A 57,671-nucleotide genomic window follows, 5' to 3' on the forward strand; every position below is an offset into this window, starting at 1 on the left:
GGGCGGAAAATCCGGGTGCTCAATGGTCAACCCCACCAGTGCGGGAGTAGTAAAGTGCGCCGAGGACGTAATCGAATCTAGCACCGGACGCTCTTTGAAGCGCATCGGAGGTGCAGAATATGCCACCACGGCACCCACAGAGAGAGCCAACCACGCTCCACTGGTGAATGTACCCACAAGGAAGAACCAGATGAGGAAGGGTACCGTACTCACCACGGAGGCGATAAGCAGTGGCTTGTGCATAGACCGCGCCAAGATGGCGCCCTCTACCCCACCCTTGCGTGGGTTGCGTATATCGGATTCGTAATCAAAGACATCATTGATGCCGTACATCGCAATATTGTAGGGAATGAGGAAAAAGAAAACCCCACCGAAAAAGAGCAGGTCAACCTGACCGCCAGCTAAGAGATAGGCTAATCCGAAAGGAAAGGCCGTATTAACCCAGCTAATAGGCCGAGAGGCTTTAAGGATATTTACACAAGTAGTCATGGCTTCCACCAGGCGGCAATAAAGAGGGCGGCTACGATGGGATAGAAGAAATCTTCAACGGGAACAAGTCCGAGGTGTAGTCCAAGGCGCTGATCCTGGCCGTAAGCGACGAGCTTCGCCCAAATCATAAGGTTGTCAAAAATAGCGGTGAGAATGAGCAACAACGCAGTCACGATGCCCAGTTCTTTGATATTGCGGTGCTCAGATCGCCACCACATTACCCCAGCCCCGAGCACAAAGGGCACACTAATCAGGGTATAGATCACTGCCGAACCTCCTGTGCGCGGCTCAATCGCCTCACAGCTGTGGTGAGGTTGATGGTCAGATAGGACAGAAATATCAGAAAGATTGGCTCCTCGAGAGGAAGTTCAGGAGCGAGAAGAATCCCCGTCATATACGGCGATCCCCCGCGAAAGAATGTTCCAGTAATAATTCCTAGCCCGTCCCAGATTAAAAAGATCAGCACGAGCAGGGCAATGATGATCCCGGCGTGACGGGCGTTGAGAAAGAATGCTAATCGATAGCGGTAGTCGCAGGCCACCATAGCGCTTAGTGAACCGAGCAGGATCAGCAGATAGACCAGACCCGTCATGAACCCACCGTATCTAAAGGACCAGGAGAAGTGTCGCCGTTGATGCGCTTAAGTACGTTCTCTGCAGAGATTAGGCACATGGGAACCCCAACACCTGGCAGCGTGGTAGCACCAGCATAGTAGAGGTCTGCGACTTTCGAGGACTTATTTTTGCCCCTAAAGAAAGCGGACTGGCTCAAAGTATGCGCCGGACCGATCGATCCGCCCCGCCAGGCATGGAAGTGCTCGGCAAAATCGCTCGGTCCTAGGCTCTTGCGCACCACAATGCGCTCGGCGAGATCTGGGACCTTGGTCCATGCAGCGATTTGCTCGATGGCGGCGTCGGCAATTGCACTAATCGCGGGGTCTGCCTGCTCGCGGTAAGCATCCCCATAGCCGAAGGTGGTGCGCGCCGGGGCCGGGATGAGAACGAAGAGGTTTTCGTGGTCCTCGGGGGCGACCTCGGGGTCTGTCTTCGACGGCATAGATATATAGATCGAGCGGGATGCTTCGAGGGGACGCTGATCACTGGGGCCAGAGAAAACAGCATCGAAATCGTGGGACCAGTCCCTGCTGAACAGCAGATTATGGTGATCTAATTCGGGCAGCCGGCCGCGCACGCCAAGAAGGAGCAACACGGTGCCAATGCCTGGATTTTTCTTACCAAAGTAGGCATCGCTATAGGTGCGCAGCTCGGTGGGAAGTAGCCGGGTTTCGGTGTGGTGTAAATCGGCGGAAGACACCACGATATCGGCGGGGAGTTCTTCGAGGTCACCGTCTTCGTTGCGAACCCGCAAGCCGGTGGCTTTTTTATTCTCGGTGGTAATAGCAACGACGGAGGTATTAAAGCGGAATATTGCACCGTGGTGCTCGGCGAGGCGGTGGATGGCTTTCGCCACTGCCATGAAGCCACCTTGCGGGTATTTTACTCCCAAGTCCAGATCGGTATAGCTCATGAGGTGATAGAGCGCGGGTGTCGTCTCTGGGCGGGCGGATAAAAAGACTGCTGGGTATTTAAGGACCTGGCGCAGCCTCGTATCGCTGAAGCGTTCATCGACGAAATCCGCTAATGACTTATACAGCAATGTCGCCAGGCGCCCGAGGCGTTGGCGAACCGTGTGGTGGATAAAGGGGTTGATGGAGGAAAATGTTGTATATAAGAAGCGCTCGATGGATAGATCGTAGGCATCTTTGGCGCTATCAAGGTAGAGTTCGAGGGCTTCACCGGCCCCTTCTTCGATACTCTCAAATAATTCGATGGCGGCGGCGCGGTTGGAGGGAATATCAAGGGGCGGGCGCCCTTCTGGGAACAGGCGGTAGCCGGGCTCGAGATCCACAAGATCGAGTTCCTGCTCGGTGCTGGTACCCATGAGCTCGAAGAAATGATCAAAGGCATCGGGCATGAGATACCAGGACGGGCCAGTATCCCACCGGAACCCCTGGTCGGTGATTTCACCGGAGCGACCTCCGATGCCGCTGTTTTTTTCTATCACTTCCACCTGCATACCCGCTTTGGCCAGTAGTGCGGCGGTGGCGAGGCCCGCAAAACCGGAGCCGATGATGAGAACTTTCATATCCTATCCTTTGATGTAGTGGTAAATGCGCGCTGGATTGCGCGCACAAAGATTTTAGTTTTCGTGATCGAGCTCACACTGACTCGCCGGGAATAGATATCCGAGGTTGGTGTCTGATCGAGCAACCTGGTTAACTCCGCAAAGAAATCAGTAGCTGCGATCACCCCCATGCGAGAGGAATAGGGCAAATGGGGAATAACAGTCCGGGCGAGACGGAGGTCATGGCGGATATCGTCGATGAGCTCTTTTTTAGTTGCATCGTTCAGTTCGCGTTCTGCAAGCTGGGGGAAGTATCGGCGACCGAGAGCGTGGGAGTCTTCCGATAGATCGCGGAGGAAGTTGATCTTTTGGAATGCTGCTCCCAAGGCTCTTGCCCCCTCCTCCATGAGCTCTCTTTCTTGGGTTGTGATAGGGATATCGACGATAAAGGCTTGCAAACATAATAGTCCGATGACTTCAGCTGAGCCGTAGACATAAGCGGCGAAATCTAAAGCATCGTATGTTGTTTGATGTAAATCGCGGCGCATCGAGGCGAAAAAGGCCCGGATATATTCTTCCTTAAAGCCGCAGCGTCTAGCGCTTTGACCGTAGGCATGCAGCACCGGATCAGTATGGAAACGCTGCCTGGGAGCTAGTAAAACCCGCTGTTCATAGGCGTCTAATTCCGCACTTACGTCGGCTGTGCTGAGCTGAGCCTCGCCGGCGGTCCCATCGACGATTTCGTCGGCAATGCGCACCATGGCATAAAGGTGGGCGATATCGCGTCGTACGCGGGGTGCCAGAAGTTTCGTTGCCAAAGAAAAACTGGTGGAATACGAACTGATAATCTCCCGACTAGCGGCAGAGGAGGCGTTATCGTAGCGCTCTAAGTAGCTAAGGCTTGGGCGAAGTCGCATTATTTTTCCCTCCCACTGACTAGTTTTTGCATGGTGGAACCCAGCACACCGCGGTGGCTCAAACGCAGTGGTGGAGGTTGGGTACGGAAATTCTTAAACATGGTGTAGAAACCTCGTGTGAAGCGAATAAAGAGCTGCCGCGCTCCGAAAAGCGCTCTGGGATCCATCTCAACGAGGAGATCATCCTGGTACCAGACGGTCTCATGGGGGCGCACCGCGAAGGAGAGATTCAAATCTTCGTGGACGAAAGTATCAGTGAAATCGACCTGATCCCGCACCTCTTCCCACCAGCTGCGCCGAATGGCAAAATTGGTTCCGTAGAACGGGTAGTGCCCTAATGCGGAAGCTGTGGTGGAGAGATAACTACCCACATAGAGCTTGCTTGCGATACGAGACCAGGGGGATGGTAATTGGAATCGTGCATTGCCTGTGATCCCTACCACGCGCAGACCAGGATTTTTATCGGCGCGATCAAAGGTGGTGTGCAGCTTTGCAATATAGTCACGGGGCAGAACTGCATCGGCGTCTGTGCGCACCATAATATCGCCCGTGCTCGCCTCGAAACCGGCCCACACCGCTCGAGTTATTCCGCGGTGTGGTTCGCTGACTACTCGCGCCCCAAGTTTTTCTGCCACCTCGGCGGAATGATCTTCCGACCCATTATCAATCACAATGACTTCATCTGCAGGAATAGTCTGGTCGCTCAGGCTTTCCAGCAGCCGCGCTAACAGGGGGGCATCATTGAGGCAGGGGATGATCATGGATATGCGTCGAGAATGCATCAAGTGGGGTTTCTCCAGACTGCCTCTGCTTGACTCGGGCTCGAGTGGCATGGCGACGGTGGTGGCTGCGTCCTTCTATCTTAATCGACACCCCTCAGTTGCGGGGGCTTCCTTTTTAAGAATATTGGCTTATTATCCACGCGATAACAACGACCGCTAGCAACAGATACAGTGCCTGGGTGACTCGCGAACGTGGATAGCTACGCCTCCGTTTAGGGAGGTTTTGATCTTTTTTCCGGAGTTCTTCGGGGTTAGCCATTAGTTCCTTTCATCCCCAGTATTCACGGTTTTCACACGGGCATTCTTCACCCACGCCACTATGCGCAGCCACAGTGACCCTGAAATATCCACCACCCGCAGCCACACCACAGCGATCATAGCGCCGAGGGGGACCACCACAACAAACACCACAACAACCTGCAACCAGAAATTGGTGGTGGTGAGGAATTGGGTGAAGGCATCCATAATTTTATAAGCTACCCGCTAGTCCACGACGGCGCAGCAACGGAGTGATATCTTTTTCTCGGCCGCGCAGCTTGATAAAAGCTTCGTGGTAATCATCGGCTCCACCCCGGGAGAGAACGAGATCACGGAATTTTTGACCTGCCTGCCGAGCCGCTGCATCGCCAGCGTATGCTCCCGCTGCGTGACATTCGGTAAACCAATCAAATCCATCGGCGTCGAGAACCTCTGCCCATAAATACGAGTAGTAGCCCGCTGAGTAACCGCCAGCAAAAATATGCGCAAAATAAAGACTCCCATAGCGCGGGGCTAGATGGGCCACCTCAAGCCCCGCCTTCGCAAGAGCTTGGCGCTCGAACTCGGCTATATCTTCAGGGCGCAGTTTGTGTGCTTCGTCCGGAGAGAGGCTGTGCCATGCGAGGTCGATGATTGCGGAGGCGAGGTACTCAGAGGTTGCACAACCTTGACCGAATTGCTGGGCCTTTGTCATGGCCTCTCGCATCTGGGTGGGAAGTGGCTCTCCTGTGTCAATATGGAAGGCGTAGTGGGAGAGGATAGCGTCATCAAAGGCCCAATTCTCGTTGATCTGGGAGGGGAATTCCACATAATCTCGAGGCACCCGGGTACCCGAAAAGGTGGGATATTTCACCTGGGAAAACAGTCCATGCAGACCGTGGCCGAATTCGTGGAAGAGTGTGGTGACTTCATCGAGACTCAGCAGCGGATCGGAGCCATCGACGGGCTTATTAATATTGAGCACGTTGACCACGACCGGTTTATCCCCCAGTAGCTCGGACTGATCCACAAATGAGCTCATCCAGGCTCCTCCACGCTTGGATGGGCGGGCGAAATAGTCCGTGAGCACTAGCCCGATCCCTTCCCCATTTTCTTCCAGGATCTCATAAATCTTCACATCCGGGTGGTAGGCCACCAAATCGGGGCGTGGCTGTACAGTGATGCCATAGAGCCTAGAAGCTGCATAGAAGAGGCCATCGTTAACAACCCGACTGAGCGGGAAGTATTTCTTCAGTTCGGTTTCATCGAGGTGGTAGTCGCGGTGGCGTATATAAGTTTCCCAGTAAGGCCAGTCTGCTGCCCCGATAGTCGCACCGTGGTCTGATTCGCTGTCCAGATCAGCGGCCTCATGGAGTAATTTGAATTCATTGCGAGCATTTGTGGCGGCAGCGGGTGCCAAATCTGATAGCAGTTGCGAGGCTGCATGACTATCAGGGGCGGTTTCCTCTGCGATCACGTACTCGGCGTGATTGTCATAGCCCAATAAAGCAGCTCTCTCAGCGCGCAGCTGCACCGTTTTGATAACGGTCTCAGCATTGCTCGCACCCCGGTTCTTGGATGCTTCATAGAGAGTGGCCCGAACCGTGGGGCTTTCTAGATGACTTAAAGCCGATTGTGCGGTTGGAAGCTCGAGTGGCAAGACATAGCCTTCGCGCTCTAGATCCTGAGCATAATGGCGGGCTGACTGAATAGTAGCCTCATCGAGCCCACGAAGCTCTTCCCGGTCAAAAGTAGGCGCATCCTGAGTAGTGGATTTCCGAAGCTCGGAATTAAAGCGCTCGGATAGCGAAGAGAGCTGCGCGTTGATCTCCTTTAACCGCTGCTGCTTATCCGCGCTGAGATTGATCCCCCTCCTTGTAAATTGCCGCATCAGGTGGTCAAAAAGTCTTTGAGATTCAGGGGCAACGGGAACTTGCACATCCTTAAGCCGCTGATAGAGCTGAGCATTGAGGAAAATAGCATCAGTATGGGCTGCTAACTGCGGGGCGACGGTGGCCGCAATATCTTCTAACTCGGTAGTCGAATCGGTGCCAAGAAGATTGAAGAAGACCGCGGCTACGCGCTCGAGATTGCGACCGGATTTTTCCCAAGCTTCTACAGTATTGTCCCATGTTGCTGGATCTTCGTTGGTGGCAATCGCGGTGATCTCAGCGTCGTGCTCGGCTATGGCCGCTGCGAATGCTGGCTGGAAATGCTCAGTTTTGATGTCCGCGAAGGGCGGAAGTTGGTAGGGCAACGTGGAGGGGACTAAAAGGGGGTTATATTCGCTCATGACTACCTATGCTAGCTGCTAAAATCTAAGGCTATGCAACCAGATGTGCAACCGACGGTCGAAGCGATCGACAATCCCTTGGCACCGTCTACTGCGGTGCGGTATTTCCTGGCCAGTTATGCCAGCTACCGCCCCTTTGAGCCTTCCTATCGCACCGCCTTTGCCGGCGAGGCCCTGAGCACCCTCACCCTAGCGCAGCCGCATCGCGGTGCCGATCAGATATATCTACTCCCCCTTCTCATCACGGCACCACAGTCGGCTGAGCCACTGCACGATTGCCCGGTGATGGTTTTTATTCACGGTGGTAGTTATGAATCGGGGCATTTCCGCGAACCAGTATTTGAGGCTGCGGCCTTGGCTGAGCAAGGCTTTATTGTAGTGAGCGTGGAATACCGTTTGGCTATCGAAGGCTTCGTTCGCTTGTCAGGGGAAAAGGATTATCGCGGAATCGAAGATTGCCGTGAAGCAATTGGGTGGGTGGCTGATAATATTGAGCGCTTCGGCGGTGATCCCACCAATATAACGGTGGTGGGGCATTCTGCGGGGGCAGGCATAGCTCTCTGGTTGGGGCGCAAGGATCATTACGACGGCACTTTTCGACGCATCCTGGCTGTTAGTCCCGCTTTTCCGCGCCGTCCTTTCAGAAAAAATCTCTTGCGGGCATGTTTGCGCGTACCGTTGACTCAGGACGACCTGAGGCGTCTTGGACCTAGCCGGCTGGACAAGGGCGCGCAGCGATTTAGTGGACTGGTAGCAAGCGATCTCGCTTTCGGCCCTTATCCTTTCGAGCCTGCGGAGATGGCGGATCTGCCCATTATTATTAGCTGCACCGATGGTGAGATGTTTGACCTCAAAGAGAAGCCCTTTATTCCGGGTTCTATCCTGCGTAGGATTTTCGGGATGCCACAAAGCTATGAGCCTGATGGTCCCCTGCTCGGTTCACTTGTCGGAGATACTATGATCCGGCAATGGGCCCTCGGTATCGGTCAGGTGAGACCAAAAGATACGTGGCTTATTGATTACCAGGGAGACCCTCCGATCATTCATGGGGCGGATCTACGCTGGGTATTCGGAAGCGCCCCCAATCCCCCGATCTTTAATATTGTCAAGGACTACCTTCGCGGTGTGCTTCCCTCCTGGCCTGATTATTCCGCCAATAGACAGGTTCTTATTGCACCGATCGGGCGCGAGCCCTATCCCGAGAGTGACCCTTATGGGCAGTTGCGGGTGACTCTCGGCCTATGATTAGTATTGCGGGGCCGGCATTTCAACGCCTCAGCGGTACCCAAACCAATGCCAGTTATATTCTCGGCGATCAGGTGTGGAAGGTGCTGGCGCATCCGGAACCTGGAATTCATCCTGATGTTGAAATCACAGCTGCGCTTCACCGACACGTTGCAGAATTTATTGGTGAGATTCGCGACGGTGATGCCACCGCGGTCATCATCACCTCTGTCCTGCCCGATGCCCAAGATTGCTGGGCGGCACGAGAGCAACTAGATCCTCATGATGCCTCTGCAATGGGCGCGATCCTTAAAGAAGTGCACGAAGATCTAGCCCATGCCTTTGCTACGGGCCAGCGGCGGGATCTGCGGGAGACATTTCTTGAACGCCTACACCTTTTTGCCTCGCGTACCAAGATTATTGAGGAATTTCTCCCCGCGGCGGAGCGGATATACTCGATCTTTGATCGCCCTATCCCTGTGCAACGCATTCATGGGGATCTTCACCTTGGCCAAATTCTTCGATCACACGGGGCGTTTTACCTCATAGATTTCGAAGGTGAGCCTACTGTTCCGCTATCCCAGCGCCGACTCCCGGATTCTCCTATGCGAGATCTCGCGGGCATGATCCGGAGCTTCGATTATGCTGGTCTCGATTATGGGGAGGATTTCCTCACTGGCTACGGTGACTATGACGCACAGCTTCTTGAGGCCTATATGGTGGATAAGGTGCTCTACGAGATCGACTACGAAGCACATCACCGTCCCGATTGGGTGCAGATTCCCCTGAATGCGGCGCGGACGCTACTTTCCTAAAAACCGGCGAGGAGTCGCTCGCGCAACGGCTGGTGACCGAGTTGCTCAACCATCCACGGGCTAAAAGCAAAAGGGGTTGAGTCAACGGCACGGATGAGATCGGTGGCATTCACCCACCGGTAGGAATCCACCTCGGTTGGATCGGGAGCTATGTCGGCACTAATGCGGGCGATAAAAACGGGGCAGATTTCGTATTCCACGATCCCGCTGGAATCAACGGCACGATAGCGGAAATCCGGCAGCACAACCTCAACCTCATCGAGGCTCTCTATTCCCAGCTCGTGGGGAACCCAGCGGTGCACGGCGTCGAGGGCGGTTTCGTGTGGGCCTAAATGCCCGCACGCGGAATTGGTCCACACTCCAGGCCACGTGGCCTTTGAGAGGGCTCGCCTGGTCATGAGAAATTGGCCGTGGGGATTGAAAACATAGCAGGAAAAAGCCAAGTGCAATGGTGTGGTGCTGCTATGCACGGTTGCTTTAGGGGCAGTGGAATATGGGGTTCCCTCATCGTCGACAAGCACAACGGTATCTGTCATATCACTGCCTCTTCTTGGTTGGGTACTTATACGCTATTGAGGTTGCCCTCAAAGACGAGGTTACCTACTTTCAACCGCGCTTGGGAGAGCTGATAATAATCGATGGCAAAGGCATACTGCAGATTCGTCGAAGCCCCAGCACCTAAAGGAAGGTCTAGGTCGATGGTGCCTTCAGGAACGAGTTCAGCACCATCTAAGCTCACCTGTAGTTCTTGAGGAGGAAGCGCTATATCGCCAGTATTGGTGACAAGCAGGTAAATAACTGAACCTGTTGCTTGCTGGTTATATCCAGTTGCTTGCAGTTCCACCTTGATATTAAGCCCTGGGTCCTCGGCGGGTTTTGTTAAGTCTGTGACAATCTTCTCGGGAATATCGACGGCACTAAATTGGGGTGCGGCTGACGTTTCCTGGGCTTGGGCCACCTGCGTCTTAATGGGCTCTTGCTGTTCCGACGCCGCGCAGGCACCAAGGCTTAATGCCAGTGCCGCAGCGATAAGCATATTCGCAGACTTTAGTATCTTCATCGTCCTCGACCCATATTGTTGGTGAACTATATTCAGGAAAATAGTAGCAATAAATGAGCCGATTAGTCACGGCTCGATCTCAGATGAGAAAAGTGCCCGCGTTGCTGTATAGTTTGTACAACTTGTTCTACACCCTTTATTGGTTGTCTGCAGCCACCATCACCGCAGGATGAACCAGCTACCTTAAGTATCCAGTTTTGGTAGGGGCACGGTCTTGATGAGCGCCTACGAGGCCGCTCTGTGCGATACCAAGAAATAAGCGATGAGTTGAGCATCTATCACCGCTGCTTTACTCGATCACAGTCTTTAACGATTAATTTAAGGAAAGCTCCCGCTACCTATGTCTTCTCAACCCACCGTGATTAAGAAATCCGGCAGTGCCTCGATACTGAGCCCACGGATCTTAGCCCCCATCGCGCTTATGCTCTTTTCGATGTTCTTCGGCGCTGGAAACCTCATTTTCCCGCCCGTTCTGGGGGCTGGCGCAGGCGCTAATTTCACACCCGCGATTATTGGTTTTCTTCTCGGTTCTGTGGCCTTGCCCATTATTACCGTCATCACCATGGGGTTATCGGGGCATGATATTCGCTCGTTGCCAGCGCGTGCCGGCAAGATCTTCGCCGTTACCTTCTCTGTTGCCGTGTACTTAGCAATTGGCGCTTTATTCGGTATTCCGCGTACCGCTGCCGTGGCTTATTCCGTGGCTATTAGCCCCATCACGGGATGGACTTCAACGAGTGCTTCCTTGTTTTTTAGCGTGCTCTTCTTTGTTATTTGTTATGCATTAGCCTTTAGGCCTGGCAATTTGGTGAATCGCTTGGGTGCCATTTTGACTCCCGCTCTCTTGCTCCTCCTCACCGTGTTGATTGTGATGAGCTTTTTTAAACTCAAGAACCCTTCCCCTAGCCCACTGCCGGATTACGAAACCTCCCCGCTGGCTACCGGTTTATTTGCTGGCTATATGACTATGGATTCCGTGGCCGCCCTCGCATTCGGCATCTTGGTTATTTCCGCTGTCAAGCGCTCGACGGCGGGCACCTCAATTCCCGTTCATAAATCCACCACGGTAGCCGCCTTAGTTGCGGGGCTGCTCTTGGCAATTATTTATTTCGGACTGGCCTATATCGGCCTCCACTTAGAAGACAGCCAAAGCTATCCCGAAGGTGCTGCCCTATTATCTGCTGCCGCGCTGCGAGTCCTTAACTTCCAAGGCCAGGTTGTTTTCGGAGGCATTGTGGTTTTGGCGTGTATGACCACTGCTACTGGGTTGTTGGCTGCAACCAGTGAATTCTTTCAGTCTCTGGTTCCAGCGGTGCGTTATCACTACTGGTTGACGGGATTTGCCGTTATTTCCTGCGTGATTGCCACCACAGGATTGGAAACGGTATTAGCTCTTGCTGTCCCGATTATCATTTTCCTGTACCCCATTGCTATTACGGTGGTGGCCCTGACCTTCTTCGGTCATTTCCTGCCTTTACCGCTCTTTTATAGTTTCCGCTTTGCCGTGTGGACGGTGGCGGCATGGAGTTTTACCACAACCGTCATGCCTGATTTATTAAGCTCCGCTCCACTTCAGGAAGTCAATTTTGGGTGGTTGATTCCCGCTCTGGTGGCTCTAACCATTGGATTATTTCTAGATCTTTTCAATCCTGAGCGATCTCGTGCCGCCATTAAGAAGGCATACGAGAATATCCAAACCCAGTAATATTAAATAATCACTAATACTTATTCAGTGAAAGTATGAGTGCTCACAATTTTCGAAAAAGAATTGTGAAAACTAAATAAGAACCGGACATAACTTCTACCGCGTAGGCCAGTCCGGTTTCTTCCTGTCTACCCTCATGGCAATCATCTCAATACCGATGCAGAACTGCCAGTTCCGAGGCTGAAACCACGCCTGTCATTGGGGGCGTCACACCCCCGGCGAGGAGGGTCGATTCTTGATGTGGATCCCCTCCCTCAAATACCGTCTCTTTAATCTTGACTTTAGTGTCCATACGGGGGGATTTAAGTGTGTGTGAAAATTTTTTTTACACGCGCAAACCACTACTCTTGAACCATGTCCAATAACACTCGCATCGCGCTTGCTAGCATCGCGGGAGCCGGAATTTTTCTATCTGGTTGCTCTGCGGGCAGTACCGCCAGCCAAAGCGTGCACGAACAGCTCTCAGACTCCAACGCCGTAACCGTTGGAGTCTCCGCCGCCCCTGCGAGTCTTGACTTCACGACCACCGGCGGCGCGGCGATTCCTCAAGCCCTCATGGGCAATATCTATGAAGGTCTCGTTCGCATTAATCAGGAGGGGGACATTGAGCCCCTCTTAGCCCAATCCTGGGATAAGTCCCCCGATGGTACCGAATATATCTTTTATCTCCGCGAGGGTGTCACCTTCTCTAATGGTGATAGTTTTAATGCCGAAACCGCCCGCTTTTCAATCGAACGGGTCCTTGGTGATGCTTGGTCGAATGGATTGAAAAAGCAAATGGATGTCGTGGACTCAGTAGAGGTCATCGACCCGCTCACGCTCAAAGTCACTCTCGAACGTCCCTCGAATACCTGGCTATGGGCCATGGGTACCCTCGTCGGCGCCATGATGAGCCCGAATGGGGTAGACAACCTCGCGGAATCACCCGTCGGTACCGGCCCCTACACCCTCGACCGGTGGTCCGTGGGAACGTCCTTAAGCTTGGATGCGCGTGAAGATTATTGGGGGGATCCCCCAAAGAATTCCCGAGCAGTCTTTCGCTATTTCACCGATGCAATCGCTCTTACCAACGCGGTGCGCAGTAATAATATCGATGCCGCCATCGGCATCCAATCCCCAGAGCTGCTCGATAGTTTAAGGGCTGATAAGAATCTATCCGTTGAGGTTGGTACCACCAACGGCGAAGCTCTACTCAGCATGAATAATGCCCGGGCACCTTTTAACGATATCCGGGTACGCCAAGCGGTGATGTATGGGATCGACCGCCAAGCCGTTATCGATACCACCTGGGAGGGCTACGGCACCGATACTGGTGGCACTCCTGTCGCTCCCACCGATCCGTGGTACACCGGCACCTCCAGCTATCACTATGACCTGGAAAAAGCCCAGGCGCTCATGAAAGAGGCCAACGCTCAAGGCACTCCGATTACGATCTCGGTCCCCTCTTTGCCCTACGCCCAAGCTGCGAGCGAATTACTCTACTCTCAACTGACCGATATTGGCTTTAAGGTCACCATCGAATCCACCGAGTTTCCAGCGGTGTGGTTAGCGAAAGTTTATAAGGCTAAAGATTATGATATGTCGCTCATTGCGCATGTTGAACCGCGCGATATCCCCAATATCTTCGGCAATCCCGACTATTACTTAGGCTATAACGACAAGAAGGTTCAAAATCTCCTCGAGGCCGCAGACCAAGCGCCCGCGACTGAGTACCCATCGATGATGAAAGACGTCGCCGCCGAAATCATGGCGCAGGCCCCAGCAGATACTCTTTATAATTTGCCGCTCGTGGTGGTGACTCGCCAAGGAGTGTGCGGTATCCCAATTAATTCGGTGGCAGATGGACTCCTGCTTGCCGATATTTCCACCCAAGGAGACCAAGCATGCGAATAGTTAACGCTCTGATCCGCTATGCGCTCACACTATTTATCGCCAGTGTGGTTATCTTCATCGCCTTGCGTATTATCCCTGGTAATCCGGCTGAGATCGCCCTGGGTGTCACCGCCACGGCGGAATCGGTAGCTGATCTAGAGGCGAAGATGGGTATTGATCAACCCATGTGGATCCAATATGCCCAATGGATTGGGGGGCTTTTACGAGGAGATCTGGGGATCTCGCTCACCTCGGGCACCGATATTTCTACCCAGATATTTGATCGCCTTCAGGTCAGCATGATCTTAGTTATCTGCGCGATGGTTGTGTCCCTGTGTATCGCGATCCCACTAGGTATGTGGGCTAGCTACCGCGCCCACAATCTCGACGGAGTGATCATTACCGCTCTAAGCCAAGTGGGTATTGCGGTCCCCTCTTTTCTCGCTGCGATCCTCTTAGTGGCCACCTTCGCCATCCGGCTTGATTGGGTCCCAGCCAATGGCTGGGAGGTGCCTAATCAGGATTTTGGGGGATTCCTTTCGCATCTCATCCTTCCCGTTATTTCCCTGGGCCTTGTTCAAGGCGCCATTATGACCCGCTATATTCGAGGCGCCATTTTGGAGGTTATGAACGAGAATTTCATGCGCACCGCGAGAGCTAAGGGCTTAAGCCCCGCGCAGGCATTGCGAGCTCACGGCCTACGCAATGCAGCCTTGCCCGTGATAACGGTCTTGGGTTTGCAACTTACCTCGCTTCTTATCGGCGCGGTGGTCATCGAGAAGGTTTTCGTGATCCCAGGTTTGGGTTCCTTACTCCTCACCGCTGTGACTAACCGCGATCTTCCTACGGTTCAAACAATTGTGATGATCTTGGTGATCTTCGCGGTTGTGGTTAATGCCCTTGTTGATGTCACCTATGCCCTGGTTGACCCCCGCACCCGAAGGAGTGTCTAAATGTTGCGGAAACTTCCCCCCACCGCCATGATCGGTGGAGCCATTATCGGTTGCGTGGTCATTCTTGCTCTCATCTCACTGGTGTGGACTCCCTACGATCCCTTACAAGCTCATCCCAATGCACGGCTACAATCAAGCTCTTTTGCCCACATCATGGGCACCGATCGCTTCGGGCGGGATGTCTTTTCCCAGATCATGGTAGGCGCACGTATCACTTTGCTGGTGGGTGTCGTTGCGGTAGCAGTGGCCTTATTATGTGGTGTGCCCTTGGGGATCTGGGCTGCGATGCGCCGAGGCCTGGCGGAAACCATCATCATGCGCGCCTCAGATCTCCTACTGGCCTTCCCCGGCCTGCTGCTCACAATCATTGCCACCGCAATCTTTGGCGCCACCACAATCACTGCTATGGTCGCCATTGGTATCGCCTCAATCCCTGCCTTCGCTCGCGTATCCCGGGCGGCGGCGCTATCGGTAATGGGGCGCGAATATGTGGCAGCAGCGCGAACTGCACAGAAGTCCAACATATATATTGCCTACCGCCATGTGCTGCCCAATATCTTGGGTGTGATTATCGTTCAAGCCTCTGTCTCCTTTGCGCTAGCCATCTTGGCGGAGGCAGGACTGAGCTTCCTCGGTTTAGGCACTCCTCCCCCTGATCCTAGTTGGGGAAGAATGTTGCAGACTGCACAGTCCTCGCTGGCAACCGCTCCTAGTCTTGCCCTGTGGCCGGGGCTATCCATCGCGTTGACGGTGCTCGGGTTCAACCTCTTAGGCGACGGCCTCCGCGATGTTATAGATCCCCGTTTTAATAGAAAGGCGGCTCTGTAATGCTAAAAGTCGAAGAATTGAGAACCCATGGCGTCATCGACGCCATCAGCTTCGAAATTGGCAGGGGCGAACGCGTTGGTTTGATCGGAGAATCAGGCTCCGGTAAAACACTCACTGCTTTAAGCATTATGCGTCTGATCGATTCAACTGGCGCCATCAGCCTGGATGGAACCCGGCTCGATCAGCTCTCGGAGCAGGCTTTGTGCGGGTTACGGGGGAAGAAAGTCGCCATGATTTTCCAGGAACCCATGACGGCGCTTAATCCTCTGATGACTATTCGGGCGCAAGTCTCCGAAGCGGTGCGGATCCACAAAAAGGTTTCGCGCACCAACGCCGACCGCAAGGCAGCGGCGCTCTTAGCCAAAGTAGAACTAGATAGTGAATTACTAGGACGTTATCCGCACGAGCTCTCCGGCGGTCAGCGTCAGCGTGTTCTTATTGCCATGGCGCTTGCGCACGATCCAGAGCTACTGATCTGCGATGAGCCGACCACAGCATTGGACGTCACCAGCCAGCGGGCGATTATTGAGCTCATTATGAAGCTGGTGCGTGAACGTGGCACCTCACTGCTCTTTATCACCCACGACCTCGGGTTGGTGGCCTCGACCTGCGAGCGCATCCTCGTCATGCACAAGGGGACAATTGTGGAGACAGGCACCACCGATCAGGTGCTACGCCAGCCACAGCATCCCTATACTCAGATGCTGGTCTCAGCGTCTATCCTCCCGCAGGCTCGCAAACCTAAAGTATCCGATGAGATCGTGGCTGATATGCGCGGTGTGTCAAAGCGCTTTGGACGCCGTAGCCTTGCGGTCGACGATATTGATTTCACGGTTTACCGTGGGCAGCGTTTAGGTATTGTTGGTGGTTCTGGTTCTGGGAAGACAACCACACTCAAACTGTTGGCTGGATTAGAAAAGCCAACGTCCGGGGCTCTGTCCACCACGGGTTGCATACAGATGGTCTTTCAGGATCCCATGGGCTCCCTTAATCCGCGAATGAAGATACGCGATATCATTTCCGAGACTCTTCCTCGTCGAGATGATGCCCGAATACGAGAAGTTCTTCACGAGGTGGGTCTTGATCCCGAGATGATGGATCGCTATCCGCACGAATTCTCGGGCGGCCAGCGGCAACGTTTGTCATTAGCCCGCGCCCTGGCTCCTCGTCCTGATATCCTGCTTGCCGACGAACCCGTCTCCGCGCTCGATGTTAGCGTTCGCAAGAAAGTCCTCGAGCTGCTCGATTCTTTGGTTGATCAATTAGGACTCACCCTGATTTTTGTATCCCATGATATCCACGTGGTGCGAAGCGTGTGCACCGATGTCCTGGTGATGAATAAAGGCCATATTGTGGAGTCGGGTCCCGTGTCAGACGTACTGAGTACTCCCCAGAGCGCCTATACGCAGGCGCTCATTGACGCGGTCCCCGACCTCATCCGCCACGCTTAAATCACTAAAGGCCACGATTTTCCATCGTGGCCTTTATCTTATGCTTTCATTTTATAGGTGGGTTATATCTCGACGGCGGCATAATGCCACAAAGAAGGCGCCGGAAATATTGTGCCATACTGCCGCCACCGCGCCGGGTAGGGCAGCTTCGGGGCTGAAGAATTGCGCGGACATACCAGAGCTGAGACCGGCAGATTGGGTGGCAACCTCGGTAGCGACAGTGCGGCGCTGTGCTCTCGATAGTCCCGTGATTCGGCCGGTGAGGTATCCCAGTAGATAACCCAAAGCGTTATGAATGAGAACGCTGAGGAAAACAATCAAACCAACCGTAGCTAAATTATCAGCGTTTTTTCCCACCACCCCGAAGACCACCGTCCCGATGAGGAAGATAGAGATCCACGGTAAAAATCCCACGATACGCGCCACTAAATGGGGAGCAATTCGATTAATAACCAAACCCAATACCACTGGAATAAGCACCGTTTGCACCAAGGCCCACGCCATCCCGGTGGCATTGACCCCAGTATGAGCATTGGCAAGCAAGAGCATAATCAGCGGGGTCATGATCGGCGAAATAAGAGTGGACACCGAGGTCATTGCCACTGATAGCGCGACATCGCCGCGAGCAAGGAAGGCAATGACATTGGAAGAGGTTCCGCCAGGTACGGAGCCAAGCATGAGCAGCCCGACGGCCAGGGCGGGGTCAAGGTTAAGGGCGCGTCCAACCGCTAAAGCCAAAAGAGGCATTATGACAAATTGCGCGATAACCCCGATGATAATCGGTAGTGGTCTGAGCATGACCTGTTTGAAATCGGGAATGCTCAGGGTGAGACCCATGGCGAACATAATCACCATGAGAAAATAGTTTATATATCCGGTAATCGGGACGAAAGGGGCTGGAAAAATGAGAGCCACGATGGAGCCGAGAACAATAAAGGCCGGAAATATCAGAACGATCGCCTGTGCGCGGCGGGCTTCGGGTGCAGCCAAAACCATAATCCTTCTCTAATTAACTGATGGGAATCGGCACTTTTTGGCTATGGGTGGGCTGCAGCGCTCAATATATAATGCTCACCGCGGCGCGGATGGGCGCGGTGAGGTCGATAGTATGAGAAATTGGACTTCTTTTCAAACGAGACCTTATATTTCTAATGATCGAGCAATTTGCGGTGCAGAATTTCGAGAATTTTTGCTCCGTCTTCACGCAGACCATCGTGCTGGTAATAATTCGTCATATGCATCCTCATATCTCCTAAGGTATGTGCTGTAGCTAGGGATAATTCAAAAGGGACGAAGATGTCATCCACGTACACAGCTGCGGCCATGCGCGATGCACCGGCAAGGATCTCGGGGTTATAGGGAGAATGCGTAAATTCGTGGTGGGCCAGTTTCTCCGCGGCCTCCTTAAAGGGCTGTAAAGCTGGATCCTCATCAAATTGCCACGGATAGATATGCTCGCCCGTCAGATAGTAATTCTCTGCTGTAATGGGGTCGAGATCCTCGGCGAAACCGTCTATAAGATTCCGCATTCGCTCCGCTGACCATTTCGTGGCTCCTAATCCGCCGACTCCGGCATAAATGGACTCGTGAATAGCTCCATAGAGCGGACCCTGTTCGAAACTTACCTGTGCAGAGATCCGATCGAGGACATCGCGGCGGAGCCGCTTCTCTCCTCTAACTATGTAGAAGGGTTCTTCCAGCAGCCACGCCAGATCCATAAAACCGCTCCCGCGGCCTAGGTTTATCCCAATAGTTCGAAAGCGACGCGAACTCAAGCGTTCCCCGGTGGGCAAGATCTCCTCGGAGTTATCAAGGTGATAAGCGATCTCTCGAATCCGGCTCTCAGCCCAAGGGATATGCCGGTAGAATTCCTTATGCCGCTGCGCTAGCTTGCGGTAGGTATGGGTATAAACTTCATCAGCGCAGTGGTGGATTGCTGGAATTCCACCAGTGAGGTAGGCCTTGTCAATGACCTCGGGGTGCAGGGAATAATAGCTATGTATACAAAAACCACCGTAGCTCTGCCCCATGACACTCCACTGATCAATGCCAAGATATTCTCGGAGCGCCTCAGCATCAGCGATAATATTTTCTTGCCGCAACAATACGAGACGCTCGAAGGTTCGATCGCGGGGATCACTAGCAGCGTCGATCCGATGCGAATACCCGGTGCCGCGTTGATCCAGCAGGATTAGGCGATAGTGTTTCAACATAAAGCTCAGCCAACCCGACGCTGATACCGGCCGCGGCGCAGGAAAACCTGGTCCACCTTGGAAATACACCATAGCGGGAAGATTTTCATCGGCGTAGATCTCACGAGCAAAAAGAGTGAAAGTATCAGAATCTTTGTCGCTAGGATCCCACGGTACCTCGAGTCGGTGGTCAATGATGGTATGACCAAAATACCGCATGGGTTGGGTGCTTGTTGCGTTCATGCCGTCAATTGTAGGCAGGGTTTTAGGCAGCGTACAGCGAGCACACCACCCTCTAGCGATTACACTTTATTCATGATGTCTATTTCAATTCCCGAGCACCCTATGAGTCCAGACGATATTCACACCCGCTATATGGCTCTGAAAAAGGAGATCAGCGCCGCCGCGTCTGATTACGGTCGCAGCGATGGCCCCGATATCCAACTTTTGGCCGTCTCAAAAACCTTCGATATTGAGATAATTAAACTCGCCGTTGCAGCGGGCATCAAGGAATTTGGGGAGAATCGTCCCTTAGAGATGGCATCCAAAGCCCAAGCACTCCCGGGTTTGCAGTGGAATATTATCGGCCCTGTCCAGCGCAATAAAGCGCGCGAGGTTGCCCAGTATGCCACCAGGCTGCATTCACTCGATTCTGTGCGCTTAGCCCAGGCTTTAAATAAACGCCTTCTGCACTTCGATCGGCATCTCGATGTACTCATTCAGGTCAATACTTCGGGCGAGGAATCTAAAAGTGGAATTCACCCGAGCGACGCTGAAGCGATAATGGCCGACATTGCTCCGCTCGAACGCCTGCATATTCGCGGACTGATGACAATTGCTCCTTATTCTCCGTCGGAGCAGGTTGTCCGAGGGGCTTTCGAGCGCCTGCGGCTGCTGCGTGATCGACTCCTGTGCGTTATACCCGATGGGGTTGAACTGAAGGAATTATCGATGGGGATGAGCAGTGATTTTCGCTGGGCCATTGCCGAAGGATCCACTATTGTGCGGCTAGGAACAGCCATATTTGGCCATCGGCCGACCTCAGTTTATTCCTAAAGCTGTACTCCTAGGCATACGATCTTTGGGATCATGTGCATAAGAAACAGGCCGGTTTCCGGTAACGCACATGGCCCTTATTGGCGCTATACTGTTAGCGCACTCGCGACATTAGGGCTAGGAGTGATAGCCCTGGTGCCGCTTTCCCTTTATATAAAAGCTATGTTAAAGCTACGGATAGATGAGGTCACGATGCCGGATAGCGCTGGAGCCGATGACGTATTCGGACGGCGGATGCAACGAATTTTCAACAGCCCCATCGCTGATGCGCTGATTCCGCTGGCCCTTGCAGTGGTTCAATCCACGCCCCTAATCTGGCGCAGAATTCCTGCCATTTATTCCTATATGCTCGACGAAACTCCACCTCGCCAGGATTTTGCCGCAGCCACCCTCGTAGGCATCAGCCCAGATCCTCAGCACGAGGGGGTCGAACGGTGGTCAATCGGCAGTCCGAGTATGCGGCGCGTCGTCGAGGTTCAGGTGGTACGCCCGCGTGATAGCGATAGCCCCGCTCCCACCCTCGTGCTACTTGATGGGGTATCGGCCCCCAAGGAGTCTGGTTGGCTTCGCGAAGGTCAGCTCTCGCAGTTCCTCGCCACCACTAATGCCACGGTGGTCATGCCTACCCAGGCACCTGGTTCCCTCTACGAGGACTGGGTGCACGACGATCCAGTTGTGGGCCGCCACCAATGGGAGTCTTTTATCAGCAAAGAACTGCTCCCCATTATAGAAGATCCTCTCAATGGTATTAAAGCTAACGGACACCATATTATCGGCGGATTGTCTATGGGAGCCGCTGGAGCCGTACGAATTGCGGCCCGTCATCCCGATATTTTCCACGGTGTTATTGGTCTCTCAGGCTGCTATTCCACGTCTGGGGTTCTCGGACGTGGAATGGTTCTAGCCATTGTGCGCTGCGTGGGGGCGGAACCCGATAATATTTGGGGTCATGGGATGACAAAGCGACGCTTGGCCGCAGATATTGCGGATCATCCTCACGGGCTCGGAGCACTTCCGGTTTATCTTTTTACCGCTAATGGTCGTATCTCGGATGAGGATATCAGGCTGCACCGCGGCCATCCTCGCTATGAACTACCAGGTGCGGTGGTTTTGGAAAAAGCAGCCTATCGCTCGACCCGCATCCTTATCAAGCGCATGCGCGAACTGGGCCTCCCACAGCCTGAAACTGATATTGAACACAGCGGGGTGCACGCGTGGGCTTATTACGGCCCCCAGCTGTGCAAAGGGTGGAACTCGGTCTATAGCCGCGTGTCCGACAAAGAGCCGGCTAGTTCCTAGCACCGAAAGCTGCACATCCAGATCTCGCCGAGGACCTCATAGACCACCACCAGATAACCGTCATGGTAGGCAAGATCGATATACCCGCACGGCCCTGTGTGGAATCGCAGAGGCGGTTTCTGCGAGATAGGCTGGGTGGGGTCTGAGTAGGTGTGGGGGTCGACGATCTCTAAGAAACCGTCCTGTCGCCCTGCTCCGCTGTAGGCGAAGACGAGGCCGTGAGGCGTATCGACGAAGCTGGCATTGCAGGCTGCAGCCGGGGGCGTGGAGGAAAAACCAATAGTATTCCAGCTGCGCCCATAATCGGAACTGATTGCCCTATAGCGGCCAAGCTCCCCTGTTTCATAGGCTGAGGTACGGCGCGCGGAGAGATATAACTGGCCTAAGTGAACGCCGTAGCAGGTTTCATCCATATCGTCGCCGATAACCTCTCCCACACTCCACGTGTCACCTTTATCGTGGCTAATCAGTGCGCGATGCCACGTTCTGCCCTGGTGGTCGCGCATAACGACGGGAAGAATCCAGTGCCCCTGGTTGACTACCGCATGCCCAGAGGTCACAAAAGCCCCTGCATAATCGCCGACAACCATATCTGTGAGACAGTGGGTTCTAAAGGTGCGTCCACAATCGTGGGAGATCGCAATTTCACTGTGCAAAACCTGGTCGCTGTCACGGCCTTGAGAGCCGAAGAATCCCACCGTATGACTGCGCGCATACACTACTGCGAGGTTAACACCATCCACAATGATGGCGGGATCAGAGAATCCCTGACGTGGATGAGTGGATCCGGAACGGAAGATCTCGTATTCAATAGGTCCATCGATAGTACCGCGACCGATAATGAGCGAATTGGGATTTGGTAAATCGCTAGGCATCGCGCCGCCAAGTCCGGTGTCGTCGTCAGCCGGCAATCTGCTATCACATAAGAGCAGCACATCACCCCCATCGAGGAATGCAATGGCTGGGATCCGAAGTTCTACGGTACGGGGATCAACGGTGCCGGCGGCACTTAGCTGTGCGGCATTCACGAGAAGGTGGGGTGGTTGGTGGGGGATCATAAATGTCGATGGTACAGATGATGGACCGGGGATCACCTTGTGATTTTACCCACTAAGCACCCCCGATTATCCCCCATCTACCGCATTTATATCACAGAGAAAATACCCCCTATCACCCCCAATAGGCTCGCCGTATACACGCCCCACAATCGGGGGCTCCACACCCCCTACCCGATTAGATAAGTTCGGTAAAACCTGCTACTTTCACCCCCTTTTTCCCGATTTACCACCCCCTAAGTTCTATAAAACCAGTTTCAATAGCGGCGAAAACTGCACATTTTCGGGTTATAACCCTAACTGCCCCTGAACTGCTAAAAGTCCGAGCGGGCTTATTTGTCAATAAGCCCACACATTGAATCTATGGAAATTCTTATTAGAACGGGTAGATTGGTTGAAGGTAAGGACGTTGAGGAACAGCGTGCCTGCTGAAAAGCGGCATGCCGAAAGCGGTGCACGTCGAGGTCATACTTCGACCATCCAGGGGCGCCGAGAACTTTAGGGATTATTCCTCAGCACTACAGTCGACTTAGAAAATTAATATATGCAGAAAGGTCAAAGACTACTCGTGAGCACCACTGCTTGGCAGGATTTTGCACCCGGAAATTGGCAAACAAATATTGACGTTCGCAATTTCATCCTCGAAAACTACACCCCCTACGAAGGTGACGCCTCATTCCTTGCAGGCCCCACCGAAAAAACTCTCCGCGTCTGGGATCAACTAGAAAATAACTACCTCAAAGTGGAGCGCGCGAAGCGCGTCTACGACGTTGATACCGAAACCCCCGCGGATATCGACGCCTTCAAAGCTGGCTATATCAGCGAAGACGATGACGTTATCGTCGGTCTGCAGACCGACACCCCACTCAAGCGCGCCATGATGCCTAACGGCGGATGGCGCATGGTTGAGACGGCCATTCGCGAGGCTGGGCTTGAGCCAGATGAGCGCGTCAAGGAAATCTTCACGAAATACCGCAAGACCCACAACCAGGCGGTCTTCGATATCTACACTCCTCGCATTCGCGCGGCTCGATCTTCCCATATCATTACCGGCTTACCCGATGCCTACGGTCGCGGCCGCATTATTGGCGATTACCGCCGTGTAGCCCTCTACGGTGTGGACTTCCTCATTAATGAGAAGAAGGCCGCAAAGGATTCTGTCAATGGTGCAGATTTCTCTGAGCACTGGGCACGCTACCGCGAGGAGCACCAGGAGCAAATTCGCGCCCTCGAAAAGCTCAAGACCATGGCACAGTCTTATGGTTTTGATATTTCAGGCCCCGCGACCACCGCTAAAGAAGCCGTGCAGTGGACCTACTTCGCCTACCTCGCCTCTGTGAAGAGCCAGGATGGCGCCGCTATGTCCATCGGACGCCTGTCTGCCTTCCTCGATGTCTACTTCGAGCGCGATCTCAAGAGTGGATTGATTACCGAGGCTGACGCTCAGGAAATTATCGATGCTCTGGTTATTAAACTTCGCATCGTCCGCTTCCTGCGCACCATCGATTATGATCAGATCTTCTCGGGCGACCCTTATTGGGCAACCTGGTCCGATGCTGGTTTCGCCGAAGATGGTCGCCCCATGGTCACCAAGACCTCCTTCCGTCTGCTCCAAACCTTGCGCAACCTCGGGCCAGCACCAGAGCCTAATATCACCATCTTCTGGGATCCGAACCTGCCTAACGGTTATAAGGAATTCTGCTCGGCAATCTCCATCGAGACCTCCTCAGTACAGTACGAGTCCGATAAGCAGATTCGTGATCGCTGGGGCGATGACGCAGCCATTGCCTGCTGTGTATCCCCGATGGCGGTTGGTAAGCAAATGCAGTTCTTCGGCGCTCGCGTCAACGCTGCCAAGTCCCTCCTCTACGCCATCAATGGCGGCCGTGACGAGGTGACTGGCAAGCAGATCGTTGAAGGATATGAGCCTGTTCAGGGCGATGGCCCACTCGATTTCGACGATGTGTGGAATAAGTACGAGGCCATGCTGGACTGGGTTGTTGGCACCTATGTGGAAGCCCTCAATATCATCCACTACTGCCATGACCGCTACGCTTACGAGTCCATCGAGATGGCACTGCACGACTCTGAGATCATTCGTACCATGGGCTGCGGCATTGCTGGCCTGTCCATCGTGGCAGACTCCCTAGCCGCCATTAAGTACGCCAAGGTCACTCCCGTTCGCGACGAAACAGGTCTCATCGTCGACTACGTCACCGAGGGCGACTTCCCGATCTACGGCAATGACGACGATCGCGCCGACGATATTGCGGCCACCATCGTGCACACCGTGATGAGCAAGATCAAAGAGATCCCACTCTACCGCGACGCCATTCCTACCCAGTCGGTGCTGACCATCACCTCGAATGTGGTCTACGGCAAGGCTACTGGTGCATTCCCATCCGGCCACAAGGCTGGTACCCCATTTGCACCGGGCGCTAACCCAGAGAACAGCCTCGACTCCCACGGTATGGTTGCTTCCATGCTCTCGGTGGGCAAGCTGGATTATGAGGACGCCCTTGACGGCATTTCGCTGACCAATACGATCACTCCTTCCGGCTTGGGCCGTACCAAGGAAGAGCAGGTTGCGAACTTGGTTGGCATCCTCGACGCTGGCTTTATCATGGATACTTCCTGCCCAAACGGGTAGGCCATATTCCAGACTAAAAGTCTAGAAATTGGGGCTCATCTTCGACTAAGATGGGCCCCAAGCAGGAAAAATCCTCAAATATTTGAGGTGCATATACAACTACTTAGTTTCAGAAAGGTTCTACCCAATGTCTGCAAAATCCTTCGAAGAGCGCATGGCTGATATGAAAGCTGCCCGTTCCCGCAACAATATGGGCTCTGGCCTCTACCACGCCAATATCAACGTGCTCGACCGCGCTACCCTAGAAGATGCTATGGAGCACCCAGAGAAGTACCCGAACCTAACCGTTCGTGTGTCCGGTTATGCTGTGAACTTCGTGAAGCTCACCAAGGAGCAGCAGCGCGACGTTCTCTCGCGTACCTTCCACCACAACGCTTAAATAGAGCGTAGATCTTCGGACGCGCGAAAACTGATAATTTGCAGCTTTCGCGCGTTTTCTTATACTTCTTTCGAGGACGTGAACTTTTACTATGGCTGATGGAATTAACACCACTGTAACTCTCGCCCCTGGCTCGGGCCCGCGTATTCGCGGTGTTGCCCAGGGTATCGGTGCAGGCATCGACCTCACCATCGAACGCCCCGAACTCATTGCCGCCCGTCGCACTGGCGATATCGGCCTCGTTCACTCCTGGGAGCTTGTCACCGCCGTCGACGGCCCTGGCACCCGCATGACACTCTTCCTCTCGGGTTGTCCACTACGCTGCCAATACTGTCACAACCCCGACACCATGGAGATGAAGGAAGGGACCCTCGAGAAGGTCGAGGATATTGTGCGCAAAATCAAGCGCTATTCCACCGTCTTCCGGGCCAGCGGCGGCGGGCTGACCATTTCCGGCGGCGAGCCCCTCTTCCAAATCGCCTTTACCAGGCGAGTGCTCAAAGAGGTTCATGATGCCGGCATTCACACCTGCATCGATACCTCAGGCTTCCTTGGCTCACGTCTGAGCGACGACGATCTTGAAAATATCGATCTCGTGCTCCTTGACGTTAAAAGCGGTATCCCGGAGGTCTACCATGAGGTTACAGGGCGCATTCTGCAACCCACCTTGGAATTTGGCGATCGCCTCAACGCCCTCGGTAAGAAAGTGTGGATACGATTCGTCCTTGTTCCAGGACTCACTGATTCCGAGGAGAATATCCAGGCAGTCGCCGATATTGTGAGCAAATGGAAGGACAATATCGAGCGCATTGAGGTCTTGCCCTTCCACAATATGGGTGAAGATAAGTGGAAGAGCATGGGGATGAAGTACACCCTCGAGGGGGTCAAACCTCCCACACCAGAGTCAGTGGAGAAGACTCGAGACGTCTTTAGACAACTCGGCTTCACCGTTTACTAAAAAATTTACCCGCGTGCCAAACTTCTGGCATGCGGGTAAATATTTTAGGGCTTTTCTAGAACGGCAACTAAAAATTCAGAATCGGCTTCGAAAGGTCGTCCATCCCAACTCTCTAGCAGCAGTGACTCTTTAAAACCAGCTTCGCGTGCCATCTCGAGAAAGTGGGGAAAGAGCCAGCCACGGCCGATTCCAAACCCAATAACAGCGCGACCGTTCGCGCTCAACACTCGCGCGATATTCTTCAAAGCAGGCAACCTTCCCTCAGGTGGCAGGAAGCCCATCACATTGCCGGCTGAGACAATTAGATCGTAATTGTCACCCGGGAGTGGATCAACGCATAAGTCCCCGACCTCCCACCGCGCCTCGGGGTAATCCTTGCGAGCATAATCAATGAGCACGGGATCGAGATCTGTGCCTACAACATGGTGACCCTGCTGGGAGAGGTATCCACCTATCCGGCCTGTTCCGCAGCCGGCGTCGAGGATTTTCGCCCCCCTGGGCGCGAGCGCATCAATTAAACGTGCTTCACCAACGATATCGCGGCCCTCCGCTTGGAATCGATACCAGCGCTGGGCGTACTGCTCGGAGTGGTTGGGGTTATGGTCGAGAATTTCTTTCCATGTAGGCATAGCCACAGTGTATCGAGGCCTGTTGGCAATTACGAGCTGTCGAAGGCTCATGTCCTAAGCACCGAACACGACGCTCTCACTAGCAGCGGAAAGTCTTACGTAGCGACACCGCTGCGTAACAGCGCCCTCAGTATGGTCGTACTGATTCTTGTAATCTCGAGGCGTTTCGCTCCCTAGCTAGGTAGCGGGGATCCGTCACCCCATGCATCGCGGCGTAGCCCACACACAGATCCTTTTGATTAAGCTGAGCCATCCTTCCCCGCCGCAAATTTATAGGGGGACGATTAGATCCAAAGCTAATAGTCTTTCGAGCATTTTCTTAGGATCTGATTCCTGCCAGCCAGTGATTTCACCATGAGCGTTTTCGTATTCCAGGATATATTTATCGTTTTTTACGATACCGAGCAGATAGTAATCAGTTCCTCTCCGCATGTGTAATTCAATGAAATCAGAGATTCTAATCGCTGGTTCTATGGGCATGTGGAAGGTTATAAGCGCGTCGAACAGCTCGTGGACCCACGTCCTTAAGGGCTCGGGGGCGCCTTGTACTGCCATATATCGGCGGGCATGCAGGGCTTGACTGCGCTGGTGGTCGCTGAGGGCGAGCGTAGGATCAATGGCTCCGTGCTGAGTAAGAGCGGTCCGAATCTGGTCAATCTCTTCATACTCTTCTTGGCTATCTATTTCGTTGACAAATATCGCCTGGAATACATAGCTGCCAGTACGGCTTATCGTTACGCTAATCTCGTTGAGGTTAAAGGCCCAGTGAAATTCTGGGCATGGGGTGCCGGCTACTAATATTTCACCGAGTTCGCAGTCTTTGACCCCCACCCACTGGCGCAGTGCGTCCATGAGGGCTGCGGTCGCTCTTTCCTGTGCTTGATTGAATCTACTCATCATTCTCCTTCACCCGCCCCATGATCTAAACCACAGTTTATATGGCACTGTTCGTTTAACCACAAGGGGTCGCTATTCCTAGGACTTTTCGCTGCGCACACGGCTAAAATTCTCCCTACACTACTTCGATTTGCACACTCCCAAGGAGATTTTTGTGACTTCCGCTGCAGGCATTACGCCGCCTATACAGCCACCTATTCACCCAGTGGATCAAGTCCCCGGTGCCTCGCGGCTCGCCGCTCTCGGCCTTCAGCACGTTCTGGCATTCTACGCCGGTGCGGTTATCGTGCCCCTTTTGATAGCAGGATCGCTCAATCTCGACGCTGAAACTACCATCCACCTCATTAATGCCGACCTACTGACCTGCGGCATTGCTACCCTGATTCAAGCGGTAGGCATTGGAAAGCACGTCGGTGTGCGCCTTCCTATTATTCAAGGCGTGACCACTACTGCGGTCGCCCCCATCATCGCCATCGGGATGGGAGTCACCAATGGTGAAGGTGGCCTTGAAGCCCTGCCAACGATTTACGGAGCCGTGATCGTAGCAGGGCTTTTTACATTTTTTGCCACCCCCATATTCGCTCGCTTCCTAAAATTCTTCCCCCCTGTTGTGACAGGTTCTGTCCTCCTCGTCATGGGTACTTCGCTCCTTTTTGTCTCAGCTAATGATTTCACCAATTATGCTGACGGCACCCCGGCCACCAAAGATCTCGCGTACGCAGCTGGCACGCTGCTGGTTATTATTCTCGCTCAGCGCTTCTTCAAAGGATTTCTCGGTACTCTTGCCATCCTGATCGGTTTGGTTTCGGGCACCACGGTGGCATTAATTCTAGGCGATGCCAACCTCGATAAAGTTGCCGAAGCCGCTCCTATTGGGATTACTACGCCTTTTTACTTCGGTATCCCGCAATTTAATATCGCGGCCATTATCTCGATGATTATTGTCATGATTATCACCATGGTGGAGACGACGGGCGATGTTTTTGCCACTGGTGAGATCGTGAAAAAACGAATCCGCCGAGATGATATTAAGCGCGCGCTGAGGGCAGATGGTCTTTCCACCTTCCTTGGCGGCATTATGAATTCCTTCCCTTATACTTGCTTCGCCCAAAATGTCGGGCTGGTGCGGATTACGAATGTGAAATCGCGCTGGGTTGCTGCGGCTGCTGCTGGATTTATGATCATTCTCGGCCTCCTTCCCAAGGCGGGCGCCATTGTCGCATCGATTCCTTCCCCCGTGCTCGGGGGCGCCTCACTCGCAATGTTTGCTGCAGTTGCCTGGGTGGGAATGCAAACCATCGCGAAGGCTGATCTCAACGACAATCGCAATGCCGTCATCGTGAGCACCGCTCTCGGTTTGGCCATGTTGGTGACCTTCAAACCGTCAATTGCGCTGGCTCTTCCCGAGTGGTCACGTATCTTCGTTTCCTCGGGCATGTCTATCGGAGCTATCGCAGCGATCGTGCTCAATCTCCTCTTCTTCCATATCGGGAAACCGGCGGGCTCGGATATCGCCCGAACGGGCGATAAGGGAGTATCTTTAGCCGATCTCAACGCTATGAACAAGGCAGAGTTCGTTGCGGCACTGCGGCCGCTTTTCAATCAGCAAACCTGGCCGCTGGAGCGCGCTTGGCAATCTCGCCCCTTCGCTGATATTAACGAGCTACGCAGCGCTATCCAGGTATCTGTGCTCACCGCCGGCGAAACGGACAAACTCAACCTGATTAACGATTACCCCGATATGGCGGCTCTCTTGATGGCCGATACCGTCAGCTCGCGAGAAATTTCCTCCGACCGTGGTTCTATCGGTATCGATGATCTCGATGACGTAGAAACCCAACGGATCCAAGATATCTCTCGTGCTTATAAGGAACGCTTCGGCCTTCCCTATGTGGCCTACCTTGATACTACTGACACTGTGGAATCGATCATTGAATCGGGTATTCGCCGATTGGGCAACTCCGATGAGCAAGAGCGGCGCGTTCTTCTCGCCGAAATTGTGGAAATCGCCAATGATCGTTTCGATCTCCTGCTTGCCGACGCCAACCCTGTTCGGTCGGCGTGGGATCGAAAGTTTACTGAAGTCGATTCTTAAAATACCCCGTAGCAGCCCCACCGTATCTGGTGGGGCTTTTTTCTGGCTCAATGCTTATGGCCTGGCGATGGATTTTTGTGCTTTGGCATACTCTCGTTGGCTGTGAATGGGAGCAATCTAACAGTATGAAAACCCTTGCGAATAGCTAATAATTGGTTAAGAATCTAAGAAAGGTACCGAGCACCCTCGGAACTCATGAAGAGAAAGAAGAACCATGAAGATCGCTCGAATCGAGTGGCACGGTCGCGAGCTATATGCCCGCGTTGATCAGGAATACCACGTGCTCGACGCCGACAACCTCACTGCTGCTCTAACAGCTGAAGAAACTGGCGAAAAAATCCCTACATCGGCACGCCTCCTCAGCCCCGTCACGCCATCGAAAGTGGTCGCCCTCGCATGTGCGTATCTAGCCGATGATCGGCCCTTTGATCCCGAGAAGGATCGCGCTCCGTTTATTTTCTTCAAGCCGAGCTCTGCGGTTGTGGGCACTAGGGATAATATCGAGGTCCCAGAAGTAGCACGCGGATCCATCTTCGAGTCTGAACTTGCAGTGGTGATGGCCAAGGATTGTAAGAAAGTGACCGAGGATGAGGCCCTAGAATATGTGTTGGGCTATACCATCTGCAATGATATGTCGGCACCAGCATTGATGGGGCAGGATGGCCAATGGTCGAGGGGCAAAGGCCTCGATACCTTCTGCCCAATCGGCCCGTGGATCGAAACCGAACTCGATAACCCTGATGATGCTCATATCACCGCCCACCTTACGCGCAACGGTCAGCGCCTTGACCTCGTCGATTCATCTACGCGGTATCAAATATGGTCCGCTGCGCAGGCCATTTCTTATTGTTCGGAATATATAACGTTGAAGGCGGGAGATGTGATTAGCCTGGGGTGCCCTCCAGGTCCTATCCCCGTGGAAGAAGGCGACACGGTTAGCATCACCATTGATGGAATCGGTACCCTCGAGAACCCAGTACACTTCATCTAAAGTATCCTTGCCAGATTTCTGACCCGGCAGAGCTCATACCTATCCGCTCACACCAATAAGCCTATTGGTGTGAGCTTTTTCTTGTCTCATAGCCGAATCGCCCTTTTTAGGCGGCGGCTGATACGCCTAGGCAAGTGATCGAAGCGCGCGCGCTAAATCTTCGTAATCCTGACGAATAACTGCAACAGGACGCACGACCGTCGCGGTAGATATTTGTGCGATCTCCTTCTTTAGTGCCCGCCGCGTCCGCGCTTTAACAACCGCTCCAATCACCCCACCAAAGGCGGCTCCCATCAGGCTGAGAAGTATGCCTATAAGTATTCCTCCAAGTATCAAAAGGGTAGGATAAGGCCATCCCTCAATGGCGGGTATGAGGCTATCGCCAAGCAGCGGCGTGAGCACCCCAGGGATGAAGGCGACAGCGAGGTACCACAGCACCCCCATAAGCGCCATAAAGAGCGCTATCCATTGGATGAAGGTCAAAAGCCCCCACGCTGCCGAAGGTTGGGCGGGCAGTTTCGTGCGCGCTGCTGCTCGGTCCAACTCTTCTGGAAGTGCGTGGGCGCTGTCGTTTCCTTGCTCAATGACCGCTAAATCCCACGGGTGCGGTAATTGATCTGCCACTGCATGCGTATAGGTGCGCACCGCCTTATTGGATATCGCTTTACTTGCGGCATCAAGGGCAGGCAATGAACTGCGGTGCACATCGCTGTGATCCTGCTCCTCCCGCAATCCCAAGCGTCGCAAAGGATCGGGGCGCAGTTTTAGTACCCAAGTCAGAAGGGGTGAACCTGTGCGTAGACCTAATCGCCGTCGATACGCTGCGGCAGTAATCTCAGCGAGGCGATCGACCCCTGCTGCCTGGGCTAGGGAGCGATCAAGCTCCTTTTTAGCGTGCGCCCCTACTTGCCCATGACGGGCAGGCACCAAGCGGTTACTCAGAGCGTGAATATCTGCTACTATCCGAGCACTCTGAGCGTTTTTGCTCGCCGCTATAGTGGCGATAGCCTCGCGCAATTCGGTGATACCACTTCCCGTAAGAGTGGAGGTTGCAAGTACCGAAACATTGTCTAACCCGTCATCGTTTAAAAGCCCTGTTAGCGATGCTGTCACCTCCGGTATATCGGCGGGGGCTAATCTGTCAGCTTTATTGAGCACGGCAAGGGTGACAGCGGAATGACTCGCATGGGGCCGAATAAAATCCTGATGGATAATCCGGTCGGCATATTTCTCCGGATCGGTCACCCACACGAGCACATCAACCTGGGCTGCCAACCGGCTCGCAATTTCTCTATTACTCTGATCAACTGAATCAAAATCTGGGAGATCAAGCAGAATAAGCGGCCCAGACTTTGCGGTGAAACTACCCGTACGGGTGCGCCGGTCTTCAATACCTAACCAGTCGAGGAGTTCGCTGGCCCCCTCTGGTTGCCAGATCGCAGCTAACGGTGCCGAGGTTGTGGGGCGTCTCGGTGAGGAGGCACCCAAATCTTCTCCGACTATGGCATTAAAAAGTGATGTTTTCCCTGAGCCTGTGGCACCGAAGAATCCCACCACCGTGTGCTCAGATGACAGTTTTCTCCTCGCAGCCGCATGAACAAGCACTTTATTCATAGCGTCGCGATCCTCTGGGGAGAGATACTGAGATGTGAGCGCTGCTTCGAGGGCATGAAGACGGTGCTGAAGCTTAGACATATTTAACCTCTGCGAGGGCTTGACGAGCTGAGCTTCTCAGCGCTTCAGCTGGGGTACCTACAATGAGCTGCTCAGTCACCGGTTGGTAGCGAGCCCGCTCATCAGCCATAAGGATTGCGACGCGTTCATCGAGATCCTGGCGCGCGCGTTTCGCCATGCGCCTGACGGCTTCCTCACCGAAGATCGTTTCCAGCAATTTCTGGCCCAATACCGCTGAGCCACCTGCGATAGCGATCTCACCACCAGTTAGCCCTGCCGTGGAAGCGAAAACCACAATCATAAGTGCGACGGTCACCGCATTGAGTCCGAGTGAGGCGAGGCGAGCGGTCATGCGTTTAGAGGCAGCGTTTTCCTCAATATAGCGCACCAAGTCTGCCTGCCAATCCCGCACGAGCGTTGCGGCCCGTTCGGATATCTCTTCACCGGCGCGGGCTAGATCATGTGAAGCCTGATCGCGTAGCTTGGGCGCTTGGGAGCCGAGGTAGGACCAGCATCGCCCCGCAGCCGTATCGGCGGCGTCGATAATTACCGCATGAAGGCCGGTTTCAATCTGCGTTTCCACCTCGCGCAGTGGGGTGGGTTTGCCGGTAAAAAAGGAGCCCACTCGATCCCGGGCGAGAGAAAACCAGCGATCAATCACTCGGAACGCGTCCGAGGTTCCCACAAAATCTTGCCACCGCGCCATGACTTCGGTGCGCAGCAAGTGTCCATCTGAGGTGGCGTCGATAATATGCTGACAGGCCCTCGAATAGGCATCATCGAAAGCTACAGCTAGCTGGGTTGCCTGCTCATGGCGACGATCATAGGAAACGGCCAATTCCTCGGTGGCTTGAACGAGTTGATCTAGGGCACCGGCTACTGTTCGCAGGGAGATCTCTCGACGCGCGGCGGTATCTAGTGCAAGGTCGTGGAGGTAAGTGGCAATAGATTCCACCGGTAGTAGTTCGTGCTGGACAAATGGCACCACAAATACCTCGGCGTCGAGTTTGCGCTCTTCGAGCATTCGGCGCAGATCATCGGGAACCGTGTCCGCTGCTTGTTGATCCACACGGTTGAGAATCACAACGACCTCAATATGTCGGGCAGCAGCATCGGATAAGAAATTCCACACCACTTGATCTGCGTAACGTGCCGGTGTGGTCACAAAGACCCATGAATCTGCGGCGGCCAATAACTGGGAGGCCAAGGCGCGATTGGTATCATCGATGGAATCAAAGTCGGGAGCATCGATCAACGCTAGGCCAGCTGGGATGAGATTCGATTCGACAATGCGCAGGCTCAGCGCTTGGGTATCAGGTTCCCCGTGTTCACGAGGAAGACCGGGAAGCACGCGCTGCGATCGAAAATATGGCGCATCGGCAGTATTCGTAATAAGGGTGGGTTGGCGGGTAGTTGGCCTAATAACCCCAGCGGCTGTCACGTTTTCCCCGACAATCGCGTTGACAAGAGTAGACTTGCCGGCCCCCGTTGAACCCCCCACGACTACGAGGAGTGGGGCATCAAGATCAGTGATCCTCGGGATAATATAGTCATCCAGCTGATTCTTCAATGTCTGCGCTTTAGCGGCATCAGCAGGGTATACAACGCCATCAAGGGTGTGGCGTAAGAGCTCAAGGGTCCCGTCCATGTTTTTCATTCTTGCAGGAAAATTGAAGTTTTCACAGCCCGACTCAGTATCACGCGCAGCAGCTAGACCACACACAGTAAAAAGGCGCCCACAAAAGTACCACACGGTTGGCGAGGAGAGCTTCGAAATATCTCCACTCTGCACAACAATGCCTGCGCACAAGGAATCTCAAGCCTCCAGCCAGTCATACGGATCAGTCTGTGCGCTGCGTTGCAGAAAGTACCCGTACTGCCTCAGACATAACGGCAGCCCGGTCAACGGTTCTCGCTCTGTCGCGCGAGGTGGCTGCGATCGTAGTTCACCTCGACGCATCTTCCTGGGCATTCTCTGGTGTTTATGCCCTCGGTGAAGTGATTCAATGGGTCCGGGCAAGCGAGATTATGGTGAGATACTGCAGCGATGAAATCGTGCCAAGAAAAATCAGCCCTCAAGAAACACCACGGCGAATCGAGCCGCGAAACCAGCAACCATAGACACAACAACTAACCAACCGTGAACTAAAATGAATGACACCAAGACCACAACAGCACCACCAAAGCGCCCCAGCACAATCACCGTGCCAGGGCGCTCATGGTAGGGATTGGTCGCACACTGTCATCTACTGCTGCACACCGACAGGAAAATGGAGACATGTAGAAACCTCAACAGCAGGTTTTACGCCTCAAAAGACTTCTTTTTCTAGAGCTTTTGCGCTAAATGCGAGGTTAGTTAAGGTAGTCACCATCCCAACTCCGATAAAAGACTGGAGGACTCCTACTCCCTCGTGCGAACACTAGGCTGCGGCACCCCAAATTCTTCCATCGCGTCCGCAATAGTCGGCCACTGTTCTATCTCGGCGTTTCCTTTAAGGAACCACCCCGCAATGGTTCATATATCCGCCTTAGCGCTCTTAGTTCGGCGTGTGTTGGTTGTTGCGAGTGTCTGGCGTTGGGCTTGGGCATAGTCGCCGTTGAGGTCGAACTTTAGACGTTCTGCGGTCTTTTTCCCGCCCCTGCGCCCTATGGTGGCGAGTGCTTTGCGTTCGCTGCTGGTGGCTTTCTCGCTAGCGCTGTGGGCTTTGTAGACCGAGCTTGTGCACGTGGTGACGTATCCGCGTATGCGACTGGCCATGGTTAGGCGATTTGCTGCGGGTGACATGTCTCCCGGTCGCCCGGCTGCTCCGTGTTTGTAAGCGACTTTTGAGGCGTGTTCGTTCACGTCAATAATCAGGGAGTCTTTTAGACGCTTGCCCTCGTTGGCTGGGCATAAGGTGGCGATTTGGGGACTATAGCCGTTGGCTCTCGAGCTGCTAATTACTGATGCTTCGGTGTTAGTTGAAAGCGAGACAGTAAAGACTGCCCGTCTGGCCGACCAGCACCGCGAGTGATCTGTTCTTGGTTCCCCTCGAAATGTGAACGCCAACAGGTGGTTGAGAAAGATATTGATTTACTGTACAACGCTCCTTGGAGGGGCGGATTGTTGCAGCTTATAAAACCGCTATCCAAGTACGTACCGCCAGTATCCGTGCATATCTCACGCAGCTGAGCTACTACGCGGAGCCCATAGCTCCCACACTCTATGAGTGTATCGTGCGCGTAGAGTCTCTTTTTTCTCAGAGGGACACTGTTGTGGTTCGCAGTCCCACCCTTCGAGAGCCGGAGTAGGTATTTTCAACTACCTCCTTTGGTTTGGCCATCACTGGCCATTACTGGCCATCAAGATACTCCCCTACCTCACCGCTTAGTTCCTCCGCAGCAGGCACGTACGTGGGGTTGAAGAGGTCGGGAGTCTGACCCGAAGCGAAGTCTTCAAGAAGGTAGATATAGCTGCCGCCCATGAGGGCGAAATAGTCAGACAGTCGATTAAAGGGCAGTCTTCGAGGGAGCACAAGCACGCAGCGATCGAAACCACTGAGGTTGGTCTGCGCGAAGGTTTCTGGGTTATGTCGTAGGTGGGTGATCAGTTTCCGTTTTGCGTTCTTTAAAATCTCACGTTGTTCAGACATGATATGTGGGTCCCATAAGAAGCGAAGCCAAAGACTCACCTTGGAAGGATCCGCGCCCGCCGACTGCACACAGCAATCAGCAAAATACTCAAATTCGATATCTTTAGCGCTCAGTCCGTGGTACTGCTTCGCTAGTGCTGCCCGCATTGATTGTGCAGTTCGATCGAAAGTAGATCCAAATTTTTGGATTGGCCCATACAGGCTGTATATCCCCCACTCATAGGGTGGACTGCCGATTTTCTCGTGCTCCAAAAGAACCCGCAACCCCATTCTGGTGAGTTCTGTGGACCGACCCGATCCGAAGTTACGGATGAGAACCGGGAATCGCCCTGTTAGTGGGATATCCGTATTCATGTTCTCACTGACTTTCTGTGGCGTTGTACCGTGGGATCAAACTGGGGATGCGGCCTGCTCGGGGGCAAAGTACTTGCGGAGTCCATCGCGGACAATGTCAACGTCGTGGCTGGTTCCAAGGAGCTCAAAGCGGTAGAGCTGGGGAACGTGACACTTTTGCGAAATGACCTGCCCCGCGGCGCAATAGGCCTCCCCAAAATTGGTATTGCCCGCACTAATAACTCCGCGAATAAGTGCGCGGTTTTCGGGGATATTCAAAAATGCCTTAACCTGTGGCGGAACCGCGCCTTTCATGCTGCCTCCCCCATAGGTAGGCACTATGAGAACGAAGGGGCGGTCTACTCGAATCATCCCCTCTTGCTTGGGTTTCAGGGGAATTCTCGCGGAGTCGAAGCCTAGTTTTTGAACGAAGCGATGAGTATTTTCACTCACCGACGAAAAGTAAACGACGAAGGGGGTCGACGCGGTTGCGCTCTCGATGGTTCTCACTTCCTTGGTGGGTTGTAGATGCCCTGTGATATCTGTCAGGCAGGGCTTAACGCAAGCGATTCGCTTATCCGCTAGCGTCGCTTGTTCCATCCTATCAGGATTAAAAACTTAGGGTACCCTAATCTTTAGGCTAGTCCTTGGAACTATCCGCGTCCCTCGTGTTCTCTTTCCGCCGTTGCCACTCACGCCACAAAACAAACGCGATCACCAGCGCAATGATGATGAGGTCGATCATCATCCACCAACTCAACACCGGCCGCCATGATTGAGAAATTTCCGGCATTTCCCGAGGCACGCGTTCAGCAGACACTAGGAGACGATCGGTGTTGATGCCATAAGGAGTGCACGTGATAAGAGTTAACTTATCGACGCCAGCTTCGTAGGTCACAGCCTGATAGTCATCTGGGGCAACAACCTGCCTTCCGGTCACCCGGTAAACGAGAACTTCTCCTAGAACATCAAGGTAGATCTCCGCGCCATCTTTAATGCGCGGGAGATTATCAAACATACTGGCGTTAACCATCCCCGTGTGTGCGGAGATGACCGAATTTGTCCCTGGCCCCCCAACTGGCACATCAGAGCCGAACATATGTCCAGCACCGTGGTAGAGCACCTCGGGGCGCGTGGTGTGGTAGACGGGTAAATCGATATCGAGTGATGGGATCGCCAATCTGGCGATCATGCCAGAAGTTTCAGGGGGATTGAGGATATCCAGATACTCGTCGTAGCCAGGCGATTCGGGCGTGGGAATAAAAGCATGATGTCCGCTTTCCGCCAAGTTTTGGTTATATACGTGGGCTTTGTGGAGATATTCGCGTATCAACTCGCTCGGCTCAATCTCTCGCACCTTTTCAGCGTAGCTGCGAGCCCTCGTATCCAATTGATAATCTGTATACAAAGTCGAGACAATGGGGAAAAGCAATACCGCAATCCCAAGGATGATATTCAGCATCCCGCGGCGCCGTTGGCTTTTGCCTCTACCACGCTTAGGGGCATGGTGCGTGGGCTTAATACGTGCCACTGCTGCCACTACAGATCCCGTTCCTCTCTACGATTCCCGCATATAACGCCACAGGCCAAATCCAAGAATGATCACACCCAGAAGCAGGAAGAGTACCAGCGACTGCAATCCAGTTTGTGGCAACATTTGAGCCACAGCTGCAGATAGTCGCAGCGCATTAGCACCAGCGATATCACTAACCTGTTGGAGATTTTCCTGCCCAGTTGTCACTGCCGTGACCTCAGCTGCAGAACCACGATAGTGATAAAAACGACGAGGGTCCCCGGGGATCTTGACCTTTATCGAGCATTCGACCTCCGCCTCGGTGTCAAGGGTTTCTATCTCGCACGCTGCAGCGGGGATGAGGCCATCATCGGATATCAGGAGCGTTTGACCGTCTGCGAGGATCTCCGCACCTGCAAGAGAAGGATCACGAAGTGTCACTGCTTCCAGAGGAATAGTCGAGCGATTACGAACTATGTAGGTTATATCCATGGCTTCCGCTTGCGCTGGAAGCACAACGGTGCCTGCAACCGCTTCGGTGAGGGCTGAAAGCCCTGCCCCCTTGATGCGCTTGTCCAGTGCGATTCCAGGAATGGTATTGCGGGCAGTCACTGTCCATTTATCCCCGTGCCTATCGGTATCCTCCGCTTCGGCAACGGGGAGAACCGTGAAGGTCCACGCGGGCCCTTCAGTTACCGCACCCTGACTCATTGCAGCCTGGTTGATCTCGCCTTGATCGATGCGATACCGCGGAGAAATATCATGCGGTTCCCACTGCGCCTGAGGAATCGTGTGATGATCGTCGATCAATTCGGTGACCTGGCATGTGGTATTGACGGGCACGTCTTTGAAGAGATGAGTCTCACCAGACCGTAAGGTGAAATCAGAAGGCTCACAATTGGAGCTGAACTGGAATTCCTGGCTAGATGAGACTGCACCCACCGCTTCCTTATGAAAGCTGACTGTCACAGTGGCTGTTCGGAAAAAAGTCTCCGAGGCGAGGGTGAGAGCCACGTCCTGATTCGAAGGCGATGGAACCGTATTCGGGGTTGAAAACTTCACAACTGGTTGCTTCATGGTCGAATCAACTCGGGTGTCCGCGCTTAAGGGATCTCGCGGGTTCCGGGAGTCTGCGACTCCCGCGTAGTCCCAGAGTCCCATCTGACTATAAGGTTTCCTGTCATCGGCGGTTACCGCGAGGTCTGGGCGCGCCTGCAGAGCACTGCCATCGAGCTGGTATTCGCAACGAGCACCAGCGGGCAGCTCTACGATTATTCCACCCTGTGGCGGTTGCGCCATAGCAGCGGAGTAGTCAGCAGCGCTCGTAGCCTTAGCGAGGGTTGTAGCTGATGAGAAATCTTCTCCGTTACAGGTAATCCTATTGATGAACTCAGCCTGTTCGAGTCCTTGAGGAGCCCCGTGTTGGATATTCACGATGCGTACTGGGACACTGCGCAGTGCGAACCATGCCGATACAGTGATGTTTGGAGAGCGCTGCCCTTGAGTATCCCTGATTTCGATAACAGGTTGCTCGGCGGTTAGCAGCGGAATTGTCCGCTCTCGACCGTCGCGGATGGTCACGGTGGACTGGTCTCGTAGCAACCTAGCCTGAGGATAGTTATAGGAGGTATCGAGATCGAGTGCACACAGGGAACCGACAGGGACTCCTTTTACCTCAACAGACTGGCCGGGTGCAGCCGCAACTCGCCCCTCGAGAACCGTCTCCTGCCCAGCTACACAACGGTAACCAATGCTCAGATCGCGGTTGGGAACTTCCCCTACCTCCCGGGCTGGGCCGGCGGCTGCTGCAGTCACCGTTACCGTCGTAGTTTTATCGTACGCGGTATCAATAGCAAGGTTACTCACAGAACCATCTTCATCTTTTAACCGGAATATATAGTCCCCAGACTGATTCTGCTCAATATTTTTGCCATCGAGGACAATATATCGATGGCGCAGCACAATATCAGGGTTGTCTACCTTGAACTTTGGAGAAAGCGTACACATAGAGCCCGCGGGAAGCCCTGGTACTCTTGTCGCCTTGGTCGTGGTCACCGTTCCGTTTTCATTACGCAGATCCACGGCCACTATGCGTTCGTCCACGCCTTCGCACGTCAAGCCGAAGTTGACCTGGCGTTGTTGCCCGGGGGCTACCAGCGTTGCAGCCGCACTCCCTCCGAGCTTTTTCGTCACATTAAGGGCGGTCAATTTCCGCTCATATGTGTTTATTGCCACGATCCGGTTCGCTGAATCGTCCTCAGCACGAAGCGTGAGAGAAGGAGAAGTCCCTGCCTGTTGCTCGGGATTCCAGGTGAGTGTGTGTTTGTAACCATCGGGCACGTCGTCGGTGGAAAGATCCTCACTGACGTGGCACGTCGCGCCCTCGACGAGCCCGTCGATTTGATGGGTCAGCGTGCGATCGCCGCCCTGCCCCAGCACGAAGTCTCCGTCGAGTTGCTGATTGCCGAAGGCTTTGTCGAAGCCTGGAGGGGGTGTGCATTGGTAGCGGAAATTGTAGGCGCGGTCTGTGTGTGGATCGAGGCCGTCGATCCTTTTTTCCACAGTGAGAGAGGCCCTATTGAACTTAGGCTTCCACTTTACTGCGCAGTAGACGGGCTCATTTTCTGCGTTTGCGTAGGTCACTGTGGAAGTATTATCGCCGTTAGTTACCACGAAACCAGCTGGGAAATTTCCCTTTTGCAGCTTTCTGTTCCCTAATTGACAGGTCCATTCGGGATCGTATCTGTCGAAGACATTAGTACCATCTGGGGTGCGGGCCTGAGAACGGAAAGTATAAGGATCCGAGGCTCGAGGGATCCCTCCTTCGTAGCGCACCGAGCGCAGTAGCGTGGCGAAGGGTGCAGCGTCCTGGCGCGCTGGTTGATCGGTACTCGAATTCACAACTGCTTCGAATTCATCCTTGGTAGAACCCGCCTCAAAGTCGAAAACAGTCTGATTCCCGAGAATTTTGGTCTCGGCTGAGGTATCAGCATCGACATGGCCGCCTATACGCCCCACATTGAGCGCAATGGCGACGCCTTGTTTACCGCCGCTCGTGCTCGACGTATAGAGACCAATCTCTAGAGAAGTGGGATTTTGAATGGAGGTTAAGAAGGCTCCGGGTTGGGTCACAGTATAATCAACTAAGCACGCGTAGTCGAAGGTCTTTCCGTCGACTTCCCAGTTAGCTGCAGCTCTAGAACCCCAGGCATTCCTACCTTCAAACGTGAAATTTAGGGTACTCGCCCATTTGCAAGTTCTACCGTCGTCGTTGTAGAGCAAGAGAGGCTGAAGGATTTTCCCGCGCGAGTCGGCCTGTAAAGTAATCGCCTCATGGTAGCTGTTACTGCGTGTTGTGGTTCTTTCGGCGTCCATGACCACGAGGTCGTATTTCTTCAACTCGCGATTATCTCGGCCAATCACCCGGATATCGCTCAAACGCACCACGGCGTACTTTTTTCCCTCTCCCCCAAACGTATGCTTCAGATATGCTCGCAGCACGGGTCGCTTAACTTTAGCCCCCGCCTTGCTCAGTTCGAGTCGGTCACTAGTTAACTGCTCATTTCGCCCTGCTTCCGTGGAGAGGCCGAAGTTAACCATTCCGTCACGATCATACCCAAATATCGACTTGTCATCTCCAGAAATAACTTCCGAAGTCACATCCATAAGATAGGAACTGCCCGCTACTATTTCAGCATTGAACTCAAGGGTGAGATCACCAATCTTTTGTCTCACCAGTTGCGGCCCGTCCCATGGATTATCAATTTGGCTAAGATCTAACCAGCATAATTGCGGAGCGAAGAGCTCGGTTTCCGACCCCGGGCTGGACACGCGAAATTCGCAACCCTCATATTCCTGAGTTGGTGTGGGGATCACCCGAGACGCTACCGGAGTTGCGGAAAAATCCGATGCATCCTCAGCGCGCGCTAGAGTATTGGGCCCGCCAACAACTATAAGAAGCCCCATGAACACGATGACTATAGCAATCAGGGCGTACCCCCGGTGCACTATGCTTGTCAATATGTTTCCTCGATAATCTCTGGTTTTAATATGAATCTGTGCTCCCGCTGTTAGGACTCGCTCTTAGGATAAACACCATCTTCGTCTCCCGATGGTCGCCGCCGGACCACCAGCCACAAGCCCACCGTTACGAGAAGAAGGGCTAGTCCAACGAGTCCTAAAACACTAGCCCCCGTCGATGCCAATGCACCTATCGGCGACTGCATCATCCACGAATTTTTATCCTGCGTGATGTCGGGCCTACTAGGCGGATGAAGCCGTAACTGACTAAGTGGCAGCCACCCAAATCCGAGCGTTAGAAAGAGGGCTAGAAGTGGCACAACAACACCAGTCATTATGCTGCTTCCAGAGCTAATCTGGGGTGCGTGGGTTATTGCGGTATCAGATTTCAGCGCTGGGTAGGCGCCTAAACATCCCGCCATTTGGGTGTCGGCTGGGCAGTATCCATCCGCGGAGGCATAGATCGTATTCGAAATCTTTGTGCCTGGGAAGAGTGGCGCTTTCACCCGTGCTCGAAAGCTAATATTCACGGTGGTTTCGGGGTGGCCTGCACGAAGCCGCGATATCGTTGTAAGGCCAGCGTCGCTCAAGGATATCGAAACCTCGTTTGCCTCCACGCTGGTGCGATAGTCGTTGGCCTCCAGGCGGACTGAGCCGTCGAGATTTTCCACCACGATAGTGTCGATGCCCTCGAAGTCTAGGTTGGTATCGAGCGAGTCGAAGAATTCCACTCGGTGAAGTTGGCCGTTGCTATCTACCGGGGGCACTTGGGCGGTGATGCTATAGGCGATAGTCTCACCCCAATCGGCGGTCTCGCGGTCTGCACGCTTGGTCACAGATGGTGGTTGAATTTTCGTTCGCACAGCGGTCGAGGGCTGATCGACGATCACTAGGAAGGGCGTCGACACGAGTTCAGGAGTATCTCCCATCCTGCGGGCGTCTTCTCGCACCTGGTAAATACCGGGTTCGAGACCTGAGAATAGAGCAACTCCGTTATCGTCTGTTCGCGCGTGCATCACAGGGCCGGTATTGACCTGCGGATCAGATGTCAGCAACTCAGGGCGTTGCAGAATGAGATCATTCAACTGGCTGGGGTCAAGTTTCCCTAAGCCGAACAGCTGGCGAATTGTGAAGGTAGCACCAATAAGTTGCTCTGGTCCCACCACGCCATCGGTGCGCTGGGTGGGATTAGCAAAGGTCTTCACAATCTGTAAATGTCGCGGAGCCTGAGCATGGGCGGGGACTATGACAAGGGCGATTGTAGATACTGCCAGCAGCGCTGCGATGAGTGATCTCCCCAGGCCCAATACTCTTGGGTGTGAGTGTAATAGCACTTATAACTCCCCGTTCATCTGCTGCGTATCCGCCTTATTTCGCCGCCTTAACATAAAGATGACTAAATACAGCAAAGCGGCTAGCGAAATTCCTACAGCTATCGTCATCCACAGCTGCCAAGGGCTGCGATACCGGCGCTCATCCTGGTGATGTGGCACATCTATGCGGCGGCCACGGACGAGCAGACGGTGCGTATTAATTCCATAAGGAGTACAGGTAACGAGAGTAAGAAGATCGTGACCTGTAATCGGCCTGATGCTGGAGATATCCTCAGGCAGTACTATTCGAATATCATCGACCTCATAAGCGAGGGTGTCGCCCACTACATCAAGGGTAAAAATATCACCGATTTTTACGTGGGTGAGGTTGTCAAACATCGTTAACGTAGCCAATCCGGTGTGACCTGTCAGTACTGCGTGGGTCCCCTCTCCCCCGACAGGAAGGGCGGTGCCATAGAGATGCCCTACCCCGTGAGCTAATGTTGATGTTGAGGTGCCGTGATAGACGGGAAGGTCAATACCGACTGACGGTATATGCAGCCTTGCCATCATGGAATCTACATTCAGATGGTCAAGGTACGTTTGGTAGCCAGGGGTTGAGGTATCAACACCGTGCACCCACGGATCTGGTGAACCGAACTCGGGCAGATTCTGGTTATACTCTCGCGCTTGGTCAAGCAGGGTGGATCGGTCCTGAGCTTCCATCTGCATTACCTTCTCCGAGTAATACTCGGCCAGGCGATTTTGTTCGCTATTTTTCAGATGCGTAAGAACAACAGGGGCGAGAAATACCACAACAGCCAGGATGATATAGAGAGGGCCTCGCATGCGCACCCGGTCTCGTGCTCTTCGCTGACGGTGACGCATGAATTTCAAGCCCTTCCCTACTTCTTTGGCAGCTGGATCCCGTCGGTGCTGGACAGACGGGATCCACCCCGCTCTTTTAGCTCAGCTTTTAGGCTGTGGCCTTGGAATCACGGCGGGTGGTATAAAGACCACGGGCAAGCAAAGCCAGACCGACAAGGAAGACGAGAACTATTCCCCATGCACCAGTAGATGGTAGCTGGTTGAGGAAGGTTGTCCTTTGGTTCTCCACTTCTGCCGTCAACTCAGCCGGACCGTTCTCGTTCTCGGTCACAACCACTGGAATAACTTCTGGGTTGCGCACAAAGCCTGCGGGAGCTTTGGTCTCGATGACACAGAACTTATTTGCTGATTCTCCCGAACCAGTTGAGTAGGACTTGATAGGGATACCGAATCCTTGGGCTTTGGCCTCATCCGAGACGACCTTGGTCGTCAGCTTTTCTTGTTGCTCTACACCGGTGCTCTGGGTAGCGGTCTTGAGAGCATTACCCTTGAGCGTCCAGGCGCCGGAATCGTTGGTGCAGTGATAGAGCTCGAACTCCGCACCTTCCAGCTCATTAGCTGGTACATTCTCTTCACCAGCAGTTTTCGTGATCGTTAGGTTGCCGAAGGTCGTCCGCGTGGGGTTGTCCTCATCACGGGTGGTGGAATACGACTTGGAGTTGATATCAAAGGTTGCTTTGTTATCAATTCGCCCGTTATCCGGAAGCGAGACGATTGTGGCGTCAAATTCCACAAAGACCTGAGCATCGGTGTGCGTCTTATAGAAAGCCTCGAGCTTGGCTAGACCTTTTTCCGTGAAGTCAACAACTATTTCATCACCGGGATTAGAGCCTGTGGTGGTAGTAAAGTCCTCAGTATCTACCAGCGTTGGGATATCTCCCGCCTGGGCGGTCCGCGCGGCTACGGTCACCTTCAAGGAACCATCGACGTACTGGAGGTTTTCCACCAGATCATCCGTGATTTTGAATTGGGTGAGATTGGTTGATGGGACCCGAGAGCTGAGTCGGTAGCTAAGGGTGCCACCCAAGGCGGCTGTGTCATCGTTGACTTCCTTAATCGGCTCAATCTTTTGGTTCTTTGGATAAACCGTGCGCTCATATACCCACTGATCACCATCGCCATTGGGGGTTGGTAGGGTGATGAGGAAGGGTGAGGTCACCGAATAACCTTCGGGGGTCTGAGTTTCGGTCACGCGGTAAACGCCAGCGCCGTTCGCAAATTCGAAAGCGGCGAGACCTTGACCATCGGTTTCCTTGCTTTGCTCAGCTACGCTGTCGTCAGCTTGAAGGGCTGCGATCGTCGCATTGGCATTCTCGGCCGATACGATGTCGTTGAGCTTCTTCCAGCTCGCAGCCTTCGTAAGGTCAAAGGCGTTACCTGCGTCATCTTTGACCTTCTCCACTTTGAAGGTGACCCCTGCTAGCGGTTGGGCGTTTTGCGGTGCGCCTTCTACATCCTCGTACTCGCCGTCATATTTGTAGATATTGAGCTTCACCGTCTGGGTAGTATCGATCTGCGCCGCAGCCTGCAGGTTGGCATCACCAAGAGTTTGCTCGATACTCAGGTTTTTATCTTCAGCGATAGCTGCTGGAAGGCCTACACCCATGCTGGTGCACGCCACGGTGACGGCGGCACACAGGGCTATGGCTCGGGGTTTTAATGAAAGCATCAATATCCTTAAAAATTTATATTTGCGTACAAGATTTGGTAGCGCGCGGACTCATGAGGTTTTCCTATGTCAGTTAAACCGTCCCGCATACGACCGACCATGGTAACTCACCTTTGCTGCGCATCCAAATATCTATCTGCGCAGCTAGATGGACAAAAAAGCACTTCTTGGGTGATCACAGCAGCTCATGGATCTGATAATCCTCTTAACTTTTAGAATTTCTTATTGGGAAAAGCCTCCTTTAAGCACAATGCTAAAAGGAGGCCCTGAGGGAGAGTTTTACTGAGAGGATTTTCCTTGGTCGCGTTCTTTGTCGATATCGTCCTTTTCGACGTCGTCGTTCACACTGCCGGTAATCCCTAACTCGCCGTCGATCATCACATTGCCGGAAATGATGACAGTTCCATCCGCCGTTTGTTCAAACTCTGGGGTCGGCAAAATGTTACCGTCCTCATCGAATCCGGGAGCTGGTTGCTGCTCGTGCGTCGCTAGCTTCTCGGCGGTATCGGTTTTTTCCCACCGTCTCGTCACCAAGGGAGCCATCGCAGCGCGATCATCATTCATCCCTTTCAAAAGCGAGTACATCATGACGAACTGCATGAGGAAGAAGGGCAAGGCCACGATAATGACAACCTGCTGGAGAACATCGATACCAGTGCCGGGAGAAACGATGAGCAGCACTGCCGCTACCGCGCCGATCATCACGGCCCAAGCGATACGATAGGCCGTCGGCGATTGGTTCTCTTCTCCCGTGCACATCATATCGTTGACCATCGCCGAGGAATCGATAGAAGTGATGAAGAAGATAATGACGATCATCAGGGCGAAGACCGAGACCACGGAGCTAAGCGGATACGCTTGCAGGAAATTAAAGAGTGCTGCAGAGACGTCACCCTGCTCCACCACTGGCACAGTGAGGAAGCCTGGCTGAGCACGCTCGATCTCCAGGCCCGCACGGCCAAAGATGGCAAACCAAATGACTCCGAAGATTGTGGGCAAAATGAGCACACCGCCGATGAATTCACGGACCGTGCGTCCGCGGGAAATTCGAGCGACGAACATCCCCGTAAACGGCGACCAGCAGATCGTCCACGCCCAGTAGAAAGCGGTCCACTTGCCCTGCCAGCCAGGATTATCACTATAAGAATCTGTCCAGAACATCAGGCGCGGCAACCAATCACCGTAGATTCCGAAGGCCTCGACCACGGAACGCAAAAGAGTAAGTGTGGGGCCGGTCAGGACAACAAAGACCATGAAGATCACGGCCATGGCAATATTGAGGTTGGAGAGAATCTTTATACCTTTATCCAGCCCACTCGCGACCGAAAAGCTGGCCACCACGGTGATAAGAATGATGATGAGTAATTCCACCCATCCCACCAGGGGTACCCCCCAAATCTTATTGAGGCCGGCGTTGACCTGCAGCGTTCCCAGGCCAACCGAGACCGCGATGCCGAAGACCGTACCAATAATTGCTAAGGCATCGATGAATTTGCCTGGTAGTGAATAGATACGCGGGCCTAAGAGGGGGGCAAAGATTGAAGACAGACGCGGTGGCAGTTTGCGCTTGTAGATGAAGTAGCCCAAGGCCAGGCCTGGTAGCGCCATAATGACCCACATATGGATACCAAAGTGGTAGAACGTGAAAGCGAATGCCTGCTCGGCGGCCGCTGCGCTCATGGGTTCCACATTATTCATTGGAGGGTTGTAAATATGGTTAATGGGTTCCGCAACACCCCAGAACATCAAGACAGCGCCCACGCCGCCAGCGAAGAGCATGGCGAACCAGACGGGGAGAGAATGCTCGGGGTCGTCGTCGTCGTCGCCTAAACGCATCCGGCCGTAGCTGGAGGCGAAGATGCCGATCAGGAAGATCAGCGCTAAGGAAATACCTCCGATATACATCCAGCCTAAATTTTTCAGCAGGGCCGCTGATGCACTGGCAAATATTGGTTGTATCCGCTCCCCAAATATCAAAGTGACGAGGACGAATGCACCGATGGTCCCAGCCGCCATGGCGAAGATTGTCGGGTCAGTGTGAAAATGAAACCGTTTACGAGCAGAAGTCGGAGTGGGATCCGACGTCGCGGAGCTCGGTGAATGTGAAGTAGCGATCGTGCACATCCTTAATCAGATATAAGTACCTTAGAATCAAACAGGTTCTAATACTATAGGTTGATGACGCACTCGTTCATATCCCGCACGTCAGCGCCGACTCCACCACGCACTGCGGAGGTTACTCTAAAAACCTTTAGACCGCCTATTACTCCCAAGATCATAGTTCTATAAAAGCAGGCTCGTATTCTACCCGGCGCAGTTGGGGCACTGCCTGTGTATTGAATTAAGACTCACCAACAAGCCTGACAAGCTCACTATTAAGATGAGCACCTCGACGCTCGCCCCCTCAATACTTGAATCTAGAGTGTAAAAGATATCGCTCCGCATCGTAGGTTGAGGATCACTCACAAAGATCTTTTAGATGAGTTTGGAGATAGCGATGCTACGGGCATGCCCTAAGCCAAGCTGAAGTCTGTCATAGTGGGCCAGGCAAATTTTTTGACCCTGGCCAGCCAGAAATGAGGAGCCATGATCGGGGACGGCAGGAATACGACTAACGGGTAAGGTGAGGCAAATATTCTGCTACCTGCAGGGTAAACCCTGACCCGCAGGTCACCTCACACTTAGCATCTCCCTAATATTTCTACCCCGAATGATGAGGATCGAAAGAGAATGCGGGCAGTTACTCATCCACGCTGACGGTAGGAGCTCTAACCACCTTTGCAGAACATCTCCCATAACGGAGACTGTTCAGGCGGCACCGCTACACATCCTTGTTAGCGAACGAGTGCGGTATAAAGGATGCGCCCATCCACGGCTCGGTGTGCCGCGACCGCGATCCTGGTGAGTCTCGGATTGAGCAGCAGCGCGCGTTCACCAGGGACACTGTTCCACTGGTGGAAAGCTTGACCACTGAGCACGCCAGGGGCGCTAGCGATTAGTTCACCACTGGTAATACCGACGCTTGGCTGGAACTGATTATGCGCCATCCATTGACTATGCCCGCGTGCCTGTTGATACAAGACGTCATCGAAGACGAGCGGATAGAGGCCGCGGCGTGTGCGCTCTTGGTTAATGAGCGCTATGGTCACCGCTTCATCCGTGCGCTGATCATAAGGTGGCAGCGGCCGTGCTGGGCTCATGCGTGCTAGAAAATCATCCACGCTGCGTTTAATATGCACCAAAAAGTCGCCTATAAGATCAGTAGATGATCCTTGAGAGGATAGGGCGGGTAGAGGAGGCATCTGTGCGTGGGCGGGGCCAGGCGTGATCATCGAACCAGCAAGAGTTATAGCTAATAGGGTTCGGGGAATCCTTGTCATGGTGCAGCTCTCTCCTCATACTGGTTGCGGAATAGGGAATATGGGTTCTTATGATACACGTCACTTGCTTTTTGAGGCAGTGGTCTACTCTCATGAGCTAGCACCCATGAATATCCGGGAATATCCGGTGCCTTTAAGTTGCTGGCATCTTTAAGCTTCCCGCGAGGAGAAAATCTCGCGGGCTGGGGCCGTGACTAATTATCGTCCGTGCTCAGTGCTGCCACGAAGGCTTCCTGTGGGACCGAAACGGAACCAAGGGATTTCATGCGCTTCTTGCCCTCTTTCTGTTTTTCAAGAAGCTTCCGCTTACGAGAAATATCGCCGCCATAGCATTTCGCTGTCACGTCCTTACGCATTGCCCGGATATTTTCACGGGCTATAACCTTGGCGCCGATCGCGGCCTGAATGGGGATTTCAAATTGCTGGCGTGGAATCAACTCTTTCAGTTTCTTCGTCATCTTATTGCCGTACCATAAAGCGGAATCACGGTGAACAATTGCCGAGAAGGCATCCACTGGATCGCCGTTCAGGAGAATATCAACCTTGACCAGATCGGCTTGCTGCTCCCCCGCTTCCTCGTAATTCAGCGAGGCATATCCCCTGGTGCGCGACTTTAGAGAATCAAAGAAATCGAAGATAATCTCACCCAGCGGCATGGTATAACGCAGTTCTACGCGGTCCTCCGATAAATAGTCCATGCCTCCCATTTGTCCGCGCTTGGATTGGCAGAGTTCCATGGTGCTACCTACAAATTCGGAGGGCACGATGATGGTGGTTTTTACGATAGGCTCCCACACCTCGCGTAATTTTCCACCAGGCCAATCTGAAGGGTTGTGTACGTGAGTTGAGCTCCCATCTTCGGCTACCACACGGTAGGACACCGAGGGGGCAGTGGAGATGAGATCAAGGCCGAATTCGCGTTCGAGGCGGTCTCTGGTGATCTCCATATGGAGCAATCCAAGGAATCCGCAGCGGAAGCCGAAGCCCAGAGCCACAGAGGTTTCCGGCTCCCAGGACAATGAAGCGTCATTGAGCTGTAATTTCTCCAGTGCTTCACGCAGGTCTGGGAAGTTGGCTTGCGAAATTGGGAACAGCCCTGAGTACACCATGGGTTTGGGATCAGCATAGCCTTGCAGAGCCTCTTCGGCGCCGTTTTGGGCCCAGGTAACGGTATCTCCGACCTTGGACTGGCGTACATCTTTGACGCCAGTGATCAGATATCCCACTTCACCAGGGCCTAAGCCGTCACACTTTTTGGGGGTGGGCGACACAATGCCAATTTCCAGCAACTCGTGAACGGCACTGCTCGACATCATCTTAATTTTCTGTCGAGGGGTCAGCTTCCCGTCGATCATACGAATATAGGTAACCACGCCGCGGTAGGTGTCATAGACCGAGTCGAAAATCATGGCGCGCGCCGGCGCATCAATGCCGTGATCGGTGGTCGGTGGCGGCACCAATTCGGCTACTTTATCGAGGAGAGCTTCAACGCCTTCACCGGTTTTACCTGACACCCGTAAAACATCATCTGGTTCGCATCCAATAATATGGGCAATTTCTTGGGCATATTTCTCTGGATCTGCGGCTGGCAGATCGATCTTATTAAGTACGGGAATAATCTCGAGGTCATTCTCCATGGCTAGGTAGAGATTCGCCAAAGTTTGAGCTTCGATGCCTTGGGCGGCGTCAACTAGGAGGATAGCTCCTTCGCAGGCTTCGAGCGCTCGAGAAACCTCATAGGTGAAGTCAACGTGGCCCGGGGTGTCGATCATCTGCATCACGATTTCTTCACCTTTGTGCGCACCGGAACGCGGCACCCAGGGTAGCCGAACGTTTTGCGCCTTAATAGTGATGCCGCGCTCACGCTCGATATCCATATTGTCTAAGTATTGTTCGCGCATATCGCGGGCATCGACAACATTGGAGTACTGTAAAATACGATCCGCTAAGGTCGATTTTCCATGGTCAATATGGGCGATAATACAGAAGTTACGGATCTTGGAGAGATCCGAAAAAGTCTGCTCCGCGAAATTCTTGGCCATTTAATCCCTTTCTCCAACTGCAATTCTTCTCCCGACTTTACCCCACCTCTGTATACTCTCCCGACTTAGGCCCCCTCTAGATGCTTCAGAAGGATAAACTGAAAGATTATGAAGCCGGATTCCTTAGTGCGACGTATCTTGCGGGCGATCATGGTGAGGCTATTTCGAAGCGACGAAACCTCCAATCTCGATAAGGGCCTGAAGGCTCTCGCCTCTCAACTCGGGCTCACTGAGCGAATCGACGCCCACCACCTTCGCACTCCGGCGCGCGCTGATATCGCAGTCGTCGACACCGCTGAATATCCGCGCGGGCTTATTTATGCCCCCAATATGGATGGCCAAGTCGATCCTGGCGAAGTGGTTTTTTTTACCCGCCCGAGCGAACCGGATTTCGAACGAGCCCTCATCGTGGTGGGCCGCAGTGGGGATAAGCTTTTGGGCCTGATTACCTCCCCTAATCCTGCACATGCGCTCAGTTCATCATGGGCTGAAATAGGGGCAGGGCCGTGGGATGAGACGGGGCGGAATGCCTGGGCCAGGCTTGATAAATTAGTGCAGGTTCCAGAGATCGTGATTAGGCGCCAGGGGGCTGTGATCCCGCCGCGCCGGTGGGAGTCGATAGCCAATCGCTTGCGCCGTGAATTCGGGTGGAAATAACTGCTTACGTGTTCGCTTTTAGTTAGCGGAGGTGGTAAGGTTTTCGTTCGTTGTCCGAAACAACACCACCATGGTGGTTAAGTTCATCTTCGAGCGGTCAGGACCTTGGGATCGCCGCGAACTTCAACTTGTAGCAGCCGTGGTGCACTAAGATATCCGAATAAGAGGTATACACATGGCAAATATTAAGTCACAGAAGAAGCGCGTTCTCACCAACGAGAAGGCTCGTCAGCGCAACCAGGCAATTCGTTCGAAGGTTCGCACCGAGATCCGTAAATTCCGCGCTCTAGTTGCCGAAGGCGATAAGGCCGGCGCCGAAAACCAATTGCGTGTTGCTTCGCGTCAACTGGACAAGGCTGTTACCAAGGGTGTCTTCCACCGCAATAATGCGGCAAACAAGAAGTCCCGTATGGCCACAGCTTTAAATAAGATGGCTTAAGAAAATCCCGCTGATCCTCACCGATCAGCGGGATTTTTTTAAAATAACCCTGCGATGATTAAACCAATTGAGGCAACTGCAAAAAATCCGCCGGCGATAAAATCCACGATATAGCTAAAGCGATAGAATACGTGACGCACCGGACGAGCTGAGAAGGCCATAACAAGTGTAGAAAAGCCTAGAACGGTGGTCGTTATTATGACTGCCACCACGAGGAGCGCTTGGCCGATATGTGGGTTGGGTGGCAGGAATGGTGCGATAATCGCTGCGAAATAGAGCACCACTTTGGGATTAGACAGATTTGTTGCTAGGCCCAGGCGATAGCAATATTTGAGGCTACCTAAGCGTGCCGCGTGATCAATATCGAGCTGAGTACCCTCCCGATACTGGGCGAGAGCGGATGTGAGTACATTCTTCGCCATAAAACCCAACCATAAGCCGCCGATAAGTTGAATAGCCCCCATGATCGATGGATAAGCATGAAGCAGGGTGGAGGCTCCCACAACCGTTGCGATCACCCACACCGTGAGCCCGCTGGCGATACCGAGAGTGGCGGCGAGGGCATGCGGCCGAGATTTTGTGGCCAGTCGGATGAGGAGAAGTATATCCGGTCCGGGGCTGATCATGCCAATGAGGTTGAGCGTGATCAACCCGATAATATCAGCGCTTGTCACCGGAATCGTGAGCGTCAAGGTGGGCTACAAGGTCACTGAGTCCAAACATTTTTGCGGTGTTATGGGCGCTGGGATGACCGATATGAGGATCAGCGCCGTGATTGATCAGAGTAGCAATGACCTCTGGATACTTCTTAAATATTGCTCCTGCCAACGGGGACTGTCCCCGGTCGTTTAATTGATTAAGGTCCGCCCCCATATTGATTAACTCCCGGACAATATCAGCATGGCCGCTATAGGCGGCTATCATGAGGAGAGTATTGCCCTCCTCATTACTAATATTGGGGTTAAGCCCCAGAGTAACGAGCGTCCTCAGCCTATCGCAGGCGGGCTCGCCTCCGGTGCGAGCGAGGTGAAAGAGCTCGTTGATAAAGGCTTGCAGTTCAGGGTCTGGAGAAGGGGTCGTCATTATCCCCATCTTAGGAATCTAGCCAGCCAGCTGCGAAATTTGACGCACCGCCTGCTCGAGGGCGAAGGCTGGATCTCCCCCCTGACCTTTAACTTCCGCATCCAATTCGGCTGCAATGATCACTGCTTGGCTGATATTGTCTCCCCGCCATCGCCGCGCTAGTTGCGCAGTCTTTTCCAGGACATAGGGGTGCATCCCTAGTTGACCGGCTAAGGAAGGGTGCGGTTGGGAGGAGTATAGGCGCGCAATTCCCGATACTTTCATGCTCAAAGCGGTGGCAAGTGCAGCTGGTTCCACCCCCAGCTGTAAGGCTCGTCGCATACTAGCCAGGGCCTTGAAGGTATCTCCCTGGCAAGCGAGATCGGCAACATCGAAACCGCTAACCTCAGCAACACCCTCATAGTACTGACGTACCTTTCCAGCCGTAACCTCGCCATCAGTATCTGCCACTAGCTGATCTACGGCACTGGAGAGAGCACGTAGATCTGAACCCACGCCTTCAAGGAGAACCTGGAGCACATCGGGGGTGACCTGGACCCCGAGGCGTCGAAATTCCTGGTTTAACCATTGGGTCCGCTGGTGCTGCTTGGGCGCTTCTATCTCATGGACCTCGGCAAGCTTTTTCAGGGGCGTCACCAGTGCTTTTTGCCGACCTCCACCCGAATGGCTAATGATGACATAAATACCGGGTCCGGGATCTCGCGCAAGCTCGACGATGAGTTGAGCGGGTTCCTTACCTGCCTCATCCATTCGGTCGATCACGACGATGCGATCCTCGCCAAATAGTGATGGACTTAGTAAGTCTAAGAGCTCCGCCTTGGTGATATCCCCGGCGCGGATTTGGGTGATATCAATAGTCGTGCCCGTAGGAGCGTGCGACTTGATAGCGGCACTGATCTCTTTGATGGTGCGCTCGATGAGAAAGTCTTCGTCGCCAAGAATGAGGTGGACAGGTTTCATGGGCTCGATTCTAGCTGTGAGTAACCGTCAGGTGCGCGAAAGTACACCGGGATCCCGGTTTGGGTCACTGTTGGATAATCTGCTGACACGTCCTTATGAGAGCGCACGATAATAGCTTCTGTACCTGCTGGGATAGTATGTTGGTCTGTTAGTTCTTGCAGCGAATTCACTTCGTAGGTTCGTATAGTGCTCAGATCTGGCTCTGGTAGTTCATGCTGGGGCAGTGACAGTACTCCAAGTACCAGCGCAGCTAAGGCTAGCACCCACCACGTGCGGCTCTTCGAGATCGCATAGAGTGCCCACAAGGCAATGACAATTGCCCACTTCACTGGTGAGGCTACGGTGATCACGGCTCCGTTGAGATGAGCGGCTATATGTGCGGTAGAGATAATCCAGCGGGCTACGGGGGCGAGCACCCACAGGATGAAATCTCCGATATGTGCAAGCGGGCTTACTAGCTCTCCGAGCCCCACGCAACCGGCGGCGATGAGGCCAAAAATCGTGACCACCGGAACAGCGGGAGCGCAGATAAGGTTGGCGAAGATGCTCACCACCGAGATATGGCCCGCCATGCCTGCCACAAGTGGCATGGTGCTCAGCTGCGCGGCCAGCGCTACGCTGAGAGATTTCCATATTATCGCAGGCCCTGGCATATGACGCAGATGCCAGTAGATCCACGGATTGATCACTATAATTCCAGCCGTGGCTCCCACCGAGAGGGCAAATCCCCAGTGAGTGGCAAAACCTGGGTGGTAAAGCAAGAGTATTCCACTACTGATAGCTAAGGCGTTCATGGGGGCGCGCACAGCGGCGGTCACTAGCGCAATCATGCCAACGGCTCCCATGAACCCAGCGCGTAATACCGAGGCCTCCATACCTACGACGAAAATATATGCTGCCATCACCAGTAGCGCCCCAAATGCGCGCATGCGCGGTGAACAGCGTGCTAAAAGCACGACTACTGCTGTGAGAATCATGGTGATATTGGCTCCACTGACAGCACTGAGATGGGCTAAACCGCTGAGGATAAAATCCTGCCGCAACTGGGGACTCTGACCCGAAATATCACCGAAGACCATGGCTGGAACTAGTGCACCGGCGTCACCGTCAATAATCTCCTCGGCGTGATGACGGAAGATTAGTCGCAGCTCATGGCGAAAAGACAGCACGGGATGCACCGGGGACGCTCGTACTGCTTCCCGCGCGTGGAAAATCAGTGCATCTAACCCCAGGCCCCTCCCATGGTCAGGATAGCCCTTCACCATTGCCAGTTCACCAGGAATAATATTCAAGGGCCGCGGGGAGAATACCGTGATCGATCCGGGGTAGCCGGGAGGGGAAAAATGCTGCACGGCGCCACTGCCACCGACGCGGGCTGAATCGAGGGCACGCATGAGGGTGGGAGAGGAAAAAGAAAAACTCTCTGCTTGTTTGAGACGTAGCGTTGCTATAAAAAGCGCTATACTTCCGCTGCCGCTGGTAAGGATTGCTTGGCCACGATCAATACGGCTAAGAACGATCCCTAAGATGAATAGGATAAAAAGACCGACAACGATAATGAGAAGATAACTGTGATCGTGGTAGCGGGCCTCGAATACTGCAAACATAGCCGCCCAGATAGTCGCGGCGCTGGGGAGAAGGCGTACCTGGCTCTGGGTTTTCATAAGACGAGTTGATCTTTGAGAGCCGCAAATTTACTCGGGCCAATGCCCTTGACATCCTGAAGTTGTTCGATAGTACTGAAAGCTCCGACGCGCTCGCGGTACGCAATGATGGCCTCTGCTGTTTTGGTCCCGATACCGGGAAGAGACTCTAATTCTTCGCGCCCCGCCGAGTTGAGAGCTACCCGCTTCGGAGTGCCGCCTGATACCGCGGGAGCATCAGCGATCGAGGCATCTGTGTCGGACTCCACGGTAATCTGCATACCATCGGTGAGTCGCTGGGCTAGGTTAATACCTGCCAGAGAAATGGCATTCTCAAAGCCTGCGCGCTTAAGGGCATCCGCTATACGCGCATCAGGATCACTAAAGCGATACAACCCAGGGTGCTCCACGGCGCCGACGACAGCCACCACAATCTCCGTTCTCGGTGGCGCCACTGGTAAAGGGGTGGGGATCGCACCAGTCACACGGAGTACAGGTTGCGGAGCTGGAGATTCGTAGGCGAAAGCTCCCAGCCACACCGCAATGACCCCAATTAGCCCCACGCTCACCACCACCAGCGCAACTAGAGGGCTCACTGTCAGTCGTGGGGTGCAGTCGAGAGGATTATTAAAGGCCAGCTCTTCCTGCGCAGGGTGAGACCGGTAGAGCTCTTTGATGCGGCGTGAAGATATAGAGCCCGTCGGTCGATCGCGCCGCCGAATCGTATCCACAACGGCGGCGAACCTGCCTTCAGACCTAGTAGTATCCTCCATACCTTCAAGCAAAGAGTAGATCAGCCTGGACCGCGACTTAACTCATTGGGGCTTGAAGGATTGTGTGGATAAATTCTCTGCTCTCTGCTCTCTGCTGCGTGCGAATAGGATTCAATAAAATTTAGGGCGCCGTTTATTGCCAGTGATCTAAACGAGTAGGCCACCGCGACATATCGACCTCGTCTGCCGGATTTTCCCTGACCAGATTAGGGCCTATTTCGTATTCCATATGGTAGTCCGTGATCCGCACTGAATCTCCACGAGTATCGAAGAATAGATTGCCAACCTTCGTAATCGCTTCATCCTTCATATCAGTAAAAGAGTCAGCATTGCCGAGATTTAAGTAGTCGGTATAGATACCGGTGGGGTACGAGAATGACATACTCACCGAGTAGTACCCTTTCTCGCCGGGAGATATTAGCGGGGCGGGCACACGGCGGGTATCGACTGGTGGGAAGATGGGTTCTGGGGCTAGGCAGTCAACCTGATCGGTGAAGTTATAATCGAAAGAGCTCAAAAGTGTGCACCGCATGGTGATCTCGCCGATAGGTATATTGACGTAGTAACCAGCCCAATCTTCCTCGTAATCATAGAGCTTGTGGGAGATATTGCCGAGACGGGTATAGCTGAAGCTATCCCCGGGTGGCGGTGAGCGATGGAAATCAGTGCGCATCATATTCGAGGTATTGCCAGTAGGCTCG

General features: G+C 53.6%; 51 protein-coding genes (2 of these 51 cut by a window edge). 17 read left to right on the forward strand and 34 right to left on the reverse strand.

Annotated features, from left to right (window positions below):
- From NXS13_RS08125 to NXS13_RS08160, 8 genes are all read right to left on the reverse strand, one after another.
- Positions 1 to 489, reverse strand: the 5' portion of a protein-coding gene (locus tag NXS13_RS08125; protein WP_259079883.1) for a prenyltransferase. Its footprint begins 369 nt before the window's first position; 489 of the gene's 858 nt are visible here — the first part of the coding sequence; the start codon lies at positions 487 to 489; its stop codon lies beyond the left edge, outside the window.
- Positions 486 to 755, reverse strand: coding sequence for a lycopene cyclase domain-containing protein (locus NXS13_RS08130; protein ID WP_259079876.1), 270 nt, complete (start codon positions 753 to 755; stop codon positions 486 to 488). Before NXS13_RS08130 ends, NXS13_RS08125 begins: the two co-directional genes overlap by 4 nt.
- A complete protein-coding gene (locus NXS13_RS08135) occupies positions 752 to 1,081 on the reverse strand; it encodes a lycopene cyclase domain-containing protein (protein WP_259079874.1) in 330 nt (109 codons plus the stop codon). The genes NXS13_RS08130 and NXS13_RS08135 overlap by 4 nt, the downstream gene beginning before the upstream one ends.
- Positions 1,078 to 2,634: a phytoene desaturase family protein gene (crtI, locus tag NXS13_RS08140; RefSeq protein ID WP_259289605.1), complete on the reverse strand. Its 1,557-nt coding sequence runs from the start codon at positions 2,632 to 2,634 to the stop codon at positions 1,078 to 1,080. Before crtI ends, NXS13_RS08135 begins: the two co-directional genes overlap by 4 nt.
- On the reverse strand, positions 2,631 to 3,530 hold the full coding sequence (locus NXS13_RS08145) for a phytoene/squalene synthase family protein (protein ID WP_259079865.1): 900 nt from the start codon (positions 3,528 to 3,530) through the stop codon (positions 2,631 to 2,633). Before NXS13_RS08145 ends, crtI begins: the two co-directional genes overlap by 4 nt.
- On the reverse strand, positions 3,530 to 4,312 hold the full coding sequence (locus NXS13_RS08150; protein ID WP_259289606.1) for a glycosyltransferase family 2 protein: 783 nt from the start codon (positions 4,310 to 4,312) through the stop codon (positions 3,530 to 3,532). Before NXS13_RS08150 ends, NXS13_RS08145 begins: the two co-directional genes overlap by 1 nt.
- A gap of 258 nt (positions 4,313 to 4,570) precedes the next feature.
- Positions 4,571 to 4,777: a hypothetical protein gene (locus tag NXS13_RS08155; protein ID WP_259079861.1), complete on the reverse strand. Its 207-nt coding sequence runs from the start codon at positions 4,775 to 4,777 to the stop codon at positions 4,571 to 4,573.
- A 4-nt stretch (positions 4,778 to 4,781) separates the two neighbouring features.
- Positions 4,782 to 6,842, reverse strand: coding sequence for a M3 family metallopeptidase (locus NXS13_RS08160; RefSeq protein WP_259289607.1), 2,061 nt, complete (start codon positions 6,840 to 6,842; stop codon positions 4,782 to 4,784).
- Positions 6,843 to 6,875: 33 nt separating this feature from the next.
- Between NXS13_RS08160 and NXS13_RS08165 the strand changes: the two genes are divergently transcribed.
- Together NXS13_RS08165 and NXS13_RS08170 are read left to right on the forward strand one after the other, a co-directional pair.
- Complete coding sequence (locus NXS13_RS08165; protein WP_259289608.1) at positions 6,876 to 8,087, forward strand: alpha/beta fold hydrolase; 1,212 nt, start codon at positions 6,876 to 6,878, stop codon at positions 8,085 to 8,087.
- The gene (locus NXS13_RS08170; protein ID WP_259289609.1) at positions 8,084 to 8,881 is read left to right on the forward strand and encodes a phosphotransferase; all 798 of its coding nucleotides are present in this window, start codon (positions 8,084 to 8,086) and stop codon (positions 8,879 to 8,881) included. The genes NXS13_RS08165 and NXS13_RS08170 overlap by 4 nt, the downstream gene beginning before the upstream one ends.
- Here the strand turns inward: NXS13_RS08170 and idi are convergent.
- Together idi and NXS13_RS08180 are read right to left on the reverse strand one after the other, a co-directional pair.
- A complete protein-coding gene (gene idi, locus NXS13_RS08175; RefSeq protein ID WP_259158679.1) occupies positions 8,878 to 9,417 on the reverse strand; it encodes an isopentenyl-diphosphate Delta-isomerase in 540 nt (179 codons plus the stop codon). The two genes, NXS13_RS08170 and idi, sit on opposite strands and share 4 nt — an antisense overlap.
- Positions 9,418 to 9,443: 26 nt before the next feature.
- Positions 9,444 to 9,941 (reverse strand): hypothetical protein, encoded by a 498-nt coding sequence (locus NXS13_RS08180; RefSeq protein WP_259289610.1) that lies wholly within the window; start codon positions 9,939 to 9,941, stop codon positions 9,444 to 9,446.
- A 340-nt stretch (positions 9,942 to 10,281) separates the two neighbouring features.
- On the opposite strand from NXS13_RS08180, the gene brnQ reads away from it, so the two are divergent.
- From brnQ to NXS13_RS08205, 5 genes are all read left to right on the forward strand, one after another.
- Positions 10,282 to 11,646 carry a branched-chain amino acid transport system II carrier protein gene (brnQ, locus tag NXS13_RS08185; RefSeq protein ID WP_259289611.1) on the forward strand — a complete coding sequence of 455 codons (1,365 nt, stop codon included), beginning with the start codon at positions 10,282 to 10,284 and terminating at the stop codon, positions 11,644 to 11,646.
- A 354-nt stretch (positions 11,647 to 12,000) separates the two neighbouring features.
- Positions 12,001 to 13,539 (forward strand): ABC transporter substrate-binding protein, encoded by a 1,539-nt coding sequence (locus NXS13_RS08190; RefSeq protein WP_259289612.1) that lies wholly within the window; start codon positions 12,001 to 12,003, stop codon positions 13,537 to 13,539.
- Complete coding sequence (locus tag NXS13_RS08195) at positions 13,530 to 14,471, forward strand: ABC transporter permease (RefSeq protein ID WP_259079846.1); 942 nt, start codon at positions 13,530 to 13,532, stop codon at positions 14,469 to 14,471. The genes NXS13_RS08190 and NXS13_RS08195 overlap by 10 nt, the downstream gene beginning before the upstream one ends.
- On the forward strand, positions 14,472 to 15,299 hold the full coding sequence (locus tag NXS13_RS08200; RefSeq protein WP_259079844.1) for an ABC transporter permease: 828 nt from the start codon (positions 14,472 to 14,474) through the stop codon (positions 15,297 to 15,299).
- Complete coding sequence (locus NXS13_RS08205; RefSeq protein WP_259158674.1) at positions 15,299 to 16,750, forward strand: ABC transporter ATP-binding protein; 1,452 nt, start codon at positions 15,299 to 15,301, stop codon at positions 16,748 to 16,750. The genes NXS13_RS08200 and NXS13_RS08205 overlap by 1 nt, the downstream gene beginning before the upstream one ends.
- A 51-nt stretch (positions 16,751 to 16,801) precedes the next feature.
- Here NXS13_RS08205 and NXS13_RS08210 read toward each other — a convergent pair whose 3' ends face one another.
- Together NXS13_RS08210 and NXS13_RS08215 are read right to left on the reverse strand one after the other, a co-directional pair.
- Positions 16,802 to 17,740: a bile acid:sodium symporter family protein gene (locus tag NXS13_RS08210; protein WP_259158673.1), complete on the reverse strand. Its 939-nt coding sequence runs from the start codon at positions 17,738 to 17,740 to the stop codon at positions 16,802 to 16,804.
- 158 nt (positions 17,741 to 17,898) lie between these two features.
- Complete coding sequence (locus NXS13_RS08215) at positions 17,899 to 19,185, reverse strand: alpha/beta hydrolase (RefSeq protein WP_259158672.1); 1,287 nt, start codon at positions 19,183 to 19,185, stop codon at positions 17,899 to 17,901.
- A 72-nt stretch (positions 19,186 to 19,257) separates the two neighbouring features.
- On the opposite strand from NXS13_RS08215, the gene NXS13_RS08220 reads away from it, so the two are divergent.
- Positions 19,258 to 19,998: a YggS family pyridoxal phosphate-dependent enzyme gene (locus NXS13_RS08220; protein ID WP_259079838.1), complete on the forward strand. Its 741-nt coding sequence runs from the start codon at positions 19,258 to 19,260 to the stop codon at positions 19,996 to 19,998.
- A gap of 162 nt (positions 19,999 to 20,160) precedes the next feature.
- A complete protein-coding gene (locus NXS13_RS08225) occupies positions 20,161 to 21,297 on the forward strand; it encodes an alpha/beta hydrolase family protein (protein ID WP_259289613.1) in 1,137 nt (378 codons plus the stop codon).
- Here the strand turns inward: NXS13_RS08225 and NXS13_RS08230 are convergent.
- Positions 21,294 to 22,355, reverse strand: coding sequence for a sialidase family protein (locus NXS13_RS08230; RefSeq protein ID WP_259158669.1), 1,062 nt, complete (start codon positions 22,353 to 22,355; stop codon positions 21,294 to 21,296). The genes NXS13_RS08225 and NXS13_RS08230 overlap by 4 nt on opposite strands.
- 565 nt (positions 22,356 to 22,920) lie before the next feature.
- Between NXS13_RS08230 and NXS13_RS08235 the strand changes: the two genes are divergently transcribed.
- The 3 genes from NXS13_RS08235 to pflA all read left to right on the forward strand — a co-directional run bounded on the left by NXS13_RS08235 (position 22,921) and on the right by pflA (position 26,339).
- Positions 22,921 to 25,002 carry a pyruvate formate lyase family protein gene (locus tag NXS13_RS08235; RefSeq protein ID WP_259079833.1) on the forward strand — a complete coding sequence of 694 codons (2,082 nt, stop codon included), beginning with the start codon at positions 22,921 to 22,923 and terminating at the stop codon, positions 25,000 to 25,002.
- Between the two features lie 127 nt (positions 25,003 to 25,129).
- Positions 25,130 to 25,381, forward strand: a complete 252-nt coding sequence (grcA2, locus tag NXS13_RS08240; protein WP_259079829.1) for an autonomous glycyl radical cofactor GrcA2 — start codon at positions 25,130 to 25,132, stop codon at positions 25,379 to 25,381.
- A gap of 91 nt (positions 25,382 to 25,472) precedes the next feature.
- Positions 25,473 to 26,339 (forward strand): pyruvate formate-lyase-activating protein, encoded by an 867-nt coding sequence (gene pflA / locus NXS13_RS08245; protein ID WP_259079828.1) that lies wholly within the window; start codon positions 25,473 to 25,475, stop codon positions 26,337 to 26,339.
- Between the two features lie 44 nt (positions 26,340 to 26,383).
- Here the strand turns inward: pflA and NXS13_RS08250 are convergent, their stop codons facing one another.
- Both NXS13_RS08250 and NXS13_RS08255 read right to left on the reverse strand, forming a co-directional pair.
- Positions 26,384 to 26,968, reverse strand: coding sequence for a bifunctional 2-polyprenyl-6-hydroxyphenol methylase/3-demethylubiquinol 3-O-methyltransferase UbiG (locus NXS13_RS08250; protein WP_259079822.1), 585 nt, complete (start codon positions 26,966 to 26,968; stop codon positions 26,384 to 26,386).
- A gap of 270 nt (positions 26,969 to 27,238) precedes the next feature.
- Positions 27,239 to 27,865 carry a hypothetical protein gene (locus tag NXS13_RS08255; protein WP_259079821.1) on the reverse strand — a complete coding sequence of 209 codons (627 nt, stop codon included), beginning with the start codon at positions 27,863 to 27,865 and terminating at the stop codon, positions 27,239 to 27,241.
- A 154-nt stretch (positions 27,866 to 28,019) separates the two neighbouring features.
- Between NXS13_RS08255 and NXS13_RS08260 the strand changes: the two genes are divergently transcribed.
- Both NXS13_RS08260 and NXS13_RS08265 read left to right on the forward strand, forming a co-directional pair.
- A complete protein-coding gene (locus NXS13_RS08260) occupies positions 28,020 to 29,960 on the forward strand; it encodes a solute carrier family 23 protein (protein ID WP_259079819.1) in 1,941 nt (646 codons plus the stop codon).
- 214 nt (positions 29,961 to 30,174) lie between these two features.
- Positions 30,175 to 30,951: a fumarylacetoacetate hydrolase family protein gene (locus NXS13_RS08265; RefSeq protein WP_259079817.1), complete on the forward strand. Its 777-nt coding sequence runs from the start codon at positions 30,175 to 30,177 to the stop codon at positions 30,949 to 30,951.
- A gap of 126 nt (positions 30,952 to 31,077) precedes the next feature.
- On the opposite strand, the gene NXS13_RS08270 is transcribed toward NXS13_RS08265, so the two are convergent.
- Both NXS13_RS08270 and NXS13_RS08275 read right to left on the reverse strand, forming a co-directional pair.
- Positions 31,078 to 32,646 (reverse strand): GTPase, encoded by a 1,569-nt coding sequence (locus tag NXS13_RS08270; RefSeq protein ID WP_259158668.1) that lies wholly within the window; start codon positions 32,644 to 32,646, stop codon positions 31,078 to 31,080.
- A complete protein-coding gene (locus NXS13_RS08275) occupies positions 32,639 to 34,273 on the reverse strand; it encodes a GTPase domain-containing protein (RefSeq protein ID WP_259289614.1) in 1,635 nt (544 codons plus the stop codon). Before NXS13_RS08275 ends, NXS13_RS08270 begins: the two co-directional genes overlap by 8 nt.
- Positions 34,274 to 34,473: 200 nt before the next feature.
- On the opposite strand from NXS13_RS08275, the gene NXS13_RS08280 reads away from it, so the two are divergent.
- Positions 34,474 to 34,746: a hypothetical protein gene (locus NXS13_RS08280; protein ID WP_259079808.1), complete on the forward strand. Its 273-nt coding sequence runs from the start codon at positions 34,474 to 34,476 to the stop codon at positions 34,744 to 34,746.
- Positions 34,747 to 35,140: 394 nt separating this feature from the next.
- On the opposite strand, the gene NXS13_RS08285 is transcribed toward NXS13_RS08280, so the two are convergent.
- The 11 genes from NXS13_RS08285 to lepA all read right to left on the reverse strand — a co-directional run bounded on the left by NXS13_RS08285 (position 35,141) and on the right by lepA (position 51,415).
- Positions 35,141 to 35,410 carry a hypothetical protein gene (locus tag NXS13_RS08285; RefSeq protein ID WP_259079806.1) on the reverse strand — a complete coding sequence of 90 codons (270 nt, stop codon included), beginning with the start codon at positions 35,408 to 35,410 and terminating at the stop codon, positions 35,141 to 35,143.
- 547 nt (positions 35,411 to 35,957) lie between these two features.
- Positions 35,958 to 36,611, reverse strand: a complete 654-nt coding sequence (locus NXS13_RS08290; protein ID WP_259079804.1) for a hypothetical protein — start codon at positions 36,609 to 36,611, stop codon at positions 35,958 to 35,960.
- A 36-nt stretch (positions 36,612 to 36,647) separates the two neighbouring features.
- On the reverse strand, positions 36,648 to 37,190 hold the full coding sequence (gene nrdI, locus NXS13_RS08295; protein ID WP_259079796.1) for a class Ib ribonucleoside-diphosphate reductase assembly flavoprotein NrdI: 543 nt from the start codon (positions 37,188 to 37,190) through the stop codon (positions 36,648 to 36,650).
- A 40-nt stretch (positions 37,191 to 37,230) separates the two neighbouring features.
- Positions 37,231 to 38,130 (reverse strand): class C sortase, encoded by a 900-nt coding sequence (locus tag NXS13_RS08300; protein ID WP_259158665.1) that lies wholly within the window; start codon positions 38,128 to 38,130, stop codon positions 37,231 to 37,233.
- Between the two features lie 18 nt (positions 38,131 to 38,148).
- Positions 38,149 to 42,069: a DUF5979 domain-containing protein gene (locus NXS13_RS08305; protein ID WP_259289615.1), complete on the reverse strand. Its 3,921-nt coding sequence runs from the start codon at positions 42,067 to 42,069 to the stop codon at positions 38,149 to 38,151.
- A 104-nt stretch (positions 42,070 to 42,173) separates the two neighbouring features.
- A complete protein-coding gene (locus NXS13_RS08310; RefSeq protein WP_259289616.1) occupies positions 42,174 to 43,457 on the reverse strand; it encodes an isopeptide-forming domain-containing fimbrial protein in 1,284 nt (427 codons plus the stop codon).
- A complete protein-coding gene (locus NXS13_RS08315; RefSeq protein ID WP_259289617.1) occupies positions 43,458 to 44,285 on the reverse strand; it encodes a class C sortase in 828 nt (275 codons plus the stop codon). It abuts the gene before it with no gap.
- 127 nt (positions 44,286 to 44,412) lie between these two features.
- Positions 44,413 to 45,993 (reverse strand): SpaH/EbpB family LPXTG-anchored major pilin, encoded by a 1,581-nt coding sequence (locus tag NXS13_RS08320; protein ID WP_259079775.1) that lies wholly within the window; start codon positions 45,991 to 45,993, stop codon positions 44,413 to 44,415.
- A 279-nt stretch (positions 45,994 to 46,272) separates the two neighbouring features.
- The gene (locus NXS13_RS08325) at positions 46,273 to 48,117 is read right to left on the reverse strand and encodes a BCCT family transporter (RefSeq protein ID WP_396124772.1); all 1,845 of its coding nucleotides are present in this window, start codon (positions 48,115 to 48,117) and stop codon (positions 46,273 to 46,275) included.
- Between the two features lie 710 nt (positions 48,118 to 48,827).
- The gene (locus NXS13_RS08330) at positions 48,828 to 49,373 is read right to left on the reverse strand and encodes a CAP domain-containing protein (protein WP_259158660.1); all 546 of its coding nucleotides are present in this window, start codon (positions 49,371 to 49,373) and stop codon (positions 48,828 to 48,830) included.
- Between the two features lie 194 nt (positions 49,374 to 49,567).
- Positions 49,568 to 51,415, reverse strand: a complete 1,848-nt coding sequence (lepA, locus tag NXS13_RS08335) for a translation elongation factor 4 (protein WP_259079768.1) — start codon at positions 51,413 to 51,415, stop codon at positions 49,568 to 49,570.
- A gap of 108 nt (positions 51,416 to 51,523) precedes the next feature.
- Between lepA and NXS13_RS08340 the strand changes: the two genes are divergently transcribed.
- Positions 51,524 to 52,072, forward strand: coding sequence for a growth inhibitor PemK (locus NXS13_RS08340; protein WP_259079754.1), 549 nt, complete (start codon positions 51,524 to 51,526; stop codon positions 52,070 to 52,072).
- A gap of 175 nt (positions 52,073 to 52,247) precedes the next feature.
- Entirely contained in the window at positions 52,248 to 52,511 is a 264-nt protein-coding gene (rpsT, locus tag NXS13_RS08345; RefSeq protein ID WP_259079752.1) for a 30S ribosomal protein S20, read from the forward strand.
- A gap of 38 nt (positions 52,512 to 52,549) precedes the next feature.
- Here rpsT and NXS13_RS08350 read toward each other — a convergent pair whose 3' ends face one another.
- The 6 genes from NXS13_RS08350 to NXS13_RS08375 all read right to left on the reverse strand — a co-directional run.
- On the reverse strand, positions 52,550 to 53,185 hold the full coding sequence (locus tag NXS13_RS08350; protein WP_259289618.1) for a LysE family translocator: 636 nt from the start codon (positions 53,183 to 53,185) through the stop codon (positions 52,550 to 52,552).
- Positions 53,172 to 53,594: an ankyrin repeat domain-containing protein gene (locus tag NXS13_RS08355; RefSeq protein ID WP_259289619.1), complete on the reverse strand. Its 423-nt coding sequence runs from the start codon at positions 53,592 to 53,594 to the stop codon at positions 53,172 to 53,174. The genes NXS13_RS08350 and NXS13_RS08355 overlap by 14 nt, the downstream gene beginning before the upstream one ends.
- An 18-nt stretch (positions 53,595 to 53,612) precedes the next feature.
- A complete protein-coding gene (gene holA, locus NXS13_RS08360) occupies positions 53,613 to 54,554 on the reverse strand; it encodes a DNA polymerase III subunit delta (protein WP_259079732.1) in 942 nt (313 codons plus the stop codon).
- A complete protein-coding gene (locus tag NXS13_RS08365) occupies positions 54,551 to 56,218 on the reverse strand; it encodes a ComEC/Rec2 family competence protein (protein WP_259289620.1) in 1,668 nt (555 codons plus the stop codon). The genes holA and NXS13_RS08365 overlap by 4 nt, the downstream gene beginning before the upstream one ends.
- Entirely contained in the window at positions 56,215 to 56,970 is a 756-nt protein-coding gene (locus NXS13_RS08370) for a ComEA family DNA-binding protein (RefSeq protein ID WP_259289621.1), read from the reverse strand. The genes NXS13_RS08365 and NXS13_RS08370 overlap by 4 nt, the downstream gene beginning before the upstream one ends.
- A 133-nt stretch (positions 56,971 to 57,103) precedes the next feature.
- On the reverse strand, positions 57,104 to 57,671 hold the 3' portion of the coding sequence (locus NXS13_RS08375) for a hypothetical protein (protein WP_259158654.1). Its footprint extends 554 nt past the window's final position; 568 of the gene's 1,122 nt are visible here — the last part of the coding sequence; the start codon falls outside the window, past its right edge; the stop codon is at positions 57,104 to 57,106.

This window comes from Corynebacterium sp. ES2730-CONJ, from assembly GCF_024834055.1.
Taxonomy (GTDB): domain Bacteria; phylum Actinomycetota; class Actinomycetes; order Mycobacteriales; family Mycobacteriaceae; genus Corynebacterium.

Bases quoted from the DNA above. Each gene is read 5' to 3' on its own strand.
- NXS13_RS08255 (WP_259079821.1), bottom strand. From the start codon at position 27,865: ATGAGTAGATTCAATCAAGCACAGGAAAGAGCGACCGCAGCCCTCATG.
- NXS13_RS08325 (WP_396124772.1), bottom strand. From the start codon at position 48,117: ATGTGCACGATCGCTACTTCACATTCACCGAGCTCCGCGACGTCGGAT.
- NXS13_RS08305 (WP_259289615.1), bottom strand. From the start codon at position 42,069: ATGGGGCTTCTTATAGTTGTTGGCGGGCCCAATACTCTAGCGCGCGCT.
- rpsT (WP_259079752.1), top strand. From the start codon at position 52,248: ATGGCAAATATTAAGTCACAGAAGAAGCGCGTTCTCACCAACGAGAAG.
- NXS13_RS08355 (WP_259289619.1), bottom strand. From the start codon at position 53,594: ATGACGACCCCTTCTCCAGACCCTGAACTGCAAGCCTTTATCAACGAG.
- NXS13_RS08150 (WP_259289606.1), bottom strand. From the start codon at position 4,312: ATGCATTCTCGACGCATATCCATGATCATCCCCTGCCTCAATGATGCC.
- NXS13_RS08270 (WP_259158668.1), bottom strand. From the start codon at position 32,646: ATGTCTAAGCTTCAGCACCGTCTTCATGCCCTCGAAGCAGCGCTCACA.
- NXS13_RS08340 (WP_259079754.1), top strand. From the start codon at position 51,524: ATGAAGCCGGATTCCTTAGTGCGACGTATCTTGCGGGCGATCATGGTG.
- grcA2 (WP_259079829.1), top strand. From the start codon at position 25,130: ATGTCTGCAAAATCCTTCGAAGAGCGCATGGCTGATATGAAAGCTGCC.
- NXS13_RS08220 (WP_259079838.1), top strand. From the start codon at position 19,258: ATGATGTCTATTTCAATTCCCGAGCACCCTATGAGTCCAGACGATATT.
- NXS13_RS08190 (WP_259289612.1), top strand. From the start codon at position 12,001: ATGTCCAATAACACTCGCATCGCGCTTGCTAGCATCGCGGGAGCCGGA.
- NXS13_RS08365 (WP_259289620.1), bottom strand. From the start codon at position 56,218: ATGAAAACCCAGAGCCAGGTACGCCTTCTCCCCAGCGCCGCGACTATC.
- NXS13_RS08155 (WP_259079861.1), bottom strand. From the start codon at position 4,777: ATGGATGCCTTCACCCAATTCCTCACCACCACCAATTTCTGGTTGCAG.
- NXS13_RS08285 (WP_259079806.1), bottom strand. From the start codon at position 35,410: ATGTCACCCGCAGCAAATCGCCTAACCATGGCCAGTCGCATACGCGGA.
- NXS13_RS08230 (WP_259158669.1), bottom strand. From the start codon at position 22,355: ATGATCCCCCACCAACCACCCCACCTTCTCGTGAATGCCGCACAGCTA.
- NXS13_RS08135 (WP_259079874.1), bottom strand. From the start codon at position 1,081: ATGACGGGTCTGGTCTATCTGCTGATCCTGCTCGGTTCACTAAGCGCT.
- crtI (WP_259289605.1), bottom strand. From the start codon at position 2,634: ATGAAAGTTCTCATCATCGGCTCCGGTTTTGCGGGCCTCGCCACCGCC.
- NXS13_RS08250 (WP_259079822.1), bottom strand. From the start codon at position 26,968: ATGCCTACATGGAAAGAAATTCTCGACCATAACCCCAACCACTCCGAG.
- nrdI (WP_259079796.1), bottom strand. From the start codon at position 37,190: ATGGAACAAGCGACGCTAGCGGATAAGCGAATCGCTTGCGTTAAGCCC.
- NXS13_RS08330 (WP_259158660.1), bottom strand. From the start codon at position 49,373: ATGACAAGGATTCCCCGAACCCTATTAGCTATAACTCTTGCTGGTTCG.
- NXS13_RS08275 (WP_259289614.1), bottom strand. From the start codon at position 34,273: ATGGACGGGACCCTTGAGCTCTTACGCCACACCCTTGATGGCGTTGTA.
- NXS13_RS08165 (WP_259289608.1), top strand. From the start codon at position 6,876: ATGCAACCAGATGTGCAACCGACGGTCGAAGCGATCGACAATCCCTTG.
- NXS13_RS08145 (WP_259079865.1), bottom strand. From the start codon at position 3,530: ATGCGACTTCGCCCAAGCCTTAGCTACTTAGAGCGCTACGATAACGCC.
- NXS13_RS08225 (WP_259289613.1), top strand. From the start codon at position 20,161: ATGTTAAAGCTACGGATAGATGAGGTCACGATGCCGGATAGCGCTGGA.
- brnQ (WP_259289611.1), top strand. From the start codon at position 10,282: ATGTCTTCTCAACCCACCGTGATTAAGAAATCCGGCAGTGCCTCGATA.
- NXS13_RS08205 (WP_259158674.1), top strand. From the start codon at position 15,299: ATGCTAAAAGTCGAAGAATTGAGAACCCATGGCGTCATCGACGCCATC.
- pflA (WP_259079828.1), top strand. From the start codon at position 25,473: ATGGCTGATGGAATTAACACCACTGTAACTCTCGCCCCTGGCTCGGGC.
- idi (WP_259158679.1), bottom strand. From the start codon at position 9,417: ATGACAGATACCGTTGTGCTTGTCGACGATGAGGGAACCCCATATTCC.
- NXS13_RS08180 (WP_259289610.1), bottom strand. From the start codon at position 9,941: ATGAAGATACTAAAGTCTGCGAATATGCTTATCGCTGCGGCACTGGCA.
- NXS13_RS08370 (WP_259289621.1), bottom strand. From the start codon at position 56,970: ATGGAGGATACTACTAGGTCTGAAGGCAGGTTCGCCGCCGTTGTGGAT.
- NXS13_RS08200 (WP_259079844.1), top strand. From the start codon at position 14,472: ATGTTGCGGAAACTTCCCCCCACCGCCATGATCGGTGGAGCCATTATC.
- NXS13_RS08160 (WP_259289607.1), bottom strand. From the start codon at position 6,842: ATGAGCGAATATAACCCCCTTTTAGTCCCCTCCACGTTGCCCTACCAA.
- NXS13_RS08215 (WP_259158672.1), bottom strand. From the start codon at position 19,185: ATGAACGCAACAAGCACCCAACCCATGCGGTATTTTGGTCATACCATC.
- NXS13_RS08315 (WP_259289617.1), bottom strand. From the start codon at position 44,285: ATGCGAGGCCCTCTCTATATCATCCTGGCTGTTGTGGTATTTCTCGCC.
- NXS13_RS08170 (WP_259289609.1), top strand. From the start codon at position 8,084: ATGATTAGTATTGCGGGGCCGGCATTTCAACGCCTCAGCGGTACCCAA.
- NXS13_RS08320 (WP_259079775.1), bottom strand. From the start codon at position 45,993: ATGCTTTCATTAAAACCCCGAGCCATAGCCCTGTGTGCCGCCGTCACC.
- lepA (WP_259079768.1), bottom strand. From the start codon at position 51,415: ATGGCCAAGAATTTCGCGGAGCAGACTTTTTCGGATCTCTCCAAGATC.
- holA (WP_259079732.1), bottom strand. From the start codon at position 54,554: ATGAAACCTGTCCACCTCATTCTTGGCGACGAAGACTTTCTCATCGAG.
- NXS13_RS08195 (WP_259079846.1), top strand. From the start codon at position 13,530: ATGCGAATAGTTAACGCTCTGATCCGCTATGCGCTCACACTATTTATC.
- NXS13_RS08265 (WP_259079817.1), top strand. From the start codon at position 30,175: ATGAAGATCGCTCGAATCGAGTGGCACGGTCGCGAGCTATATGCCCGC.
- NXS13_RS08290 (WP_259079804.1), bottom strand. From the start codon at position 36,611: ATGAATACGGATATCCCACTAACAGGGCGATTCCCGGTTCTCATCCGT.